The organism is Streptomyces regalis (assembly GCF_001509475.1).
Classification (GTDB): domain Bacteria; phylum Actinomycetota; class Actinomycetes; order Streptomycetales; family Streptomycetaceae; genus Streptomyces; species Streptomyces regalis.
Genome location: NZ_LLZG01000299.1, coordinates 1 through 55938, shown reverse-complemented (window position 1 = coordinate 55938; position 55938 = coordinate 1). Strand labels below are relative to the sequence as shown.

The window sequence follows — 55938 nt, the reverse complement described above, 5'->3', positions numbered from 1 at the left end:
GGCAGTCGGCTGGACCAGGTCTGCGTGGACGTACCACCGTCGCTGTACGACGCCGAAGTCGCCTTCTGGAGCGGCCTGTTGGCGGGCTGGGCGTCGGCGCCCGGCTCCCGCCCCGAGTTCCATGTGCTCAGGCCTCCGGCCGGGCTGCCCGTCCGCATCCTGCTCCAGCGGCTCGGCGAGGAGCGGCCCGGAGAGGAGGGGCCCGGAGAGAAGCGCTCCGCCTCCGCCCACCTGGACCTCGCCTGCGCGGACATCGCGGCGACCCGCGCCCGGCACCAGGAACTGGGCGCGACGTTCGTCGCCCAGGGCGCCCACTGGACGGTGATGCGCGATCCGGCGGGCGGCGTGTACTGCCTGACGGCTCGCGACCCGGAGACGGGCGGACTGGCCGCTTCTAGCGCGTCCTGACGAAGCAGAGGAGTTGTGCCGCGCCGTTCTCGTCGCGCGTGGGGCTCGGGCACGCCGACGGCCACACTTCCGGAAGCGACGGCGCAGGACTGGCCTCCTCCTAGCGGTACGGCCCCGGCGGCTCCGCCGAATCCCGCAACCACACCGTCGCCCCGCCCGCGCCGGCCACGACGATCACCCACACCGCCCCGATCCACCGCCATAACCTGCGGCGACCCGTCACCCCCACGGCTCCACGTCCACCACCGCGTCCACCGGGATGGGCCCGTACACGTGCGGGAACTCCTCGCTCCCGGGCTCCGGCGCCTCGTACTTCAGCGGCACATCGAGCCGCGCGGGGTCCACGACCAGCACCACGAGCTCGTCGGGGCCGTCGTAGGAGCCGTACAGGAAGGCCGCCACGGCCGGGAGTTGGGCACGGGTCGAGCAGTGGATGAAGCCCTCGTCCCGGAGCGTGCGACCGCGGGTCGAGATCTCGTACGTGCCGTGCTCGCGTGCCGCGTCCCACAGAGAGCGCTCGGTGATGTGGAGGATGTACGTGCGTTCGGACATGGGCCCACGCTACGGCCTGAGTCGGGCCGCCCGCGCGTGCAAATAGCGCTGCTCCGGCAGGCTCAGGGTCTTGGCGGCCGCGGCCTCGTAGGCGGCGCGGGCCTCGTCGTGGGCGCCCGCCCGCTCCAGGAGGTGCCCGCGGACCGCGTCCAGGCGGTGCCCGGCACCCAACTCGCCCTCCAGCGCGATCAGTTCGGCCAGCCCCGCACGCGGTCCCTGGACCATCGCGACGGCCACCGCCCGGTTGAGCCGCTCGACGGGTCCGGGGACGAGGCGTACGAGGACGTCGTAGAGGCCGAGGATCTCCTTCCAGTCGGTCTCCTCGGCAGAGGGCGCCTCGTCGTGTACGGCAGCGATGGCCGCGCGCAGCTGGTACGGGCCGGCGCGACCCCGGGAGAGGGCACGGGTGACCAGGGCGACGCCCTCCTCGATCGCGGCCTTGTCCCAGCGGTCGCGGTCCTGTTCGTCGAGGGGGACGAGCTCGCCGTGCGGGCCGGTGCGCGCGTCGCGGCGGGCGTCGGTGAGCAGCATCAGGGCCAGCAGGCCGGCCACCTCGCCGTGGTCGGGGAGGAGCCGGTGGACCTCGCGGGTCAGCCGGATCGCCTCGCCGGCGAGTTCCCGCCGCGTCAGGCTCGTGCCCGAGGTCGCCGTATAGCCCTCGTTGAAGATCAGATACAGGGTCTGCAGGACGGCGGGCAGGCGGTCCTGCCAGTGGTCGGGGCGCCCGAAGCGCACCCCGCGGACCTTCTGCTTGGCCCGGCTGATCCGCTGGGCCATGGTCGCCTCGGGGACCAGATACGCGCGGGCGATCTCCGCCGTGGTCAGACCGCCGACGGCACGCAGGGTGAGGGCGATCTGGGCGGGCGGGGTCAGGTCCGGGTGGCAGCACAGGAAGAGCAGGGTGAGGGTGTCGTCCTCGCGGGGAGCGCGGTCCGCCCCCGGCGCCGGTGCCGTGAACGCGTCCCGTGGCGTCAGCGCCGCGACCTTTTCCTCCCGGGCCCGGCGCGCCTCCTCGGCACGCAGGGCGTCGGTCAGCCGGCGTGCGGCGACCTTGATCAGCCAGCCGCGCGGATTGTCGGGGACGCCGGCCCGCGGCCACTGCTCGGCCGCCGCGAGCAGGGCCTCCTGTACGGCCTCCTCGGCGGTGTCGAAGTGGCCGTACCGCCGCACCAGCGCGCCGAGGACCTGCGGCGCATGGCGGCGCAGCAGGTCCTCGGTCTCGGTCGGGCCGGCCATCGGCGGCTCAGCAGTCTCCGGCGCCGTCCAGGATGGGCCGGATCACCACCGGGTACACGGGGGCCCCGGCGGGCTGGGGGCAGCGGGTGACGCGCTCGGCGATCTCCGTGACCCGCTCCAGGCTCGCGCAGTCCAGCACCCAGTAACCGGCCAGCAGCTCCTTGGTCTCGCTGTACGGCCCGTCGGTGATCACTGCCTTGCCGTCGTCCCCCAGGGTGACGTGCCGGACCTTCGCGGGCTCGGCCAGTCCCTGTCCGTCGATCATCTCGCCGGTCTCGGCGAGGTCGTCGTTGAGGGCCTGCATGTAGGCGTACATCGCCTGGACCTCCTCCTGGCTCCAGGCAACGGAGTGCTCGGACGCCTTGCCCTGCATCGCCTCGTAGTCCGCCTGTGTGCCCTGCACCATGACCAGGTACTTCATCGGTACGCTCCTTCGGTTTCCGTCGGCTCGGGCCGCCCTTGGCGGGCGGCTCTCACAGGGGACGTCGGAGCCGGGCCGGGATTCTCGACACGAGGTTCAGGAATTTTTCGCGGTGGGTTTCTCCGGCTGCTCGTGCTTCTGCGTGTTCTTCTGCTCGTGTTTCCGCTCGTGCTTCTCTTCGTGCTCGGCGTCGCCCTCGGTGTACGCAGGGCACTCGGGGTTCCGGCACGGGCCGGGCACCCATGTGGGGACCCAGGCGCCCAGCGTCTTGTGGCGCCGGACGACCGTATCGACGGGCTGTCCGCATTCGGGACAGACGTGCTCTTCGCTGCCCATGTCCCCAGAGTAGGGCGGGAGACCGCTCAGCGCTTCCTGCTGTACGTACGGACCACGGCGCCGTTGCCGAACGTCCGCACCGCGTCGAGGGTGAACTCCGTGACGGCGGAATCCGAGCCGAACATCGGCATGCCCGTGCCGTACACGATGGGGTAGGTCTTGATGACGAGCTCGTCGATCTCGTCGAGCAGTTCACCCGCGATCTGCGAACCCCCGCACAGGTAGATGCCGAACTGGCCGTCCTCCGCCTTGAGTTCGCGCACCTTCGCGACCAGGTCGTCGCCGATGATCTCGACGTTCGCATCGGGCGACTCGGTCAGGGTGCGTGAGGCGACGTACTCGCGCAGATGGGCGTACGGGCTGGTGACGCCCTCCTTCAGCGCCAGGTCGTAGCTGCCCCGGCCCTGGATGATCGTGTCGAACCTCTTGTTCTCGAGGTCGCCGAGGCCGAGCGCCCGACGGCCGTGGGTCGGCAGGGTCTCCGGGTATTCGCTCCTGAGGAAGGCGAGGTACTCCTCGTCGACGAAGCGGAGCATCGCTGTCGCGTCCCCGCTCGGGTCTCCGATGAAGCCGTCGAGCGAGCAGGCGATGAAGTAGGTGAGCTTTCGCAAGCCGGTCTCTTTTCGTAGGCTGGTCAACCACTCCGGTTGCAGTGCTTCAGTTGTAGTACTTCGCCTGTAGTGGTTGCAAGGGTATTTTGGGGGCCGGATGGAAGTGAGAGAGGGGATTCCGAATGGCGGGCAATCCGGAGCGCCGGGCCGCGCTCGTCGACGCGGGTGTCGAGGTGCTCGCGCGCGAGGGTGCGCGCGGGCTGACGTTCCGCGCGGTGGACGCCGAGGCGGGGGTGCCGGTCGGCACCGCCTCCAACTACTTCACCGGGCGCGATGACCTGCTCCGGCAGATCGACGCCCGGCTGCACGTCCGGCTGGCGCCCGACCCGGAAGTGATCGCCGGGCTGCTGACCCGGCCGAAGGACCGCTCTTTGGTCACCGCCTTCATGCACGACCTGATGGCCCGCGCGACCCGCGACCGCACGGGCTATCTGGCCCTGCTGGAGATGCGCCTGGAGGCCAGTCGGCGCCCCGAACTGCGCTCCTCCTTCACCAAGTCGGTGCGCGGTGACCTGGAGGAGGGCATGGAGTTCCACCGGAGCGCCGGGCTGCCCGGCGGCGACGAGGTCGTCACCGTGCTCTATCTCGCGATGCTCGGGCTGCTCCTGGAGCACCTGACACTGCCGGACGTACTGGACGGCGTCCTGCCCGGGGTCGGCGTGCCGGACGGGCTGGTCGAGCGGATCGTGGAGACGGTCGTACCGGAGGGGTAGGTCAGGGGCAGGTCAGGGCTGCCGGGGGCGGCTCAGGCGCGCGGCTCGCGCCACATCGGCCACATCCGGGGGCCGTCCGGGAGGTCGAGGGGACGGCCCTGGAGTTCGAAGCCGAGGCGCTCGTACAACTTCCGGCTGCGGTCGTTGCTCGCCTCCAGGTAGGCGGGCAGGCCGTCGCGGTCGCAGCGCTCGAGGACCGAGTTCAGGAGCGCGGTGCCGAGGCCCTCGCCCTGGCGCTCGGGTGCCGCGGCGATCATCCACAGGTATTCGTGCGCACGGCCGGAAGGATGGATACCGGCTGTCAGACGGCCGATCAGCTCGACGCGCTCGTTCTCCGGGTCGACGGCCTCACGCAGCCGCGCGGGCCCTTCGTCGTCATGATCCTGCTCGTCGGCCGGCAGCGACATCCACAACGCGCACGCCGCGCCGTCCTCGGTGACGTCGATACGGCCGACGCTGAACACGATGTCGGCGAACGCGGCCATGAGCCTGGGGTGCGCGACACGGCGGTGCCCCTCGCCCGGGAACACCCAGCCGCTGACCGGATCGTCCTGGAAGGCCGCGTCCAGCAGCCGCACCACCAGCTCACGGTCCCCCGCGCCCGCCGTCCGGATCCGCACGCCCATGTGTACCCGCCCCTTCACGTCAACCGGCCTTGATCGTAGGACGATCGGAGCGGGCGTGCCGCCCGCGGAACGACTTTGTCGAGATCTGTCCGGTACGAGGGCCGGTAGGCAGGCCTGTGCGCAGGGCCAGCGCACGGGGACGGGCCCCGCACACCGTGGGGATGTGCGGGACCCGCCGGTCCGGAGCCGCCCGGCGGCCGTACGGGGTCAGGAACCGTACGGCCCCGAGGGCTCCGGGGTCTCGACGACCGCCGGCTGCCGCGGCCGAGCGATGCGGCCTTCGGCTGCCGGGGCCCTCAGTTGCTGCGCCGCGTCACGTACTCCGCCAGAGCCAGCAGTCCGCCCGCCTGCTCCGGTTCGGGGACCGCGCGGGCCAGTTCCTGCATGGCGCGGGCCATCCGGTCGGCGGCCTGAGCCTGCGCCCAGTCACGGCCACCCGCTCGTTCGACGGCAAGGGCGGTCGCCTGCAAGTCCTCCTTGTCGTACGGCATTTCGTACAGCGCGGCCAGTTCCGCCGCCGCCGGGCCGCCGGAGGTCAGCGCGGCGACGACCGGCAGGGACTTCTTGCGGGCGGCGAGGTCCGCGCCGGCCGGTTTCCCGGTGTGGCCGGGGTCGCCCCATATGCCGATCACGTCGTCGATGAGCTGGAAGGCGAGCCCCGCCTCACGGCCGAACGCGTCCAGCGCCGTCACGTCCTCCTCCGGCGCACCCGCGTACAGCGCACCGATGGCACAGGCGCACCCCAGCAGGGCGCCGGTCTTGGCCTCGGCCATGCCGAGCACCTCGTCGAGCCCGATGTCGCCGGGGCCGCGCTTCTCCATCGCCGTGTCCGCGTGCTGGCCGGTGCACAGCTCGATGACACAGGCCGCGAGGCGAGCGGCGGCGGCCGTGGACGCCGGGTGCGGGTCCTCGGCGAGCAGCCGCAGGGCCAGCGCCTGGAGGGCGTCCCCGGCGAGGATCGCGTCGGCGTCGCCGAACACCGTCCATGCGGTGGGCCGGTGCCGGCGCAGGGTGTCCCGGTCCATCACGTCGTCGTGCAACAGCGTGAAGTTGTGCACCAGTTCCACCGCCACCGCGGCCCGTACGGCCGCCGCCCGCGCCGCCGGTCCGCCGAAGGCTGCGGCCGCGGTGAGGACGAGGGCGGGACGGATCGCCTTGCCCGCGTTGCCCGCCGCCGGGGTGCCGTCCGGGTGCTCCCAGCCGAAGTGGTAGAGCGCGACCCGGCGCATGGAAGGCGGCAACGACTCGAGAGCGGCCCGCAGTTCGGGGTCGACCGACGCCCGGACGCGCTCCAGGATCACCACCGCCTCGGGCCCTTCGAGCGGACCCGGCCCGCCGTCGATGTCGGTCGCGATCGGCCTGTGCCTTTCGAGCGTCTCGGTGGACGGCAGCGCCCCGGCAGGGCGCTGCTGCGTCTCCGTCATGAACTCACCCATGGCATCGCCTCGGAGAGTCGGCGGACGGTGGCCCTTCCGCTACGGCTGGGCGCCTACCCCGAGGATGTACCCACGCCGGGTGCGCGGGACACGGCGTACGGGCGGCCGGAGTCCGGTCGGGACGGGCCCGGGCGGGGAAGGTCACCGCCAGCGCCCGATCTCGACGTTCTCCAGCACGCCGAGGGCGTCCGGCACCAGAACCGCGGCCGAGTAGTAGGCCGTCACCAGGTACTTGATGATGGCCTGTTCGTTGATGCCCATGAAGCGGCAGGACAGGCTCGGCTCGATCTCGTCCGGGATGCCTGCCTGCTGCAGCCCGATGACGCCCTGGTCCGCCTCGCCGGTACGCATGGCGATGATCGAGGTCGTCCGGGCCTCGGTGACCGGGATCTTGTTGCAGGGGAAGATCGGTACCCCGCGCCAGGTGGGGATGCGGTTGCCGGCCATCTCGATGGTCTCGGGGACCAGCCCGCGCTTGTTCAGCTCACGCCCGAACGCGGAGATGGCGCGCGGGTGGGCGAGGAACAGCTTGGTGCCGCGCCGCCGGCACAGCAGCTCGTCCATGTCGTCGGGGCTGGGCACGCCGTCGTGCGGCTGGAGCCGCTGGTCGTACTCGCAGTTGTTGAGCAGCCCGAACTCGCGGTTGTTGATGAGTTCGTGCTCCTGGCGCTCCTTCAGGGCCTCGACGGTCAGCCGGAGCTGCTGCTCGGTCTGGTTCATCGGCTGGTTGTAGAGGTCGGCCACGCGCGTGTGGATGCGCAGCACGGTCTGGGCGACGCTCAGTTCGTACTCACGGGGCCTGGCCTCGTAGTCGACGAAGGTGTGCGGGATGTCGGGCTCGCCGCTGTGGCCGGCGGCGAGGTCGATCTCCTTCTCGCCGTACTTGTTGGTGCGCTGACCGGGGATCGCCCGCAGCTGTTCGAGGTGCTCGCGCAGGGAGTCGGCGCGCTCGGCGACCAGCTCGGCATCCTGGCGGGACAGGACGAGCACCGTGCACGCGGTGACCGCGCGGGCCGTGTACTCCCAGATCGCGTCCGCGTCGAGCAGCGCCTGCTCGCCGAGGTAGGCCCCGTCGGCGAGGACACCCAGGGACTCGTCCTCCCCGTACGGACCCGTGCCGATCTTCTCCACCCTGCCGTGCGCCAGCAGGTACACCTCGTCGGTCTGGCTGCCGAACGAAGCGATCACGTTCCCCGCCGCGAACTCCCGCTGCTGGCAGCGCTGGGCGAGCTCGGAGAGCACCTCTTCGTCCTCGTACGACCGCAGCGCGGGCAGTTCGGTCAGCTCGGCGGGGATCACCTCGACCCGGTCGCCGGTCTTCACGAACGTGATACGGCCGTCCCCCACGGCGTAGGTCAGACGCCGGTTCACCCGGTACGTGCCGCCCTGCACATTCACCCATGGCAGCATGCGCAGCAGCCAGCGAGAGCTGATCTCCTGCATCTGGGGTGCGGACTTGGTCGTGGTGGCCAGGTTCCGCGCGGCCGCCGTGCCGAGACTCTGCTGCGGCTTGTCCTGCTCCGTGCGGACCTCTTCGCCTACCGACATAAGGAACTGCCCTCCCGGTCATGCTCCGGCGCCGATCTGGCGCCACGCATCGCGATCTGCACGACCGAGCCTTCCACCACTGAGTGTGCTGGTGCTATTACACGAAAGAGCGGGAATGGATCACGGTCGACTGGGCAAATAGAGGGCTCTTGTCCACTCGCGACAGCACGGCTGCCGTCCCGCGCACGCCACGGCGTTTGTCCGAAACGGCTCGCACACCGTGCGATTCAAGGAGTCCCGTCTGCCCGTTTTCGGTAAGTCACCGATACGAGGCGGCCGCGCACGGCGGCCGACGCACGGCACGAAGGAGGCGGTCATGGCCACACCCATGTCCGCGAGCAGATTCCTGGAGAGACTCAGGGCGGAGGGCGCGACGGTCGTCGAGGTCGGCGACTGGGAGCATCACAACCGCAACCACGTAGGCCCTTGGGGCCCCGTCCACGGCGTGATGATCCACCACACCGTGACCAAGGGCAGCGCACACACGGTGGAACTCTGCCGCAACGGCTACGAAGGGCTGCCGGGCCCGCTGTGCCACGGCGTCATCACCAAGGACGGCACGGTCCACCTCGTCGGCTACGGCCGCGCCAACCACGCCGGCCTCGGCGACGACGACGTACTGCGCGCGGTCATCGCGGAAAAGGCCCTGCCTCCCGACAACGAGGCCAACACCGACGGCAACCGCCACTTCTACGGCTTCGAGTGCGAGAACCTGGGTGACGGACAGGATCCGTGGCCGCAGCCCCAGCTGGAAGCGATCGAACGGGTCTCGGCGGCCGTCTGCCGCCATCACGGGTGGACGGAGCGGTCGGTGATCGGAGTGGCAGCCCGGGAAGGTGGATCCGCGGGGGTTCACGATGGCCTGGATGCGGGAGCGGATCCGGGAGCGGCTGAAGTAGAGCAGCCGTAGCCATGGGCCCGGGCGACAATGGCCAGGTGACCAGCCCCGACGTCCCCGACCTCAGCGCCCTCCGTCCCCGGCTCCCCTCCCCCCTGCAGGAGGCGGCCGACGAGCGGTTCACGCGTCGCGGTGTCCGTCTGCTCCTCAAGCGCGACGACCTGATCCACCCTGAGCTGATCGGCAACAAATGGCGCAAGCTCGCGCCGAACCTGACGGCCGCGGCCGGTCGCCCGATCGTCACCTTCGGCGGCGCCTACTCCAACCACCTGCGCGCCACCGCCGCCGCGGGCCGGCTCCTCGGCCTGCCCACGGTCGGCGTGGTGCGCGGTCAGGAACTGGCCGAACGGCCACTGAATCCGTCCCTCGCGCGGTGCGTGGCCGACGGTATGCGGCTGCATTTCGTCGACAGGTCGACGTACCGCCGCAAGACCGACCCCGAAACGCGTGTGGCCATCCTGCGCGCGGCGGGTGCGCAGGGGGCGTACGTCGTCCCGGAAGGCGGCAGCAACGCCCTTGCCGTACGGGGGTGCCGGGCCCTCGGCGAGGAGCTGCGGGGGCAGGCCGACGTGGTCGCGATCGCGTGCGGTACGGGCGGGACGCTGGCGGGGCTGGCGGCCGGACTGGGCCCCGGTCAGCGGGCCCTCGGCATCCCCGTCCTCAAGGGCGGCTTCCTCGGCGACGACGTACGGGGCCTGCAGGCCGAGGCGTTCGGCGGGCCGCGCGGCGACTGGTGGCTGGACGAGCGGTTCCATTTCGGGGGGTACGCCCGTAGCACGCCCGAGCTCGACGCCTTCGCGGAGGACTTCGAGGAACGGCATGGGGTACCGGTGGAGCGTCTCTATGTCGCCAAATTGCTGTATGGGCTCGTGGTGTTGGTGGAGGAAGGGGTGTTCGAGGCGGGGGGCGTGGTGGTTGCCGTGGTGACCGGAGCGCCGTTCGGCGGGTGACTAGCGGGACTTTCTGGTGAAGCGGCGCTTTGTCGTTTTCATCGCCGTCAGTTTCTGCGCTTTGCGATGGAGCCCCATGTCCCTGTAGATCGCGGCGAGGGATTGGGTAGTGGCCTGGGTGTCTTCGTGGTCGTCACCGAGGACGCGGCGCTGACGGGCACGCACGTCTTCCAGCAACTTCGTGCCCGCCTCGAAGGAACGCAGCTTGCACAGGGTGACGCCGAGGTTGTGAGCCGACATGAGGGTCTCGTGGTGGTCCTCACCGAGGATGCGGCGACGCCGGGCGACAACATCCTCGAGCAGGCGACGGGCTTCTTCGTAGTCACGCAACCCGTGCAAGGCGGCGCTGAGAACGCCGGCGGAATGCAACGTATCAGGGTGATCCGGACCCAGGACACGACGCTGCTGGTCGACAACGTCGACGAGCACGCGATGGGCTGCTTCGTATTCATGCACCGCGTTCAGGGCGGTGGCGAGGGTATACGCGGCCTCGAAGGTTTCTGGATGATCGCCGCCGGAGGCCCGGCGACGCCGGGAGAGGACGTCCTCGAGCATGCTGCGAGCCTCGCGGCGTTTACCCAGCTTGTTCAGGGTGGCAGCAAGGCGCTGAACAGCATCGAGAGTCAGAGGGTGGTCATCGCCGAGCGTGCTCCGGCATCGGGCCCGGGTCTCCTCGTGCAGGCGGCGGGCCCCGGTCACGTCGCCGAGTGCGCGAAGGGATTCGGCAAGATTCAGGGCAGTCCGGAGCGTGTCGGGGTGGCCATCGCCGAGAACCCGTCGGAGGCGTGCCAGGGTGTCCTCGCTCATGTCGCGCGATGCGACGAACTCATCCAGTGCAGCCAGGGCCGCGGCCAGATTGCCGGCGGACTCAAGGGTCTTGGGAGACTCGTCACCGAGAACACGGCGCCGACGGGCCAGAGTCTCCTCGTGGACGCGCCGTGACTCCCGATACTCACCCAGCGAGGAGAGAATCGCGGCGAAGTCGTTGGCGGACTGCAGTGTGTCGGGGTGGTCGTCCCCCAGCGTTCGACGCCGACGTGCGAACGCGTCCTCGATGATCGGTCGGGCCCCCCGGATGTCGCCCAGGTCCGATGTCGCGTGGCCGAGATACTGAGTACAGGTCAGAACATCGGGGTGGTCAGGACCCGATTGCGCGGTCCACGCCCCTCGCAGGGTCGTGGCAAGTTCTACGGCGGTCCGCGGTTGGGCACTGCGGATCAGGAAATGCACGGCATTGCGGAGCACCGGACGCAGCTCGGGCCGGTGAGTGATGTCGATGTGCTGCGACCAGAGGTGCGAAGTCAGGCTCGCCCAGGTGGGCCAGTTGGCCGGCGGTTCGGGATCTCCTGGCTCGACGGCTGCGAGGACGGCCGCCGCGTCGTCGTGTATCGCCTCGGCCTGCGCCGGATCGGCCTGATCGCGGAGCACGGCCTGGGTCAGGCGATGGATCTGGAGGGTCTCGCCGTCGATGCGGGCGAGGCCGTAGCGGCGCAGTGGTTCGAGGGCGGCCCGCGTCCACAACAGGTCGTCGGGATCGCCAGGGATCGTGGACAGCCGGGGCGCGCGGTCACCAGCCACTCGGTGGGGATCGGCTCCGGGCCGAGGAACGCGGCGAGCCGGAGCAGGGCCGCGGCGTCGGGGTGCTTGTCGTCGAGGCCTTCGACGGCGATGCCGACCGCGGCGGCCAGGGGCACCGGATAGTCCGGGACCCCGCCTTCGCGCAGGATCCGGCTCGTGCTGTCGTTCAGGAGCCGCCGATAGAGGTCGACGGTCGTGCCGTTCTCGATCACGCCCGCGGCCTGCGCGAGAGCCAGCGGCAGATCACCGACCTCCCTGGCCAGAGTGTCCGCCTGTTCGTCGGAGATGCCCGAGACCCGGCTCCGGAGGTACGCGAGCGAGTCGGCCCGCGAGAACACGTCGAGGGCCGTCGGGCGGGCCAGGCGGCGCCAGTTGGGGTTGCGTGAGGTGATTAGGACGTGTCCGGGGCCCTCGGGCAGCCACGGCTCGATCTGGTCCGGGTCCTCCGCGTTGTCGAGGATGATCAGCCACCGGGGCCGGGTGCGCAGGTGCTGCAGCAGCATCCGGGCATTGTGTTCGGCACCGGCTTCGGCGAGAGCGACGCCGACCCGGTCGGCCAGCTCCGTGTAGTGGATCGGGATCTGGTCGCTCTGCTCCGCGTCGATCCACCACACCAGGTCGTACTGGCTGGCGAACCGGTGGGCGTACTCCAGGGCGATCTGCGTCTTACCGATCCCGCCCATCCCGTGCAGCGCGTACACGACGGACTGCCGCCCGCTGAGCAGACCGTCCCTGAGCTCGACCATCTGGGCCTCGCGCCCGGAGAAGTCGTGGTTGCGGCGGCGTACGTTCCACACCTCGGGCTCATCGGTGCCGCCGGGCAGCGCCGGCCTGGGCCCCTCGGGCACCGAGGGCGCCGCGGGCCCGGCAGATCCGTCCGGCGCCTCGGGACAGCTCCCCGGAAACGCCGGACGCTCGGTCGGCCGCCCCTCCCCGCTCACCGCGGCCCGCAATGCCTCGATGGCCGCGGCCTCGTCCAGGCCGTGCAGGTTCGTGCGTACCTTCGCGGCGAACATGGGATCGACGTCGTTGTTGGTCAGCGGTTCCACCGCGAGCGGAAGGACCCGGTCCCGACGGGCGACGACCGCGGACCGCTCCTCCTCGGTCCAACGCCCGTCCTCGAAGTACGACTTGGAGAGCAGAGCCACGACGGCGTCGGCCTTCTCCAGCCCCTCGTCCATCCGCTTGACGAAGTCGTCCCCGGTCCGCCAGTCCCATATGTCGAGCTCGACAAGGTGACCATCCCGCTCGAGGTGCCACCCCACCCACTCGGCCCACAGCCGGTCCGCCCCCGCGTAACTGATGAAGAACCGCTGTGAGGTGCCGGCCATCGAGCCCCCCGAGTCACCCAGTGCCGATCGTGTCCCTCCTATGATCCACCGTCAGAAGCGCACGCGGGTAGGGAAATGCGCACCCCGCCGCCCGGCCGCTCACCCCGCCTCCCGATAGGCCGCCGCCTCCTCCAGATCGAGTCTGCGCAGCAGCGTCCGCAGCATCTCGTCGTCGATATGGCGACCGTCCCGCAGCTTCACGAACACCGTGCGCTCGGTGCCGATCACCTCCCGGGACAGGCGCCGGTAGGTGTCGTCGACGGACTCTCCGGTGACCGGATTGGCCTGGCCCAGCCGTTCCCAGACGGAGTTGCGGCGCCTTTCCAGGACGGCTCGCAGGCGGTCGGCCAGTGGGGCCGGGAGCGCGTTGCGTTCGTCGGCGAGGAGTTCCTCCAGGCGTAGCTCGGCGGCACGGGAGGCCTGCGCCTGGGCGTTCGCCTCGGCGAGGGTCTCGGCCTGTGCGTCCCGGCCGGGAAGTTTCAGGAGCCGGATCAGGGGCGGCAGCGTCACGCCCTGGACGACCAGCGTGCCGATGACCGTCGTGAAGGTCAGGAAGAGGATGAGGTTGCGCTCGGGGAAGGCCTCGCCCCCGTGCACCGTGAGCGGGATCGAGAAGGCGATGGCCAGCGAGACCACGCCCCGCATCCCGGCCCACGCGACGATGAACGGCCCCTTCCAGGTCGGGTTGTCCTCACGCCCCCGGATCCGCGCCGACATCATGCGAGGCAGGAAGGTCGCCGGATACACCCACACGAACCGCGAGACGACGACCACGACGAAGACGGCGACCGCGTACCAGGCCGCGCGTCCGCCCTCGTACTCCCCGAGACCCCTGAGGACCACCGGCAGCTGCAGTCCGATGAGCGCGAACACCGCCGACTCCAGCACGAACGCGACCATCTTCCACACCGCCTCCTCCTGGAGCCGGGTGGCGAAGTCGACCTCCCACGCGCGGTGCCCCAGGTACAGCGCGACGACCACGACCGCCAGCACCCCGGAGGCGTGCACCTGCTCGGCGGCCGCGTACGCGACGAACGGGATGAGCAGCGAGAGCGTGTTCTGCAGCAGCGCCTCCTTCACATGCGTGCGCAGCCAGTGGATCGGCACCATCAGCACAAGCCCTATGCCGATGCCGCCGAGCGCCGCGAGCAGGAACTCGCCGATGCCGCCGGCCCAGGTGGCGCCCTCTCCTACGGCGGCCGCGAGCGCCACGCGGTAGGCGGTGATCGCGGTGGCGTCGTTCACCAGGGACTCGCCCTGCAGGATCGTGGTGATCCGGGACGGCAGCCCCACCCGGCGCGCGACCGCGGTCGCCGCGACCGCGTCCGGCGGCGCCACCACCGCGCCCAGCACGAGCGCCGCCGTCAGCGGCAGATCCGGCACGAGGAGATACGCGGCCCAGCCGACGGTGAAGGTCGCGAAGAGCACGTACCCCACCGACAGCAGCATCACGGGCCGCATCTGGGCCCGCAGATCGAGATACGAACTGTCCGTCGCCGCGCTGTGCAGCAGCGGGGGCAGCACCAGCGGCAGGACGATGTGCGGGTCGAGGGTGTACTCGGGGACGCCCGGCACGTATGACACCGTAAGCCCGGCGGCGACGAGCAGCAGCGGCGCCGGCACCGGGGACCAGCGGGCGCCCGCGGCCACCGCGGCACTGCCCGCCACCAGCAACAGCAGCGGCATCACGTCCATGCTTCTCGCCCGCCCTCGCCCGTCCTGCCGGCCACGCGCGCGTGTGCCGCCGTCTTCCGGATGCGCTCGCTCATGGTCTGCGCCCGCCCCCGATCATCCGCCGTGGACCGCACTTGATCATCGCCGTACGCCCGCCCTCGTTTTTCCGCGCGGCCATCCTCGCGGCCGTCGTAACCTGGCAATCATGAAACAGTGCACGCACGCCGACGCGCTGCCGCACCCGGAACCCGTGCCGCTGAACGAGACGTGCCCGGAGTGCCTGGCGGACGGCATGCACCCCGTACAACTGCGGCTCTGTCTCAGCTGCGGGCATGTCGGCTGCTGCGACTCCTCGCCGGGGAGACATGCGACAGAACACCACAAGGAGTCCGGTCACCCGGTGATGCGGACGTTCGAGCCGGGCGAGGAATGGCGTTGGTGCTTCGTCGACCACGTACTCGTGTGACCCTGGATCCGGACGGTTCGACCGTCTGACGTCTGGGTACGTCAACCCGGCGCGCGCTCTTCCCAATTGGAGCCGCAGACCCCTAGACACGGAGCGTATCCACAGGTTTACTGTGAGTGACGGCAAGGGGTTGGGTCCTGGGGACAGGAAAGTTCAGAGCGCGATAGCGTCACCGCTGAACCACACATCGCGTTACCCCGGGGGGCGACCCTCGGCCCCGAGAAGCTTGTACCACCTTGGAGGTGAGGGTGTCCCAGATCGCAGGCGAGCCCGCGACCCAGGACTTCGTGGAAGTCCGGCTGCCGGCCGCGGGTGCCTACCTGTCGGTGCTGCGTACGGCCACTGCCGGCCTCGCGGCCCGTTTGGACTTCACCCTCGACGAGATCGAGGACCTGCGCATCGCGGTGGACGAGGCATGCGCGATCCTGCTCCAGCAGGCCGTGCCCGGCTCGGTACTCAGCTGTGTGTTCCGGCTCGTGGACGACTCGCTCGAGGTCACCGTCTCGGCCCCGACCACGGACGGCCACGCTCCCTCCAGGGACACCTTCGCCTGGACCGTGCTGTCCGCCCTCGCGGGCAAGGTCTCCTCCGCCGTGGACGAGGACAAAACCGTTTCGATCAGCCTCTACAAACAGCGCGGCGCGGGACCCGGGCCGGCGTGAGGAACGGGGACGGGCCGGTGCGGGACGAAGAGCGCGGCACACGAGAGCTGCCGGACGGCGCTGCCCCCTGCTCGGACGGAGCCGAGAGCCTGGGGGTGGGCCCGAGCGGTCCGAGCGGTTCCCGACGCATGGCGGACGGCATCGACGGCATCCCCGAGCAGGCCCGGCCGCACCCGGAGGACGACTCCGTGGAGGCCGGCTTCCTGGCCGACGGACGGGATGACGAAGGCGCCGTGCAGAGCGCGCCTCCGGGCGGAGGGACCGGGATTCCCCCCGTCCGCGTGGAGGCGAGGGCTCGGGAGAGGGCAACGGGCGGGACGATGAGCGAGCACGAGCGAAACGCCGAGGACGAGGCGATGGGCGCGCACAGTGTGCAGGCCACCCAGCACGACCCTCAGGACCGCAGCGGGGCGCGCGCCATGTTCGTCGAGCTGCGCAAGCTGCAGGACGGCAGCCCCGAGTACGCGGAGCTGCGCAACAAGCTGGTCCGTATGCATCTGCCGCTCGTCGAGCACCTCGCGCGCCGCTTCCGCAACCGCGGCGAGCCGCTGGACGACCTCACCCAGGTCGCCACCATCGGCCTGATCAAGTCGGTCGACCGCTTCGACCCGGACCGCGGCGTCGAGTTCTCGACCTACGCGACCCCGACGGTCGTCGGCGAGATCAAGCGGCACTTCCGCGACAAGGGCTGGGCGGTGCGGGTGCCGCGGCGCCTCCAGGAGCTGCGCCTCGCCCTGACGACGGCCACGGCCGAGCTGTCCCAGCAGCACGGCCGCTCCCCCACCGTCCACGAACTCGCCGAGAAGCTGGCGATCTCGGAGGAGGAGGTCCTGGAGGGCCTGGAGTCCGCCAACGCGTACTCCACGCTCTCCCTGGACGTCCCCGACACGGACGACGAGTCCCCTGCGGTCGCGGACACGCTGGGCGCGGAGGACGAGGCGCTGGAGGGCGTCGAGTACCGGGAGTCGCTGAAGCCGCTACTGGAAGACCTCCCGCCGCGCGAGAAGCGGATCCTGCTGCTGCGGTTCTTCGGCAACATGACCCAGTCGCAGATCGCGCAGGAGGTCGGGATCTCCCAGATGCACGTGTCCCGACTGCTGGCGCGCACACTGGCTCAGCTGCGGGAGAAGTTGCTGGTGGAGGAGTGACGGTCGGCTGAGAGCCGTCGGCTACTTCTGATCCGGTGCGCTGCCGGGTCCCCGGATCCCGAGGGCCTCGGTGGTCGCCGGATTGACCAGGAGCACGAGCGTGGCGATCGCGACCACGGCGATCGCGATCCCCGCCGGGATGGCGATGCTGTCGGCCTGCAGCAGGCTGTAGGCCACCGGCAGCGCCAGGATCTGCGTGATGACGGACGGCCCTCGACTCCAGCTGCGCTGCGCGAACAGACCCCGCGCGGCGAGCAACGGCAGCAGAGCGAGAACGATCAGCGTCACGCCGAGAGTGACAGCCTGCTGCCGGTCGTCCGGATCCCCGGCAAGCCCCAGCACCATCACCCAGCCGCCCCCGACGGCGAGCCCCAGCCCTTCCAGCGCGGTGAGAGCCGCCGCATACGTCAGCCGCCGCGGGCGCGGACCGGCGGTTTCCGGGGTGGTGGGGGTCTGCTCCTTGGTCACCCCTGAAGGGTAGCCCTCCGCAATATCCCCCTCGGCAGCCACGGGGGCCCCGCACCCCTCCACGCCGACCCGCGCATTCCAGCCCGTCCGGGGGTGCCCCCCTCTAGGGGAGTTTGAGGACGAGGCCCGTTCAGGGCCGAAGCGGGGGTCTGGGGGCGGCAGCCCCCAGCAGGGGCCGGCGCTGACGCCGGTCACCTTCACAGCGGACGGCATCAATACACGCGGCCCGACCGACGGAGTCCCCCGTGTCGAGACTCACGCCCGATGTCTTACTTGATCCCTACCTCGCCCTGTGCCCGGTACCCCCCAGTAGGTACGCTGCAACTCATGCGTGCACTTCTCGTGGTCAATCCGGCAGCAACCACCACAAGCGCACGTACGCGCGATGTCCTGATCCATGCGCTCGCCAGCGAGATGAAGCTCGAGGCGGTCACCACCGAGTACCGCGGCCACGCGCGCGACCTGGGCCGGCAGGCGGCGGAGAGCGACGACGTCGACCTGGTCGTGGCCCTCGGCGGCGACGGCACCGTGAACGAGGTCGTCAACGGCCTCCTGCACGCCGGCCCGAACCCGGAGCATCTCCCCGGCGTGGCCGTGGTCCCCGGCGGCTCCACCAATGTCTTCGCCCGCGCACTGGGCCTGCCGAACGACCCCGTGGAAGCGACCGGCGCCCTCCTGGACGCCCTGCGCGACGGCAGCGAACGCACGGTCGGGCTCGGCCTGACCTCCGGCACCCCGGGCACGGAGGACGAAGGGGTCCCGTCCCGCTGGTTCCTCTTCAACGCGGGACTCGGCTTCGACGCCGGCGTGGTGGGCCGCGTGGAGCAGCAGCGCGAACGGGGCAGGAAATCCACACACGCTCTCTACCTCCGCCAGGCCATGCGCCAATTCCTCGGCGAACCCCACCGCCGACACGGCGCGATCACCCTGGAGCGCCCGGGCGAGGACCCGGTGACCGATTTGGTGCTGTCCATAATCTGCAACACCGCTCCGTGGACGTATCTAGGCAATCGTCCGGTGTACGCGGCGCCTAAGGCCTCGTTCGATACGGGGCTCGACGTACTCGGTCTCAGCCGCATGTCCACGGTCGCGGTTGCCCGGTATGCGACGCAGTTGCTCACTTCGTCCCCCGGGCGCGGACCCCATGGCAGGCATGCCGTCACGCTCCACGACCTGGACCAGTTCACCTTGCATTCGAAGGCCCCGCTCCCCCTCCAGATGGACGGCGACCACCTCGGGCTGCGTACGAGCGTGACGTTCACAGGCGTACGCCGTGCACTGCGTGTGATTGTGTGAGCGGAACGGGCTAAAGTCCTTTCACTCGAACGTTTAGGCCAGGATCCACCCCATGGAAGTACGGCTGTGACCTAGTCGACACCGAGGAATCAAAAAAAACTTTCCGGAAGGGGTTGTATCCGTCGCTGAGGTTTGCGAGTCTCTACGTGGCGATCGGGACAGCCCGCAACACCGGCTCCACAGATCACCGGAACCCCTCTTCACATCACAGGACCTCGTCAGGGAACCTGACGGTCGGCCCTTCACTTGTTGAGGGATTCGTGAAAGCGTTCACATTCACAAGCAACTTGCACGTAATACACAAGGAGAGGTAGCAGCCATGGACTGGCGTCACAACGCCGTTTGCCGCGAGGAAGACCCCGAGCTCTTCTTCCCCATCGGCAACACCGGTCCTGCGCTGCTGCAGATCGAGGAAGCCAAGGCCGTCTGCCGTCGCTGCCCCGTTATGGATCAGTGTCTGCAGTGGGCGCTCGAGTCCGGCCAGGACTCCGGCGTCTGGGGTGGTCTCAGCGAGGACGAGCGTCGCGCCATGAAGCGCCGTGCCGCCCGCAACCGGGCCCGTCAGGCATCCGCCTGACAACACCCGCCCCGCAAACAGCCTGAGCTTGGCGGCGCGTACAGCGAGTACGCATCTCCCGCCCCCGAGCCGCAGCGCGCAGTATCCCCCGGTGCGCCTAGCAATAGAGCAGCAACGAGCGACTAGCCCTGGACCTACGGGTCCGGGGCTCTTTGCTGTTCCGGGACTCCCAGCTGTTCGCTGTTCCGGGGCTCCCCGCTGTTCGGGGAGCTGTCCCCGAACAGCCCGTCGGCCGGCCCTACTTGTGTGCCCGCACCGGAATGTCGAGGATCACCCGAGTCCCCCGCTCCGGCGCCGGAACCATGTCGAACGTGCCGCCCAACTCGCCCTCCACCAGCGTCCGTACGATCTGCAGGCCGAGGTTGCCCGCGGTGTGCGGGTCGAAGCCCTCGGGCAGACCCGCGCCGTCGTCCTGGACGGTGACCAGGAGGCGGGCCTGCTTCGTCGTGCCGCCGCGGACCGCCGAGACCTCGACCGTGCCGGTGTCGCCCTCGCGGAAGCCGTGCTCCAGGGCGTTCTGGAGGATCTCGGTCAGGACCATCGACAGCGGGGTGGCGACCTCGGCGTCCAGGATGCCGAAGCGGCCGGTGCGCCGGCCGGCGACCTTGCCGGGCGAGATCTCGGCGACCATCGCCAGCACCCGGTCGGCGATCTCGTCGAACTCCACGCGCTCGTCCAGGTTCTGGGAGAGCGTCTCGTGCACGATCGCGATCGACCCGACCCGGCGTACCGCCTCTTCGAGAGCTTCGCGGCCGCGGTCGGACTCGATGCGCCGGGCCTGGAGGCGGAGCAGGGCGGCCACCGTCTGGAGGTTGTTCTTGACGCGGTGGTGGATCTCCCGGATGGTGGCGTCCTTGGTGATCAACTCGCGCTCGCGGCGGCGCAGTTCGGTGACGTCCCGGAGCAGGACCAGCGAACCGATGCGGGTGCCCTTGGGTTTGAGGGGGATCGCCCGGAACTGGATGACACCGTCGCCCGACTCGATCTCGAACTCGCGGGGCGCCCAGCCGCTGGCGACCTTGGCCAGCGCCTCGTCCACCGGGCCGTGGGTCGGGGCGAGTTCGGCGGTGGTCTTGCCCAGGTGGTGGCCGACGAGGTCGGCGGCGAGGCCGAGACGGTGGTAGGCGGAGAGCGCGTTCGGAGAGGCGTACTGGACGATGCCGTCGGCGTCGACGCGGATCAGGCCGTCGCCGACGCGCGGCGAGGCGTCCATGTCGACCTGCTGGTTGGCGAACGGGAACGCGCCGGCCGCGATCATCTGCGCGAGGTCGGAGGCGCTCTGGAGGTAGGTCAGCTCCAGGCGGCTCGGGGTGCGCACGGTCAGCAGGTTGGTGTTGCGCGCGATGACACCCAGGACGCGCCCTTCGCGTCGTACGGGAATGGACTCGACGCGGACCGGCACCTCCTCGCGCCACTCGGGGTCGCCCTCCCGCACGATCCGGCCCTCGTCGAGCGCGGCGTCCAGCATCGGGCGGCGGCCGCGCGGGACGAGGTGGCCGACCATGTCGTCCTGGTACGAGGTCGGGCCGGTGTTGGGCCGCATCTGCGCGACGGAGACATAGCGGGTGCCGTCGCTGGTGGGGACCCACAGGACGAGGTCGGCGAAGGAGAGGTCGGAGAGCAGCTGCCACTCCGAGACCAGCAGGTGGAGCCACTCGAGGTCGGAGTCGTCGAGGGCTGTGTGCTGGCGTACGAGTTCGTTCATGGAGGGCACGTGGCCGAGCGTACCTGGCGGTACGGACATGACTCGAAATCAGCCACTTCAACGGGCTGCGGGGGCCGGAAACACCCGCGGGCCGCGGCGCCTGGGAGGGACCCTCAACCCTCCCGGCACCGCAGCCCGGAGCAACATCGGCCGTGGGGTGTGCGGTCCCAGTCGGCCGAAGGATGAGGAGCCGGGGCAGTCAGGGCAGAGAGCTCCGGTTCCTCGGTCCGTCTTCCTGTGCGGGGAAGACGGAAGTCGGTGCGTTCTTCTCCTACGCACTCCTTCGCATTGTGGACTAGACCACTCCGGTGTGTCCATGCGTTGGAGGCTGTTTATTGTTGGCGCTTTCCTTGCGGGCGCCGGACCAGTTGGAGAACCACTAGGACGCCCTGGTATCCACCACGCAGCCTAACCCGTGTGGGTTCATGTGCGGGGCCAGTTGGCCATGGCAATTTCCGCGAGCGCCTCCAGTTCCTCCCGGCTCGCCCCGTCGCGCGCCTGTTGTGACATGCCCTGGATCATCGCGCCGGCGTGCCGGGCGAGCGCGGCGGCGTCGATGTCGGGCGGGAGTGCGCCTGTGGCGATGTCCGCTTCTATACGGCTCCGGATGGCGGCGATGCTGGCGTTGCGCCGGCCCCGCAGCGACTGCTCCACCTCGGGCGTCGAGCAGTTGGTCGCCGCATGCACGACGAGACAGCCGTACGGGTGGGCCGGATCGGTGTACTCCGCGGCGGCCTCGCGCAGCATCCGCGCCACGGCGGCGCAGGCTGTGGACTCCTCGGCGAGGGCTCGATCGGCGAAGGAGCCGTAGCGCACGCCGTACTCGCGGACGACCTCTTCGAAGAGCGACTGCTTGTCACCGAAGGCGGAGTACAGGCTGGGGGCGCCGATGTCCATGACGCGCGTGAGATCGGAGACGGAGGTCGCCTCGTAGCCGTGCTCCCAGAACGCGAGGATCGCCTTCTCCAGCGCCGTCTCGCGGTCGAAGGAGCGTGGGCGGCCGCGGGGTTTGGCCGCCGGGCGGGCCTTCGCCCCGGTCTCCTCGCTCTCCTTGCTGCTCACCTTGTTGCTCACCATGGGGTGCATTTTATAGCGGACGCTAGACAAATGTCGGCGGGGTGGTCTACGGTCATTTTTGTAGCGACCGCTAGAGAAATGTGAAGGGGGCGCCGGCATGGGTGCGCTTGCGGGCAGGACGGCTCTGGTCACGGGGGCGAGCAGGGGGATCGGGCGAGGAATCGCCGAGCGGCTGGGGCACGACGGGGCCCGAGTGGGCGTGCACTACGGCCGGAACGAGGCGGCGGCGAAGGAGACGGTCGCCGCGATCGAGGCGGCGGGCGGCTCGGCGTTCACGATCGGCGTCGAGCTGGGAGCGCCGGGAGACGCCGAGGCCCTGTGGGAGGAGTTCGACCGGCATGCGGACGGGCTGGACATCCTCGTCAACAACGCGGGGATCGGCACGTCGTCGGCGCTCGGGCAGATCGACGAGGAGGAGTACGACAGGGTCTTCGCGGTGAACGTGAAGGCGCCCCACTTCATCGTCAAGCACGGCCTCGGCCGACTGCGGGACGGCGGCCGGGTCATCAACATCTCCTCGGGACTGGCACGCACCGCGGTGATGCCGGACAAGATGGCGTACGCCATGACCAAGGGGGCGCTCGACGTCTTCACCCGGGACCTGTCCAAGGTGCTGGGCCCTCGCGGAATCACCGTGAACTCGGTGGCGCCGGGGATCATCGACACGGACAACACCGCCGAGTTCCTGCACGGCACCGAGGACGGGTGGGCCCAGGCCGAGGCGATATCGGCGCTGGGCCGGGTGGGGGCGCCGGCCGATGTGGCGGACGTGGTGGCCTTTCTGGCGTCGGACGCGGGGAGGTGGGTGACGGGGAGCTGGGTGGACGCGACGGGGGGCTCGCTGACCTAGCAACCCCTCCGGGAGCGGTCCGGGTTCAGCCTCTTGGGCAGCCCAGGCTCAGCGTGTCTCCGTCACCTTGGCCAGCGCGCGCGGCGCGTCCGGGTCCTGCCCTCGGGCGATGGTCACCTCGTAGGCCAGGAGCTGGAGGGGGAGGATCTCCAGGATCGGCTGGACCTCCTCGGCCACGTCCTCGGTGGGCAGGACGAAGCCGGCCGAGGCGTGTTCGACCTGGTGGCGGGGGCCGATGACGACCAGGTCGGCGCCGCGGCCGCGGAGGCGGTCGAGGACGGGCTGGAGGGCATCGCCGCCCTTGCCGTCGGTGACGACCGCGATGACCGGGGAGACGTTGTCGACCATGGCGAGCGGGCCGTGCAGGAGGTCGGCGCCGGAGTAGGCGAGGGCCGGGATGTAGCTGGTTTCCATCAGCTTGAGGGCGGCCTCCTTGGCCGTGGGGTAGCCGTAGCCGCGGGAGGTGATCACCATGCGTTCGGCGAAGCGGTAGCGGGCGGCGAGGGTGCGGACCTCGTTCTGCCGGGCGAGCAGTTGCCCGGCAAGGTCCCGGAGCACCTTGGCGGGGGTGCCGTCGCCGCCGCGCAGGCCTTCGACGAAGAGGTACAGGGTGAGAAGGGAGGCCGTATAGGTCTTGGTGGCGGGCAGGGCCCTCTCCGGTCCGGCCATGATGTCGAGGTGGTACTCGGAGACGTCGGCCAGCGGTGAGTCGGGATTGTTGGTCACCGCGAGGGTGATCGCACCGGCCTCGCGGGCGGCCCGGGTCGAGGCGACGAGGTCCGGGGAGCCGCCGGACTGGCTGACGGTGACGACGAGGACGTCGGTGAGGTCGGGGCGGGCTCCGTAGGCCGTGGTGGTCGACATCGAGGTCAGGCCGCAGGGCAGGCCGAGGCGGATCTCCAGGAGGTACTTGGCGTAGAGCGCGGCGTTGTCGGAGGTGCCGCGGGCGGTGAGCAGGACGAAGCGGGGCGCACGGGCGGCGATCTCCTGGGCGACCTTGCGGACGGCGGGGGCACCCTGGGACAGGATCCGGCGCAGCACGGCGGGCTGTTCGGCCATCTCACGGGCCATGATCTGGCCGGGGAGGTCGATGTGCGGGGCGTGGGGGTCGGGCGGGTACGGGGTCGTGGCGGTCATGCGGGGCCCTTCTTGCTCTCGTGTCGCGCGCTTCCTGCTCTCGTGTCGCGCGTCTTCTGCTCTCGCGCTCGTCATGCGGCGCACGGCGCCTGTCGCTTCGGACGGACAGTCTCCATTCCACTCCCCGACGGGGAATGACGCCTGCCCGACGGGCTCCCGAACTGCCCACGGGGCTTGCGTTCACCTGGGCCTCGGAGCCCCGCTCTGTTAGATTGGTCTAAACCACATGCCCCTTCAGGGTGCCCTTCGAGTCCCTCTTCAGATCGGCAGGCCCAGCGTGGAAGTTGTCATCGTTCCGGACGCCAAGGCGGGTGGCGAGCTGATTGCCGAGGCCATGGCACAGCTGCTTCGGCGCAAGCCGGACGCCGTGCTCGGCGTGGCCACCGGGTCGACGCCGCTGCCCATCTACGCGGCGCTCGCGGCCAAGGTGCGCTCCGGTGCCGTGGACGTCTCCCACGCGCGGATCGCGCAGCTGGACGAGTATGTGGGGCTGCCCGCCGAGCATCCGGAGTCGTATCGGTCGGTGCTGCGGCGCGAGGTGCTGGAGCCGCTCGGCATCGGGATGGACGCGTTCATGGGGCCCGACGGTACGGCCGAGGACGTGCAGGGGGCGTGCGAGGCGTATGACGCGGCGCTGGCGGATGCCGGGGGCGTCGATCTGCAGTTGCTCGGGATCGGGACGGACGGGCACATCGGGTTCAACGAGCCGTGCTCGTCGCTGGCCTCGCGGACGCGGATCAAGACGCTGACGGAGCAGACGCGGGTCGACAATGCGCGGTTCTTCGACGGGGATATCGAGCAGGTGCCGCATCACGTGATCACGCAGGGGATCGGCACGATTCTGGAGGCTCGGCATCTGGTGTTGCTGGCCACCGGGGAGGGCAAGGCGGATGCGGTTGCGGCGACTGTGGAGGGGCCGGTGGCTGCGGTGTGTCCGGCCTCGGCGTTGCAGTTGCATCCGCATGCGACGGTTGTTGTGGATGAGGGGGCTGCGTCCAAGTTGAAGCTTGCCGACTACTTCCGGCACACGTTTGCCAACAAGCCTGATTGGCAGGGGATTTGAGAAGCGGTTTCGTCTGCCGGGTTCGGTTTTCTGCGGGCTGCGGGCCGTAGGTGGCTGGTCGCGCCCACGCGGCGGAGCCGCATATCGATACAGCCCCGCGCCCCTAGGGACGTTGAAGGCGCCGGTCCGCTGAAAGGGGGACCGGCGCCTTGCTCGTCGTAACGGCTACTTCCCCGCGATGACCTCCGCCGCCGCGCGCCCACACACACGCGCCGCGCCGTGGGTTGCGATGTGGAGGGTGCCGCGGGGAGCCGCCTGGGGGACGCCCATCTCGACGACGATCGTGTCTGGGCGAGCCGTCAGCAGGACGTCCAGGGCCGTCTGCATCCAGGGATGCCGGTGTTCGTCGCGGACCACCGCCACGATCCGGCGGTCCCCCGCCGCGCCCAGTGCTTCGCGCCCCGCGTCCTTCCCGGCGAAGCTGCCCGTCTCCGTGCCCGGGAGCAGGCGGGCCAGTTCCGCCGCCACGCCCCAGGGCGTCTCGTCGCCGACGGCGATGTTCGCGACCGGGGTGAAGGCGACGACGTAGGGCGCCTCAGCGAGGGGGGTGAAGTCCGCGGCGGCGGTCAGCTTCAGGGCGCGGCGGGCGGCAGTCAGGCCCACGTCCGTGCGCACCCCGCCCCCGGCCGCCGGGGCCGCTGCCGCGGTCGCCGTCCAGCGGGCCAGTTCGCGGACGCGTTCCGCTGCCTCCGCCAGGCGTTCCTCGGGCAACTCGCCCGAGCGGACCGCCGTGACCAGAGCGTCCCGCAGGCGGCGTACCGTCTCGTCGTCCGCCAGGCCGCCGCCGACGCAGATCGCGTCCGCGCCGGCCGCGATGGCGAGGACGCTGCCGCGTTCGATGCCGTAGGTGGCGGCGATGGCCTGCATTTCCATGCCGTCGGTGACGATGAGGCCGGTGTAGCCGAGGTCGCCGCGGAGGAGGTCCGTCAGGACCGGGCGGGAGAGGGTCGCCGGGTGGTCGGGGTCCAGGGCGGGGATGAGGATGTGCGCGCTCATCATCGCCCTCGTGCCGGCGGCGATCGCGGCGCGGAACGGGGAGAGTTCGCGGTCCGACAGCACGTCCAGGGCCGCGTCGATGCGGGGGAGCGCGTGGTGGGAGTCGACGGCCGTGTCGCCGTGGCCCGGGAAGTGTTTGGTGCAGGCCGCCACGCCCGCCGACTGCAGGCCGGCGACATAGGCCGCGGTGTGGCGGGCGACCAGGGCGGTGTCGGCGCCGAAGGAGCGTACGCCGATGACCGGGTTGGAGGGGTTGGAGTTCACGTCCGCCGACGGGGCCCAGTTGAGGTTCACTCCGCAAGCGGCCAGGCGGCGGCCCAGTTCGGACGCCACCTGCCTCGTCAGCTCGACGTCGTCCACCGCGCCCAGGGCGTGGTTGCCGGGGAAGCTGGAGCCGGTCCTCACCTCCAGCCTCGTCACATCACCCCCCTCCTCGTCGATCGCGACCAGAACGTCGTCCCGCTCGGCGCGCAACTGGGCGGTAAGGGCAGCAAGTTGTTCCGGTGTAGCAATGTTGCGGCCGAACAGGCCGACCGAGGCAAGGCCCTCACCGAGGCGGCGCAGCAGCCAGTCGGGGGCGGTGGTGCCGGTGAAGCCGGGCTGCAGGACGGTCAGGGCATCGCGCGTCAGAGTGTCGGTGCCGCTGGCGAATGTCGTCATCGGGTGGCGTTATCCCTTCACGGCGCCGGCCGTCAGGCCGCTGACTGCCCTGCGCTGCAGGAAGACGAAGAGGATCAGGATCGGGATGGCGAAGAGGGAGGACGCCGCCATCGTCGCGCCCCAGTCGTTGCCGAAGGCGGTCTGGAAGCTGGACAGCCACAGTGGCAGGGTCTGCGCCTCCGTCTCCTTGTTCAGCACCAGGACCAGGGGGAATTCATTCCATGCGGTGATGAAGCCGAACAGGGACGTGGACATCAGGCCCGGGGCCAGCAGCGGCAGGATGACCTTGCGGAAGGCCTGGGCGCGGGTGCAGCCGTCGACCATCGCGGCCTCCTCCAGCTCCCGGGGCACGGCGGCGACGAAGCCGCGCAGGGTCAGGATGGTGAAGGGCAGGATCATCATCATGTAGAAGACCGTCAGCGGCACGAGGCTGTTCAGCATCGACGCGTCCCGCACGATCATGTACATCGCGATGATCATCACCTCCCAGGGTGCCATCTGGGCCAGCATGAAGCCGATGACGAAGCCGCGCCGTCCCTTGAACCGCATCCGGGCCAGGGCGAAGGAGCCCGCGAGCGCGATGACCAGGGCCAGGACGACCGCGCACAGCGTGACGATCAGCGAGTTGGTGACGTACGTCCAGAAGTGGTCGACGCCGGTCGCCCGCTTGAAGTGCTCGAAGGTGATGTCGGTCGGGAACCAGACCGGGTCCTCGGAGATGATGTCGCCGGTCGGTTTGAAGGCCGTGGCGAACATCCAGTACACGGGGAAGACGAAGCCGATGAACAGGACGACGGCCGTGACGTTGGGCCACAGGCGGCCGAAGAGTGAGCGCTTCACCGATCAGACCTCCTCTTCCTCTTGCTTGAGCACGATCCTGAGGTAGTAGGCCGTCAGGCCGAGCAGGATCAGGATGGTCAGGACGGCGATCGCCGCGCCCATGCCGTAGTGCTGGTTGCCGACGCCCTCGATGTAGGCGTAGACGGGCAGGATCTCGGTGAGCCGGTCGGGGCCGCCGCCGTTGATGGTGAAGACCTGCACGAACGCCTTGAAGACCCAGATGACCTCCAGGAACGTCGTGGCGTAGAGGAACGGGCGCAGGAACGGGAGCGTCACGGTGGTGAAGCTCTGCCACCCGCCCGCCCCGTCCAGCGACGCGGCCTCGTAGAGCTCGCTCGGGATGGTGGTCGTGGCCGCGTACAGGTTGATCGCGACGAACGGGATCGACTGCCAGACGATCAGCACCGTGACCACGAAGAAGGTCGACATCTGGCTGCTGGTCCAGCTGTAGTCGGCCATGGAGTGCCAACCCAGCTTGTCCAGGACCCAGTTGACGACGCCGAAGCGCTGCGCGAACAGCCACTGGTAGACGGTGGTCGCGGCGACCACGGGCATCGCCCAGGCCAGCACGAGCCCGATCATCAGCGTGACCCGCATCCGCCGGCCGAGGCGGGCGAGCAGCAGGCCGACCAGGGCGCCGAGGATCATGATCAGGACAACGTTGACCGCCGTGAACAGGATCGAGCGCAGGGTGACGCGCCAGAAGTCCTCGCCGGTGAGGACCTCCTTGTAGTTGTCGATGCCGTTCCACTCGGTGACGTGCTGGATCAGCTGCGCCATGTTGAGGTTCTGGAACGACAGCAGGACGTCCTTCAGCAGCGGCCAGCCGAGCAGCAGCACGGTGGCCGCGCAGGCCGGCAGCAGCAGAAGGTACGGGGTGAGCGGGCCGAGGCGCGACGCGGCTCGGCGTCCCGGTCCGGCGGGCCCGCTCTCAGCCCTTTTGGCCACGTCCACCGGGCCGGAGGGCGGCCGTTCGGTCTGCACGGTCATGCTCGCGATCTCTCTTCTCGACGTACGTAGACCCGCGTGCGGTCGCCGGGGCGGGGGCGTCACGCGCATCCCCCGCCCCGGCGCGCACACCGGCGCCGTTACTGCCGCTGCTCCTACTACTGCTGCTGCGACAGCCGCTTGTTGAACTCGTCCTCGACCTGCGCCGCGGCCTCCGCCGGGGACTTACCGTTCAGCACGGCGGTCATGTACGTCTTGATCGGGTTGGGCGCGTTCTCCACGGCGGCCCACTCCGGGATCAGCGGCGTGGTGCCACCGCCCGCGGCGGCCGGCGCGGCGGCCTCGGCGACGACGTTGCCCTTGAGGTTGGTCTGCAGCGACTCCTTGTTCGGGATGACGCCGTTGAGCTTGGCCAGCTCGCCCTCGTACTTGTCGGACAGGGCGATCTTCAGGAACTCCTTGGCGAGCTCCTGCTTCTCGCTGCCCGCGGCGACCGCGAGGTTGGAGCCGCCGAGGAAGACGCCCTCGGGCTTGTCGGCCGTGGCACCCGGGATGGTGAAGTAGCCGATCTCCTTCTCGATCTTCGGGTTGGCCTTGATCGCGATGCCGGCTTCCCAGCCCATGCCGATGAAGGCGCCGACGTTGCCCTTGCCGAAGACCTCGCCCTGCTGCGGGGTGGCCTCGTCCTTGTCCTTGGGCGCCTTGGACAGCGCCTGGAACTTCTTGTACGTCTCCATGGCGGCGGCGACCTTCGGGTCGGCGAGGTTGGAGACGTAACTGTCGCCGTCCTTCTTCACCAGCTCGGCGCCCTCACCGATGGTCAGGCCGACGAAGTGGTACCAGTTCTGGCCGGGCAGGTAGATCGGCTCGGCGTCGGTCTTCTCGCCGATCTGCTTGAGGTCGGCGTAGAGCTCATCGCGGGTCTTGGGGGTGTCCTTGAGGCCGGCCTCGGCCCAGATCTTCTTGTTGTAGAGGACGACGCGGTTGGCGAAGTACCACGGGGCGGCGTACTGCTTGCCGTCGTAGAGGGAGGACTCGTTGAGGGACTCGGTCCAGTCGGCGCCGATGGAGGTCTTCAGGTCGGCGAGGTCGGCGAGGCCGCCGGTCTTGGCGTAGGCCGGGGTCTGGGTGTTGCCGATCTCGAAGACGTCCGGCGGGTTCTCCTCCGACAGGGCGGTGGTCAGCTTCTGCTGGATGCCGTTCCACTGCTGGATCTCGAACTTGACCTTGGCCTTGGTCTGCTTCTCGAAGGCCGCGGCGACGTCCTTCTGCCACTGGTCCGGCGAGGATCCGTCCATCACCCACACCGTGAGCGTCTGGCCCGCGTAGCCGTCCGCCCCGGCCTTGTCCCCGCCGTCGCCGTTGTCGCCCCCGCACGCCGCCAGCGAGATCATCATGCCCGCGACACCGATCGCGGATATCAGCTTGCGCTTCACGCCACCCTCCTCAGGGATGCCCACACCTCCCGCCCATGGGCCGGGACCTGGACCAATGGTGTAGACCAGTAGGGGGAGCTTGGACCAGACCATGAAGCGTGTCAAGGGTGCCGAATAGCCTCTGACCAGCCGTTATGCGACCTACATATGAAGGAACCTTTAAGTAAGAAGCCAGCGAAAACAGCGGCGCCGGAGTACTCTCGTCCGCTAGACCACTTGACACACTGTGGACTAGACCAAAAGAGGCGGCGACGGTATACAGAAGGGATCACGATGTGACCCCGCATCCGGAGCCGGGAAGGCAGACCATGAGCACCGACGTCAGCAGTGCGGAGAACGAGAACGGCGCCACGGTCCGTACCGCCCGCGTGCCCAAGTACTACCGCCTGAAGAAGCACCTCCTCGACATGACGGAGACCCAGGCACCCGGCACCCCGGTCCCGCCCGAGCGCACCCTGGCCGCCGAGTTCGACACCTCCCGCACGACCGTGCGCCAGGCCCTGCAGGAGCTCGTCGTCGAGGGCCGCCTGGAGCGCATCCAGGGCAAGGGCACCTTCGTCGCCAAGCCGAAGGTCTCGCAGGCGCTGCAACTCACCTCGTACACCGAGGACATGCGCGCCCAGGGCCTGGAGCCGACCTCACAGCTGCTGGACATCGGCTACATCACCGCCGACGACCGCCTCGCCGAGCTGCTCGACATCACGGCCGGCGGGCGCGTGCTGCGCATCGAGCGACTGCGCATGGCGAACGGCGAGCCGATGGCCATCGAGACCACGCACCTGTCGGCCAAGCGCTTCCCCGCCCTGCGCCGGTCGCTGGCCAAGTACACGTCGCTCTACACCGCGCTCGCCGAGGTCTACGACGTCCATCTCGCCGAGGCCGAGGAGACCATCGAGACCTCCTTGGCGACCCCGCGCGAGGCCGGCCTGCTCGGCACCGACGTGGGCCTGCCGATGCTGATGCTGTCCCGGCACTCGCTGGACCGGGAGGGGCAGCCGGTGGAGTGGGTGCGGTCGGTGTACCGGGGGGATCGCTACAAGTTCGTGGCCCGGCTCAAGCGGCCCCAGGATTAAGGCCCTTCGCGGTACTGCACGCGGTGTAGCGCAACTGCGCATCCTGCTCTACGTTCCTCCCGTCGCCGCATGGACGGGAGGACTCCCCGGTGCGTACCGCGAACGTCCGATCCATCGTCATCTGGACCCTTGTCGCGCTCGTCGGTGCGGCGGGCTGGTCCGTGCTCGCGCTCTCCCGGGGCGAGGAGGTCTCCGCCGCCTGGATGGTCGCGGCCGCCCTCGGCTCGTACGCCATCGCCTACCGCTTCTACGCGAAGTTCATCGCGTACAAGGTCCTGAAGGTCGACAGGACCAGGGCCACCCCCGCCGAACGCCTCAACAACGGCATCGACTTCCACCCCACCGACCGCCGCGTCCTGCTCGGCCACCACTTCGCGGCCATCGCGGGCGCCGGCCCCCTCGTCGGCCCGGTCCTGGCCGCGCAGATGGGCTATCTCCCCGGCACGGTCTGGATCATCGCCGGCGTCATCTTCGCGGGCGCGGTCCAGGACATGGTGGTGCTGTTCTTCTCCACCCGCCGGGACGGACGGTCACTCGGCCAGATGGCGCGCGAGGAGATCGGCCCGTTCGGCGGGGCGGCCGCGCTGCTCGCCGCCTTCGCCATCATGATCATCCTGCTCGGCGTGCTGGCCCTGGTGATCGTCAACGCCCTCGCGCAGTCGCCCTGGGGCACCTTCTCCATCGCGATGACGATCCCGATCGCCCTGCTGATGGGCTTCTACCTGCGCGTGCTCCGCCCCGGCCGGGTCACCGAGGTCTCCGTCATCGGCGTCGCCCTGCTGCTGTTCGCCCTCATCGCGGGCCGCTGGGTCGCCGAGTCCTCGTGGGCCGACACCTTCACCCTCGCGCCTTCCACGCTGGTCGTCTGGCTGGTGGCGTACGGCTTCATCGCCTCGATCCTGCCGGTGTGGATGCTGCTGGCGCCGCGCGACTACCTGTCCACCTTCATGAAGATCGGCACGATCGGCCTGCTCGCCCTCGGTGTCGTCATCGCGCTGCCGACGCTGAAGATGGACGCGGTGACGGACTTCGCCTCACGCGGCGACGGCCCGGTCTTCGCGGGCTCCCTGTTCCCCTTCGTGTTCATCACCATCGCCTGCGGCGCCCTGTCCGGCTTCCACTCGCTCATCTCGTCCGGTACGACGCCGAAGATGATCCAGAAGGAGACACAGGTCCGGATGATCGGCTACGGCTCCATGCTGATGGAGTCGTCGGTCGCGGTGATGGCGCTGGTCGCGGCGAGCATCATCGACCCGGGCCTGTACTTCGCGATGAACGCGCCCGCCGGGGTCATCGGGGACACGGTGCAGAACGCCTCGCAGGTCGTGGGCAGTTGGGGCTACCAGATCTCCCCCGAGGCGCTCGCCCGGGCGGCGGAGAACGTCGAGGAAGCGTCCCTGCTCTCCCGCACCGGCGGCGCGCCCACCCTCGCCATCGGCGTCTCGGAGATCTTCTCCCAGGTCACCGGCGGCGGCCTGCGCGCCTTCTGGTACCACTTCGCGATCATGTTCGAGGCGCTGTTCATCCTGACCGCCCTGGACGCCGGCACCCGCGTGGGCCGGTTCATGCTCCAGGACACGCTGGGCAACGTCTACCGGCCGTTCAAGAACGTCAGTTGGAAGCCCGGCCTGGTCATCACCAGCGCGGTGGTGTGCGGCCTGTGGGGGTACTTCCTGTGGGTCGGCGTCCACGAGCCCCTCGGCGGCATCAACCAGCTGTTCCCGATCTTCGGCATCTCGAACCAGCTGCTGGCCGCGGTTGCCCTCGCCGTCTGCACGACCCTGCTGGTGAAGTCCGGGCGCCTCAAGTGGGCCTGGATCACCGGGATCCCGCTCGCCTGGGACGCCACGGTGACGCTCACCGCCAGCTGGCAGAAGGTCTTCTCCAGCGACCCGAAGGTCGGCTTCTTCAAGCAGCGTCAGGTCTTCCAGGACGCCATCGACCGCGGCGAGGTCCTGCCGCCCGCCAAGAGTATGGACGACATGCACACCGTGGTCACCAACTCCACGGTGGACGGCGTCCTCTCGGCGGTCCTCGCCCTGCTGATCGTCGTCGTCATCGTCGACGCGACCCGCGTCTGCGTCCGGCACGTCCGACGCCCGGCGCTGTCCACGCTCAGCGAGGCGCCGTATGTCGAATCGAAGATCACCGCTCCGGCCGGGCTGATCCCGACGAAGGAGGAGAAGGAGGAGGAGCGCCGTGCGGTCGCTTCGACGGGTGCTTAGCGGCGTGCGCCGGTATGTGCGTGAGCTGACCGACGAGTCGGCGTACGACCGATATGTCGCGCACGTACGACGCGAGCACCCGGACGCGCGGGTGCCCTCCCGGCGCGACTTCGAGCGGATGCGGACCGACCGCCAGGAGCAGGATCCGCGCCAGGGCTTCCGCTGTTGCTGAGCGCCCCGCCGTCGTACGCACCAACCCTCCACATCCGATATGCGGACGGGGTCTTCCGCTGTCGTTGCATCGTCACCTACATTGCCTGCGCGTTTCACAGGTGATCAGTGAGGGGACGGAGCCGTCAGATGTCAGATGCCCCAGAGGTGAACAGAGCGGTGGTGACACCCGTCCGGGTCGTCATCGCGCTCTGCCTCGTCGCGCCCTTCGTGGCGATGTTGTGGGTGGGTTCGTACGCCAAGACCGACCCGGAGTTCGCCGGCATCCCGTTCTTCTACTGGTACCAGATGCTGTGGGTCCTGATCTCCACGCTGCTGACGATGGTCGCGTACCAGCTGTGGCAGCGTGACCAGCGCGCCCGTGCTTCCGAGAAGGGCGGTGCGTCGGAATGAAGGACGGCGTGAACGGCGTGGCACTCGCCGTCTTCATCATCTTCTTCCTGGCCGTGACGGTCATGGGCTTCCTGGCCGCGCGCTGGCGCAAGGCCGAGGACGAGCACAGCCTCGACGAATGGGGTCTGGGCGGCCGCTCGTTCGGCACCTGGATCACCTGGTTCCTGCTCGGCGGCGACCTGTACACCGCGTACACCTTCGTGGCGGTCCCGGCGGCGATCTACGCGGCCGGCGCGGCCGGCTTCTTCGCGGTGCCCTACACGATCCTCATCTACCCGCTGATCTTCACCTTCCTGCCCCGCCTGTGGTCGGTCTCCCACAAGCACGGCTATGTGACGACCTCGGACTTCGTGCGCGGCCGCTTCGGCTCCAAGGGCCTGTCGCTGGCCGTGGCCGTCACCGGCCTCCTGGCGACCATGCCGTACATCGCGCTCCAGCTGGTCGGCATCCAGGCGGTGCTGGACGTGATGGGCGTGGGCGGCGGCGAGAACACCAACTGGTTCGTGAAGGACCTCCCCCTCCTCATCGCCTTCGGTGTGCTGGCGGCGTACACCTACTCGTCGGGTCTGCGTGCCCCCGCGCTGATCGCGTTCGTCAAGGACACGCTGATCTACGTCGTCATCGCGGTGGCGATCATCTACATCCCGATCAAGCTGGGCGGGTTCGACGAGATCTTCACCGCGGCGAACGAGAAGTACACGGCGGCCAAGGCCGGCGGCCTGGTCCCGCCCGAGGCGGGCCAGTGGACGTACGCCACGCTGGCGCTGGGCTCCGCGCTCGCGCTGTTCATGTACCCGCACTCGATCACGGCGACGCTGTCGTCCCGCAGCCGTGAGGTGATCCGCCGCAACACCACGATCCTGCCGCTGTACTCGCTGATGCTGGGCCTGCTCGCCCTGCTGGGCTTCATGGCGATCGCGGCCGGAGTCTCGGTCACCAACCCCCAGTTGGCGATCCCGCAGCTCTTCGAGGACATGTTCCCGTCCTGGTTCGCGGGCGTCGCCTTCGCGGCGATCGGCATCGGCGCCCTCGTCCCCGCGGCCATCATGTCCATCGCGGCCGCGAACCTCTTCACCCGCAACATCTACAAGGACTTCATCAAGCCAGACGCGACGCCTGCGCAGGAGACCAAGATCTCCAAGCTGGTCTCGCTGCTGGTGAAGGTGGGCGCGCTGATCTTCGTCCTCACCATGGACAAGACGGTCGCGATCAACTTCCAGCTCCTGGGCGGCATCTGGATCCTGCAGACCTTCCCGGCCCTGGTCGGCGGCCTGTTCACCCGCTGGTTCCACCGCTGGGCCCTGCTGGCCGGCTGGGCGGTCGGCATGGTCTACGGCACGATCGCCGCGTACGGCGTCGCCTCCCCGACGCAGAAGCACTTCGGCGGCCCGGCGAAGGAGATCCCGGGCATCGGGGAGATCGGCTACATCGGCCTGACGGCGTTCGTACTGAACGTGGTCGTGACGGTCGTCCTCACCTTCATCCTGAAGGCGGCGAAGGCTCCCGAGGGCATCGACGAGACCAAGCCGGAGGACTACACGGCGGACTCGGGCGACGCCGGCGTCCAGGTGGAACTGCCGCCGGCGACTGCGGGCGCGTCCCACTGAGTACCTGACATCGACGGGCCGCCGGAGAAATCCGGCGGCCCGTTGTCGTACCCGTCCTCCACACTCACCTGCATGGACATCGTGATCCGGCAGGTGGAACCCGGCGAGTACGAGGCCCTCGGTGAGATCACCGCGCAGGCCTACCTCCAGGACGGTCTGCTCGACTTCGGGGAGAGCGACGAGTACCTCGGCGAGCTGAAGGACGTGGCCAAGCGGGCGGCCGCCGCCGAGGTGCTGGTGGCTGTCGAGAAGGGACGGCTGCTGGGCGGCGTGACCTTCGTACCGAGCGGCGGGCCGATGGCCGACATAGCCGGGCCCGGCGAGGCCGAGATCCGCATGCTGGCGGTCGCGCAGGACGCCCGGGGCCGGGGCGCCGGAGAAGCCCTCGTACGCGCCTGCGTCGACCGCGCACGGGCCACGGAGGGCTGCGTACGGATCGTCCTGTCGAGCCAGCGCACGATGCACAGCGCCCACCGCATCTACGAACGCCTGGGCTTCGTCCGCACCCCCGAGCGGGACTGGAATCCGATCCCGGCCCTCGCCGACATCACTCTGCTCACCTATGAGTTGACACTCTGACACCACCGCGACACAACATCTGGTGGTGTCAACGGAACCCGACACAACATGTATGCTCATGCTCGCTGTCGCCGCAGGGGAATCCGGTGCGAATCCGGAACTGTCCCGCAACGGTGTACTCGTACACGTATGCCCGCATACCGTCGTACGAGAGTCAGTCCGAGGACCTGCCGACAGCGCGCCCGGCCAACCCGGCCGGTGCGCCCGACGTCCGGGCCTCGTGGAATGGGCCGGTGGACGCGACGCCGCGTGCGCTCGTGTGCTGCCCCCTGCCCTCCGCAAGGCCCCCGTGCCGAGCGAGGGAGAGCCCCCACGTGACCATCGCGCCAGCAGACCCGGTTTCAGTTGCCCCGACAGCCGAGGACGGCCCGGGAACCGCGCTGCTGCGGACCCTGACCGAGCTGACCGCCGACCTCCCCGACGCCGACCCCGGCCGGGTCGCCGCCGCCGCGCTGCGCGGCCGGTCCGCCCGGGCCGACGAGGCGGAGCTGCGCGCGCTGGCGACCGAGGCGGCGGCCGGTCTGATCTCCGAGGACCCCGCCTACAGCAGGCTGGCCGCCCGGTTGCTGACCATCTCCATCGCCGCCGAGGCCGCCTCGCAGGGCGTCACGTCCTTCACCGAGTCGGTCGCCGTCGGGCATCGGGAGGGGCTCATCGCGGACCGGACCGCCGAGTTCGCGCGTCTCCACGCGGCCCGCCTCGACGCCCTGATCGACACGGGCGCCGACGACCGCTTCGGCTACTTCGGCCTGCGCACCCTGCACAGCCGGTACCTGCTCCGGCACCCGATCACCCGTCGCGTGATCGAGACGCCGCAGCACTTCATGCTCCGCGTCGCCGCCGGTCTCGCCGAGGACGACACCGCCAGGTCGGTGGACGAAGTCTCCGCGCTCTACGGGCTCATGAGCCGCCTCGACTACCTCCCCTCCTCCCCCACGCTCTTCAACTCCGGCACCCGGCACCCCCAGATGTCGTCCTGCTACCTCCTCGACTCCCCCAAGGACGAGCTGGACTCCATCTACGACCGCTACCACCAGGTCGCCCGCCTCTCCAAGCACGCCGGCGGCATCGGGCTGTCGTACTCCCGTATCCGCTCCCGGGGTTCGCTGATCCGCGGCACCAACGGCCACTCCAACGGCATCGTCCCGTTCCTGAAGACGCTCGACGCCTCCGTCGCCGCCGTGAACCAGGGCGGCCGGCGCAAGGGCGCGGCCGCGGTCTACCTGGAGACCTGGCACTCCGACATCGAGGAGTTCCTGGAGCTGCGCGACAACACCGGCGAGGACGCCCGCCGTACGCACAACCTGAACCTCGCGCACTGGGTCCCGGACGAGTTCATGCGCCGCGTGAACGCCGACGGCCTGTGGTCCCTGTTCTCCCCCGCCGACGTGCCCGAGCTGGTCGACCTGTGGGGCGAGGAGTTCGACGCGGCATACCGGAAGGCGGAGGCGGCGGGGCTGGCCAAGAAGACCATCCCGGCCCGTGACCTGTACGGCCGCATGATGCGCACCCTCGCGCAGACCGGCAACGGCTGGATGACGTTCAAGGACGCCGCCAACCGCACCGCCAACCAGACGGCGCTCCCGGGCCATGTCGTCCACTCCTCCAACCTCTGCACGGAGATCCTGGAGGTCACGGACGACGGGGAGACGGCGGTCTGCAACCTGGGATCGGTCAACCTCGGCGCCTTCGTCGACACGACGACCGGCGACATCGACTGGGAGCGGCTGGACGCCACCGTCCGTACCGCCGTCACCTTCCTCGACCGTGTCGTCGACATCAACTTCTACCCGACCGAGCAGGCCGGGCGGTCCAACGCCAAGTGGCGCCCGGTCGGCCTCGGCGCGATGGGCCTGCAGGACGTCTTCTTCAAGCTGCGGCTGCCCTTCGACTCGCCGGAAGCCCGAGCCCTCTCCACCCGGATCGCCGAGCGCATCATGCTCGCCGCGTACGAGGCCTCCACCGACCTGGCCGAGCGCAACGGCCCGCTGCCGGCCTGGGAGAAGACCCGTACGGCCAAGGGCGTCCTGCACCCCGACCACTACGGCGTCGAGCTGACCTGGCCGGAGCGCTGGGCCGCGCTGCGGGACCGTATGGCCACCACCGGCCTGCGCAACTCCCTCCTCCTCGCCATCGCGCCCACCGCCACCATCGCGTCCATCGCCGGCGTCTACGAGTGCATCGAGCCGCAGGTCTCCAACCTGTTCAAGCGCGAGACGCTCTCCGGCGAATTCCTCCAGGTCAACTCCTACCTGGTCAACGAACTCAAGGAACTCGGCGTCTGGGACGCCCGCACCCGCGAGGCGCTGCGCGATTCCAACGGCTCGGTGCAGGACTTCGCCTGGATCCCGGCGGACGTACGGGCCCTGTACCGCACGGCCTGGGAGATCCCGCAGCGCGGCCTCATCGACATGGCCGCCGCGCGGACCCCGTTCCTGGACCAGGCCCAGTCCCTGAACCTCTTCCTGGAGACGCCGACCATCGGCAAGCTCTCCTCGATGTACGCGTACGCCTGGAAGTCGGGCCTGAAGACGACGTACTACCTGCGCTCACGCCCGGCGACCCGCATCGCCCGCGCCGCCCAGGCCCAGGCACAGCCTGAGAAGACCATCCCTGTCCAGCAGGTCGCCGAACCCGACGCCGTCGCCTGCTCCCTTGAGAACCCCGAGTCCTGCGAGGCCTGCCAGTAATGAGCTCCACCGAAAAGAACCTTCTCGACCCGGGCTTCGAGCTGACCCTGCGCCCCATGCGCTACCCGGACTTCTACGAGCGCTACCGGGACGCCATCAAGAACACGTGGACCGTGGAGGAGGTGGACCTCCACTCGGACGTGACAGATCTCGCGAAACTGTCACCTTCCGAGCAGCACCTCATCGGCCGCCTGGTGGCCTTCTTCGCGACGGGCGACTCGATCGTCGCCAACAACCTCGTGCTGACGCTGTACAAGCACATCAACTCCCCCGAGGCGCGGCTGTACTTGAGCCGTCAGCTCTTCGAGGAGGCCGTCCACGTCCAGTTCTACTTGACGCTGCTCGACACCTATCTCCCCGACCCGGAGGACCGCGCGGCGGCCTTCGCGGCCGTCGAGAACATCCCCTCCATCCGCGAGAAGGCCGAGTTCTGCTTCAAGTGGATCAACGAGGTCGAGAAGCTGGACCGCCTGGAGTCCAAGTCCGACCGCCGCCGCTTCCTGCTCAACCTCATCTGCTTCGCCGCATGCATCGAGGGCCTGTTCTTCTACGGTGCCTTCGCGTACGTCTACTGGTTCCGCAGCCGCGGCCTGCTGCACGGCCTCGCCACCGGCACAAACTGGGTGTTCCGCGACGAGACGATGCACATGAGCTTCGCCTTCGACGTCGTCGACACCGTCCGCAAGGAGGAGCCGGACCTCTTCGACGACCAGCTTGAGCAGCAGGTCACCGACATGCTGAGGGAGGCCGTCGAGGCCGAGCTGCAGTTCGCGCGCGACCTGTGCGGTGACGGCCTCCCGGGCATGAACACCGACTCGATGCGGCAGTACCTGGAGTGTGTCGCCGACCAGCGCCTGACGCGCCTCGGCTTCGCTCCGGTGTACGGCTCCGAGAACCCCTTCTCCTTCATGGAGCTGCAGGGCGTTCAGGAGCTCACCAACTTCTTCGAGCGGCGTCCGTCGGCTTACCAGGTGGCGGTGGAGGGCACCGTCGACCTGGACGAGGACTTCTGAGCCGTACCTCTCCGCCTTACTTCAGGGTGACGGCATCCCCGGCCGACACGACCCGCGCGGTCGTCGTCGTGCCGGGGAACCACCAGCGCCAGCTGCCCGCCGAGGTGACGGTCACCTTGGTGCTGAGCTTCCCGGCGTCGCCCGCCTTCACGGTCTTGACGGTGCTGTAGTGGGTGTTCGCGCCGGCCGGCCGGAACTGGAGCTTGACCTCCTGCCCCGTGAACCCTTGGTACCTCAGGTCTCCCAGTTCGCCCGGGACAGCTTGCCGCTCATGGTGAGCGTCGCACCCTTGGCGACCGGCTCGGGGGTCGCGTCCGTCGTCAGCTTCGAGGCGCGCTTCATCTTGAACTCCGCGATGCGGTCGGAGATCCAGTCGCCGAACCCGTAGCCGTTGCTGCTGTTGAAGGGGCTCACCCGCGTGAGCCCGGATGTCTCATGATCCTCCCCTGTTGGTGCAGAGAGGTTACGCCGCCCGCGCGAAGCGCTGCTGATGGGCCCGGTGTTCCTGCGCCTCCCTGATCTGACGGTCGATACGCCGGTCGCGCACGATCCCGATCACCGACGGGAGGACGAGGAGGACGAACATGCCGAGAACGGTGAGCATCGAGATCAGTCCTTCTGTCTGTTCCGCAGTCATGACACCACTCGAACTCGGGGTCGTCTGCGAGGTGTTCGGCCTAGACCGGAGCGACGAGGGCCTCCCGGTCCGGCCGACCTGATCGCCGTGCCGGCCTCGGGCACGAGCGTCACCCGTGCCTATCCGCCCGAACTGCTCGACGCCTTGCGGCGGGCCGTCGACCGAGGTGCCCGGGTACTCAGCGTCTGCTCCGGTGTCTTCGTGCTGGGCGCGGCCGGGCTGCCCGACGGGCGGCGCTGTGCCGCCCACTGGCGGCACGCCGAGACACTCGCCCGGCGCTTTCCGCGGGCGGTCGTCGAGCCGGACGTGCTGCACGTCGACGCCGACCCGGTCCTCACCTCCGCCGGCACCGCGGCCGGCATCGACGCCTGCCTCCACATCGTGCGCAAGGAGCAGGGCCCCGAGGTCGCCAACAGGATCGCCCGGCGCACGGTCGTACCGCCGCACCGGGACGGCGGGCAGGCCCAGTACATCGAGCGCCCGCTGCCCCGCGCGCAGTGCGACACCGTCGGCGAGGTGCTGGCGTGGATGGAGCGCCACCTCGCCGAGGACGTCACCGTCGAGCAGCTCGCCGAGCGCGCGCACATGTCCCCGCGCGCCTTCGCCCGCCGCTTCCAGCAAGAGACCGGCACGACCCCCTACCGCTGGATCCTGCGCCAACGGGTGCTGCTGGCACAGGAGTTGCTGGAGGCGACGGACGAGACGGTGGACACGATCGCCGGCCGGACCGGGTTCGGCACGGCGGCCGCACTGCGCCATCAGTTCGTACGGGCGCTGGGGACGACCCCGAACGCCTACCGACGGACGTTCCAGGGGCCACGCGCAGCCTGAGCCGCCCCCTTCGGGGGTCAGTCCCCCGGCTGGTGTCAGTCCCTCGGCACCGGCCTCAGCAGCAGTTCATGCGGGTGGAGCGTGATACCCACCCGCGTCGCATCACTCGAACCGGACACCTGCTCGAAGCGGTACGCGGTGGACAGCGCCGCCGTGAGCAGCGTCAGCATCGCCATGGAGAAGTGGTCGCTCGGGCACTTGCGGTTGCCGACGCCGAACGGGCTCATGGCGTATTTCGGTACGTCCTTGACGCGTTCCGGAAGCCAGCGGTCGGGGTCGAACTCCAGGTGGTGCGCGTACGACTTCGGGTCGCGCTGGATGGCGTAGGGACTGTAGACGATGTCGGCCCCGGCCGGAATGCGATAGCCACCCAGTGACGTATCGGCCACCGCCCGTCGCGTCAGAATCCAGATGGCGGGTCGCAAACGCATCGCCTCCACGACGACATTGCCGGTGTGCCCGAGCCTGCGGACGTCCTCGAATGCCACGGGCCGGCCACCGGTGACGGATTCGACCTCTGCACACACCTTGTCGGCGTGTTCCGGATGTTCCGAGAGCACATGGAGCAGCCACATGATCGTGGAGGCCACGGTTTCGGCGCCCGCGGTGAGTATCGCGACGACCTGATCGTGGATCTCCTGTTCCCCGATGGGATCGCCATTCTCGTCCTTCGCGTCGAGCAATGCCGTCAGCAAATCGTCCGGCTTTTGACCAGATGCCCGGCGTTCGGCGACGATCTCGTCGACCAGGAGATGGAAATCGGCCAGGGCGCGGTTGAATGTGCGGTTGGCCGGGAGCGGCAGGTTGTAAAGCGGCCCGAGCGGGATCACCATCCGCCGGTACATACCGCGGAAGAGGGTGTCGAGCGCGGCACACAGCCGCTCGGCCCGCACGTCCATGTACGCGCCGCGCAGCAGACAGCGGGCGGCGATGCGCACGGCGATCCGGAACGACTCGGAGGTGCAGTCGATGGTCTCGCCGGGCTTCCAGCGCTCGGTCAGCGCGTGTGCCTCCTCCTCCATGATCGGCCCGTACCCGGGGATCGCGTCGAGCCGGAAGGCGGGCTGGATGGTGCGCCGCTGACGCCGGTGCCGGGGGCCGTTCGCCGTGGCCACGCCCTCCTTGCCGAGCAGGCCTTCCAGGGACTCCCACAGCGGCCCGGCGATCTCGAAGTCGGTGCTCAGCGCCAGCGCCCCGGTGAGGTCCGGCGCGGTGACGGCGTACACCGTCTTCGGGCCGAGCTTGATCCGTACGACGTCGCCGTGCTCCCGGAGCGTGGCCATGAAGGCCAGCGGATCACGGACCATCTTCCAGCCGTGGCCGAGAAGCGGAACTCCGCCGCCCGCGAGGGGCGGCTCACGCAGCTCCGGAGCCACAGGGGGCTGGGCTTCGGGGCGGACGGACTCGACGGTCATTTCTCACCTGCCGCTTCGTTGTTGACGTACGGGGGCGTGGACCGGTCGTCCCAGCTGTCGACCCGGTACCGGCCGGACTCGTGGTGGAACCAGTAGACCGAGCTGTACCAGTTGCGCATATTGCGGACGCAGGCGCGCACGGCGGCGCTGAGTTCTTTCCCCCACACCGTGCCGTCGGCCAGTGAGTCGGCGAATTCGAGGGCGTCCCGCTCGGCCACGCGGAAATCGGATATGCAGCCCTCGACGCGCCGCCTCACTTCCGCCACCGTCTCTTCCAGAGTCAGCCCCTTGTGCGTGATGAGACTGATTCCGAGATTGTGGACCTCGTCGCCCGCGATTTCCTTGGGGAATGAGCAGAGGTCGTTGTACCAGGCGGCGAATTCCTGGCTCAATAATGCCGCCCGCCGATATGCCGGGTGTTTTCGTACATGGTCCGGCAGTTCCAGCCCGGCGCTCAGCTCGAGAAGGTCGGTCCAGATCCAGTGCGCGAAGGTGAGCCGACGCAGTTCGAGGTAATCCTCGACCGTGGGGACATACCCCTCGGTGCGATTGCGGAATTCCTGGTCGTATGCCTCGATCACCGCGTGGAAGTGACGGGCGAACCGGGTGTTCCAGGTGCGGGGCAGAAACGAGTACAGCCGCACCATGCTGTCCGCGAACCCCGCGACCAGCGGGTCCTCGTGGTGCAGATGGTCCTGGGGTGAATCGAGCGCCGCGTGCAGGCGGAACCTCAGCCGACGCCAGGCGGCCGGACGGTGGTGGACGATGTCACGGTCGTGCCGGTCGTCCCAGACGAAGAACCATGCGCTGTAGTCCGCAATCGCCTGGAGCACCTCGTCGGAGGCGCCGATGTAGTACCCCGCCATGAGGTCGGTGTAGCAAAGGCCGTCGGCATATTCTTCGACCTTGTCGGCCGGCATCAGCCGCCTTTCCAGCAGCCAGGTGCGGGTCTTCTCCTGAAGTTGGGGCCAATACGGATGGAGTTGCCTGGGAAACGCTGCTTCGATCACCGGGAGAGAGAGCGCTGGTGGTACCGGGACCGCCGTCGGTGTCGATGTGGTGCTGCGCGAGAAAGCATGCACGAACAAACCCCTCTCAGCCGCCAGTTGTACACGCCCCTCCCGCCGTGCCGGGCGTGCGCCGTCGCATATCCCCGCACTTCCATTCAGCACCACAACTGACCGATCTGGGAACGGATTTGCTTCATTCACTACCCCTCGGTGCCGAGAATCTCCCCCTATGTGACCGATTCCGGATCACAACCTGCGCGTATGGGATCGAACGTGCGACGGACATGCGAACGGCGCCTGGTCGGGAAGGGGATCCTGAACAGGCGCCGTACGGAGGGGACTTGTGGGGCTGTTGAGCTGGCCTCAGCCGTTCGCGACGACGGGGTAACGGGGCTCGTTCTCGGCCATCTGCCGGAGCGCGTCCTTGCGCTCCCGCTTGGAGAGACGGTCGATGTAGAGGTAGCCGTACAGGTGGTCGGTCTCGTGCTGCAAACACCGAGCGAAGTACCCGGTGCCGCGCACCTTGATCGGGTTGCCCTTCTCGTCCTGCCCGGTCACCTCGGCGTAGTCGGGGCGGGCCAGCGGCGCGTACGCCGTCGGCACGGACAGGCAGCCCTCGTTGCTGTCGTCCAGGCGGCGCTTGTCGGCGGGCAGCTCGACGAGCTTGGGGTTGCAGACCACGCCGACGTGCTGCCTGCCCTGGTCGTCCATGCAGTCGTAGACGAAGACCTTCAGGTCGACGCCGATCTGGTTGGCGGCCAGGCCCACGCCCTCGGCGGTGCGCTGCGAGGCGAACATGTCCGCCACCAGCTGGTCCAGCTCCGCGCCGAACTCGGTGACGTCCTTGCACTCCTTGTGCAGCACCGGGTTCCCGACGACCGTGATGGGCCGCGAGGTGCCACGCTCACGCCAGGCGTTCTCGCGCTCCTCCGTGTCCTCGGTGTCGACGACGAACCCCTCGTCGTCCACGGGGAGCACGCCCACGTGCTGCTGCTCGGTGTCCTGCTGGGCCATGACCGACGTATGCCTTCCTCAGAAAAACAGGGGGTGTGGTGCTGATACAGGGTACGGGGAACGCGCCCCTGAAGGGGCGCGGGGAACTGCGCGACCAGCCGCGACGAACCTGCAGTCGGCAATGGTCCTAACAGACCTCTTCGAGATCCCGCCAATCCCGCGAATCCGGACTGTCAGCAACCCACCCGTCCAGCAAACCCCGCACCAAAGAGGCCGGGGCGGCCACGCCGCACTCCCGCTCCGGCACCCACAGCTGCCCGTCGGTGCGGTGCCCCAGCGGCCCGGGGTGACCCGGCTCACTGTGGTCGTGCGGGTCCAGGTGCTCCCCGTCGCCCTCGTCGGACGGCATCCGCGACTCGGAGCACATCCGGCACAGCAGCCGCACCGACGACGACCAGTCCTCCGCGGCGAACCCGGCATCGGCCGCGAGCTGCTCCAGCGCGTCCCGGTCGGCCTCGGTGGCGGCCTCCAGGAGGACCACCCAGGTGGGCACCGGCGACGGCGCCCACAGCTCGATCTCGTCGAAGACGGGGTAGGCGTGCCCGGCGGAGGTGGTCCGCTCGCCGTGCGGCACCCCGTCGTGCAGCACGACCTCGCCCCAGCGGCGCCCGGAGGACGGCAGCGGGATCGACAGCACTTCGATGCGGGCGGGGTCGAGCCGCCGCCCCCACACGACCTCGGCCTCCCCCTCGGGGGACAGCCGTACCGCCGCGCTGCCCAGGTCCATGCCGACCGGCTCACCGGACTCGGTCGCGCCGCCGGGCACCCGCAGCCCATACGCCTGCCAGGCCCGCCGGGCCAGCGGCCAGTCCTGCAGGGCGGTCGCCGCGATGCCGACGTTCCACCAGTCGGGCGCCCCGGTCTCCCGGTCGAGCAGCGCCACGGCACGCAGCCCGGCCGCCCGGGCCTGCTCCCAGTCGTGCCGGAACTTGTGCAGCAGGGCGAGGTTGAACCAGGACTCCGAAAGCCAGGGCTCCAGATCGGCGGCCCGCGTCAGCAACGCGCCCGCGTCCTCGTACCGACCGTCGCCGATCAACGTGAACGCACGGTCGGTGGCCTGCCGCCAGGAGGCGGAGGGCCGGTGCCGTCCCTTGCCGAAGATCCTCACGATTCCCGCCTGCCAGTTCCGTGGAGTGGGCTGGCTAGTGCTCGCCCCCGGACACCCTCTCATTCGCATCCAACCACGTACGGCTGGAAGGGCGCTCATTACCCATGGGTTACCCCGCCACAGGCCATGTCAGACAGTCTCTGGACAGCACCCGTGCGAGCGAATCCACCACCTCCGGGGCGTAGTCCCCGGCAGTGCCCAGCCGCAGCTCTTCCAGCGCCTTCAGGGGCCCGCCGGGCCCGGCGTCCCGCGCCTTCTCCTCGTAGGCGTTCACGGCTCGCACGATCCGCGCGGCGACCGGCTGCTCCGGGCAGGGATCGGCGAGCCGCTCCACGACCGTCGCGACCTGCGCAGGCACCCCGGTCTGCCGTACGACGGCCCCGCCGAGCAGCGCGATCCGCCGCTGTTCCTCGACGGGCAGCCCGGCGGTGGCCCCGGCCGGCACCGGGTCGACCAGGCTCAGCTGCCCGATGTCATGCATGAGCGCCGCGTACTCCAGCACGGTGAGCTCCGCCTCGCTCAGGCCCAGGTCCCGCCCGACCTCCCGGCTGAGCGCCGCCACCCGCCGGGCGTGTCCGGCCGGCGTGTACCCGGCGATCTCGGTGGCCCGGGCGAGGGAGGCGATGGTCTGCCGGTAGGTGGTGCGCACGGCGGCGTAGCGGCGCAGGGACATCTGGGTGAGCAGGAGGGGGAGTGAGAAGACGGGCAGCGCCCACAGCCCGACCACGGCGACCGCGAGCGCCATCACCGCGCCCGTCGCGCAGACGGCCGACCCGATCCCGAGCGTCGCCCGCAGCTCGTCCCGCAGCAACGGCCCGAACGGCCACCGGGTGCGGGAGTGGGCCAGCGCGGCGGCGAGCAGGGCGTCGCACAGGGCGGTGAGGGAGAGGATCGCGAGCAGGAGCAGGGCGTATCCCGGGCCCCAGCCTTGGAACGTGCCCTGGTTGTACAGGGGTTGGAAGCAGACGGCGGCGAAGCCGGCGGTGAGCACGCGCCGGGCGAGGTGGTCGAGCACGGGGCGCCCGCGCGCGAGGTGCGGCACGCTGCCGAGCAGCGAGGCGGCGAGGACGACGGCGCCGACCTGCAGGCCCCCGTGGTGGGTGGGGTGCCCGCCGTCCTCCCCCAGCAGGGCGTACGACAGCGCCGCGGCGGCGCCGAGCGGGGCGGCCTCCCTGCCCTCCGCTCCGGTCCACCGGGTGAGCTCGCCGACGGTGACGAGGACGCCGAAGGCGAGGGCGATGCCGCGTTCGTCGAGCCCGTGCCAGAGGGTGCCGAGGAGGGAGCCTGCGGCGAGGAGAGCCGCGGAGGTGTGGACGAGGGTGAGGAGGAAGGGCGGCTTTCCGGCGGTACAGGGGGTACAGGGGGCGCTCATCGGTGCGCTCCCGGAACACGCGCGACCGGCGGGCGCGCAGGGGGCGTACACACCTCGTCGGCGGTCACGGCGGGATGCCATCCGTACTGGTCCACGGCTCGGGCGAGGGCCGTGACCATCAGGGGGTCGAACTGCGAGCCCGCGCACTTCTCCAGCTCCCGCAGGGCGACGGACACGGGCCGGGCCCTCGAATACGACCGGGTCGACGTCATCGCGTCGAACGCGTCGGCGACCGCCACCACCCGCGCCGACTCCGGGATCTGGCTTCCCCTCAGCCCGTAGGGGTACCCGCTCCCGTCCAGCCGCTCATGGTGATGCAGTACGGCGGCCCGGGCCTCGCCGAGGAAGGAGATCCCCCGGACCATCTCGTGCCCGTACTCGGGGTGCAGCTCGATCACCCGACGCTCCTCGGGCGTGAGCGGCCCGTTCTTCCGCAGCAGCCGCGTGGGCACGCCGAGCTTGCCCACGTCGTGCAGGATCCCGGCGAACCGCAGCACCTCGACGCGCTCGTCGGCCAGGCCCAGCTCATGCGCGATCATCATCGAGGCCTGCCCGACCCGCTCGCTGTGGCCGCGGGTGTAGCCGTCCTTGATGTCGACGGCCTGGACCAGCGCCCGAATGGTCGACTGATGAGCCGCGCGTTCCCGGTGGTACTGGGCGAACACCCACCACGACACACACATCGGCAGCAGCACGAGCAGCGCCGCGACGGAGCCGTACGGACTGCGCCACAGCACGGCCATCATCAGCCCGGCCAGACCGTGTACGGACAGGGGCGCGAGCGACCGCAGGAACAGTCCACGCCAAGCACGCCGCGCCGGCACGCGCTCGGCAACGGTGAGAATCCCGCCGTCCAGCGCGGTCAGGACCAGGCAGAGCGTCAGTACCGCACCCCCGGCCGACAGCAGCGCACACGGGAATTCGCCCGCCGCCACGGCATCCCGCCCGTCCAGTGACCGGTGCACCCGGGCCGCCGCCCAGACGGCCACGGCGAGCTGGGCGGCCCGCCAGATCCGACGTGTCCACAGCGGCCGCTGCCCGGCCGGCGACAGCAGGGCACCCGGCACCGCGACCAGCGCGGCGGCGGACGGCGGCAGCAGAAAGGCCCCGGCGAGCAGCACGGGATAGAAGGTGCCAGCGAACCGCCATCGGGCGGTGATCTGCTCGCCGGAGGCATACAGCGCGGCGAGCATGAGGACCGCCCACCAGGGCGTGTGGGGCGCGAGCAACGGCAGGAGGCAGGCGAGGGCGCACAGCGCCACACAGGCGACATACACACGCGCCCGTGCCGGTAGCGCCTCCATCTTCGACGCCCCTCTCCACCGTGACCTGCTCAGCTCAACGGGAGAGCCTAGGTCGGTGAGAGGGGCGGCTGCGGGCTTGTCACGCGCCGATTAGCACGTTCGAGTGACGACAGCCCGTTCCTGGGACAGGGAGTTCAGGACTCCTGCGGCGTCGCGGTCACGTCGTGGTCGGGCACCGCCTGTCCGGAGCGGATCAGGTCGAGCCGTCCCAGGACCTTGGCGCGCAGGTCGGTCGGCACGTCGTCATGCCCGCAGCAGCGCTTGACCAGCTTCTTCACGGCCTCTTCCAGGCCGTACTTCTCCAGGCACGGCGAGCACTCCGTGAAATGCTGCTTGAACTTGTCGCGATCGACGTCCGGCATCTCACTGTCGAGAAACTCATAGAGATGATCGAGTACCTCACTGCAGTCCGTCTCGTGCGGCTCTCCGCAGCTCATGAGCCCGAACCTTTCACGTCGTTCGACTCTCCGGCGCCGGCCGGGACCAGCCCGCGCTCACGGGCGTAGTCCTCGAGCATGCCGCGCAGTTGACGGCGGCCCCGGTGCAGCCGGGACATCACCGTACCGATGGGTGTCCCCATGATGTCCGCGATCTCCTTGTACGCAAAGCCCTCGACGTCGGCGAGGTACACGGCGATGCGGAATTCCTCAGGGATCGCCTGGAGCGCTTCCTTCACGTCCGAGTCGGGCAGGTGGTCGAGCGCCTGCGACTCCGCGGAGCGCAGACCCGTCGACATGTGCGACTCGGCGCGGGCGAGCTGCCAGTCCTCGATCTCCTCCGCCGCCGAACGCTGCGGCTCACGCTGCTTCTTGCGGTAGGAGTTGATGAAGGTGTTGGTGAGGATCCGGTACAGCCACGCCTTCAGGTTGGTGCCCTCGCGGAACTGGTGGAAGGACGCGTACGCCTTGGCGTACGTCTCCTGCACCAGGTCCTCGGCGTCGGCCGGGTTGCGCGTCATGCGCAGGGCGGCCGAGTACATCTGGTCGAGGAATTCGAGCGCGTCCCGCTCGAAGCGCGCGCTGCGCTCGGCGGTCGTCTCCGCGGACATGTCCGCACTCGTGCCCAGGCCCTCGGGCTGCTCCGCCTGGCCGTTGTCGGTCCCTGCGTCGGTACCGGGAACCGGACCCACCTCCTCAAGATTCCGGGCAGGACCGAATCCGGTCCCGCCTGAATCGGAGGATAGACGACCTGGCGTACCTGCCGCCGCTCGAATAGGAGCGGTCCTGGCCGCGTGCAGCACTGTCCAGTCCAGGTCAGCACGGCTGCCACGGCTCGGGCAGAAGGTCGAACCCATGCGGCGGACTTCCTCTCCTACGACGTCTGCGCTGCCCGTTCAGCACCGCTGTCCGCCACAACAGAGGCCGGGCCGCCGACATTCCCGAACCTTTACCCGAGTGATCCGACCCACTTCACCACCGCGTCCGTGATGATCGCCACGGCCTCGTCCTGATCGAGGGGCGCCCGTTTGGGTACGGCGAACCCGTGATCGCCGTACTCCACCTCGACCAGCTCGAAGTCGCCGTCCGGGAACTCCTCCGGCTTCCCGAACGGATCGTTGCCGCCCTGGACGACGAGGGTGGGCACCCCGGCCCCGAGCAACTCGTCGGCACGGGACCTCTCGGGCTTGCCCGGCGGGTGCAGCGGAAAGCTCAGCGCGAGTACGGCCCGCGCACCCAGCTCCGTGGCGGTACGGCAGGCCACGCGCGCCCCGGCACTGCGCCCGCCGGAGACCACGGGCGACCCGGGCTCGGCGAGCGCGGGCCAGATGCCGCGCCAGCCGACGTCGAGGGTCTTCGGGGCGGGCGCCACCTTCTTGCCGGCCACCCTCCAGGGCTGCTCCACGAGGGCGACGGTCACCCCGTGGGCCGGCAGGACCTGGGCGAGCGCCCTCAGGTCCCGCGCCTCGATGCCGCCTCCGGCGCCATGGCTCACGGCCAGGACCAGCCGCGCCTTCTTCGCCGGGTGCCAGGTGATGCGGGCGTCCCCCGCGTCCGTACCAATGATCTCGGTCGTCACGTCAGACTCGGTCGTCACGTCAGAAGAGTGTGCCCTCTTCGGGGCCGTCCAGCTCCTTCAGCAGCTCCGGGCCGTTGTTGCGGACGTTGCTGACCAGCGTGGAGACGGGGTAGGCGCGCATCAGTCCGGCGGGCGGCGGGGCGAGCAGCGTCCGCAGCTCCTCGGGGTCGGTACGGGAGGGGTCGAGCCAGGCGTCCCACCGCTCCGGTGTCAGCATCAGCGGCATCCGGGGGTGGATGTCGGCCAGCGCGTTCGGGCCCTCCGGCGGCGCCACCGCCAGCGGGGTCGTCTCCGCCTCCGTCGTGATGACGGAGCAGGTCACCCACCAGGCCTGGGGATGCTCGTCGGGCAGCGTCCGGTCCCGCCAGAACTCGTACAGCCCCGCCATCGCGAACACCGACCCGTCGGCGGGCAGCACGAAGTACGGCTGCTTGCGCGGCCGCTTCCGCTTCCCCTCGACCTCCAGGTCCCGCTCCTGCGCGCCGGTGACCCACTCGTAGTAGCCGTCGGCGGGGATGATGCAGCGCCGGGAGGTGAAGGCCCGCCGGAACGACGGCTTCTCGTGCACCGTCTCCGCGCGCGCGTTGATCATTTTGAAGGCGCTCTCGGGGGTCTTGGACCAACTGGGCACCAGCCCCCACTTCAGCTTTCGCAGCTGCCGAACCGGGCGACCCCTGACGGAGGAACTAGTGGATGCAGCGTCGGCGTCTTTCACGGGACGGTCGAGGACGACGTGGACCTCTTTCGTCGGCGCCACGTTGTAATCCGGCTCCAGGGTCTCCTCGGGCTCCCACTTCTCGATCTCAAAGATTCCTGCGAGATCCTCGGGCCCACGACTCGATGCATACCGTCCGCACATACGTGCCACACTGCCAGATTCCATCCGACCACAGGGAGCCATCGCCTTACATGGACAGCACCGCATCCGCCTCGCTCGCCTCCCTCTGGGACGAGGTCTCCGGTACTCAGCCCGACCCCGACGTGTGGGTGGTGATCGCCGCTCTCGTCGCCGCGCTCGCCGTGGTCGTCCCGCACGTCCTGTGGCGCGTCTCGCGCAACGCCATCACCATCGCCCACGAGGGCGGCCACGGCCTGGTGGCGCTGCTGACCGGCCGGACCCTGACCGGCATACGCCTGCACTCCGACACCAGCGGCCTCACCGTCAGCCGCGGCAAGCCGCACGGCCTCGGCATGATCCTCACCGCGGCCGCCGGCTACACGGCTCCCCCACTGCTGGGCCTGGGCGGCGCCGCCCTGCTCGCCTCCGGCCGCATCACCCTGCTGCTGTGGCTGGCGACGGCCCTGCTGGTGGCGATGCTGGTGATGATCCGCAACGCGTACGGCGCGCTGACGGTGTTCGTGACGGGCGGCACGTTCGTCCTGGTGAGCTGGCTGACCGGGCCACAGGTGCAGGCGGCGTTCGCGTATGCGGTGGTGTGGTTCCTGCTGGTGGGCGGGGTACGACCGGCGTTCGAGCTGCAGGCGAAGAGGGCGAGGGGCGGGGCGGGAGACTCAGACGCGGATCAGCTTTCGAGGCTCACGCACGTGCCGGCGGGCCTGTGGCTGTTCCTGTTCCACGCGGTGTCGCTGTGTTCGCTGATAGGCGGGGGCCGCTGGCTGCTGGCGGTGTGACAGCCAACCTTCAGGGGCACGGGGCTGTATCGATATGCGGCTCCGCCGCGATGGGGGTCCCCCGCTCGAGCGAAGCCGAGAGTGGGGGAGCGACCAGCCCCCACGGCGCCGCACCCGAAGAACGGCCTGCACAACCCCCTCCTTATAAAGTGAACCCATGGCCCAAAACCCCGCCGCACAATCCGCCCTCTGGCCCGCCCCGCACGCAAGCGGAGCCGTCGACGCGACGATCCACGTGCCCGGGTCCAAGTCGGTCACCAACCGCGCCCTCGTCCTGGCAGCCCTCGCCTCAGAACCGGGCTGGCTGCGCCGCCCCCTCCGCTCCCGCGACACCCTGCTGATGGCCGGCGCCCTGCGGGCGATGGGCGTCGGCATCGAGGAGGGCGTGGGCCCCGAGGGCACCGGCGAGGCGTGGCGCGTGCTCCCGGCGGGCCTGCGGGGCCCGGCCACGGTCGACGTCGGCAACGCCGGCACGGTGATGCGCTTCCTGCCGCCGGTCGCCGCGCTGGCCGACGGCCCCATCCGCTTCGACGGCGACCCGAGGTCGTACGAGCGTCCCCTGCACGGCGTGATCGACGCCCTGCGCGCCCTCGGCGCCCGCATCGACGACGACGGCCGGGGCGCGCTGCCGCTGACGGTGCACGGCGGAGGTGCCCTCGACGGCGGCCCGGTGGAGATCGACGCCTCGTCGTCGTCCCAGTTCGTGTCGGCGCTGCTGCTCTCCGGCCCGCGCTTCAACCAGGGCGTCGAGGTCCGCCACATCGGCTCCACGCTCCCCTCGATGCCGCACATCCGCATGACCGTCGACATGCTGCGCGCGGTCGGCGCCCAGGTGGACACCCCGGAGTCGGGCGGCGAGCCGAACGTCTGGCGGGTCACGCCGGGCGCCCTGCTCGGCCGCGATCTCACCATCGAGCCGGACCTGTCCAACGCCCAGCCGTTCCTGGCCGCGGCGCTGGTGACCGGCGGCAAGGTGCTCATCCCGGACTGGCCGGCCCGTACCACCCAGCCCGGTGACCGGCTGCGCGAGATCTTCACCGAGATGGGCGGTTCCTGCGAACTCACCGAGTACGGGCTCGTGTTCACGGGTTCAGGTGCGATCCACGGCATCGACGTGGACCTGAGCGAGGTCGGCGAACTGACCCCGGGCATCGCGGCGGTCGCCGCCCTCGCGGACTCCCCGTCCACGCTCCGTGGCGTCGCACACCTGCGGCTGCACGAGACGGACCGCCTGGCCGCGCTGACCAAGGAGATCAACGAACTCGGCGGTGACGTCACCGAGACCGCCGACGGCCTGCACATCCGCCCGCGTCGGCTGCACGGCGGGGTCTTCCACACCTACGACGACCACCGCATGGCGACGGCCGGCGCGATCATCGGCCTCGCGGTCGAGGGCGTACGGATCGAGAACGTGGCGACGACGGCGAAGACCCTGCCGGACTTTCCCGAGCTGTGGACCGGGATGCTCGGGGCGTAGGGACTCACTGCCATGCGCCGCTACGGCAAGCACACCGACGAGGACGACATCCGCAGCCGCCCCGGACGTCGCAACACCCGACCCCGGACGAACATCCGGCCCAAGCACGAGGACGCCGCCGAGGGCATGATCCTCACCGTCGACCGCGGGCGTCTGACCTGCCTCGTCGGGGACCGGGTCGTGATGGCGATGAAGGCCCGCGAACTCGGCCGCAAGGCCGCGGTGGTCGGGGACCGGGTGGCGCTGGTCGGCGACATGTCCGGCAAGAAGGACACACTGGCGCGGATCGTACGGATCGAGGAGCGGACGTCGGTGTTGCGCCGCACCGCCGACGACGACGATCCGTTCGAGCGCGTCGTGGTGGCGAACGCCGACCAACTCGCCATCGTCACCGCCCTCGCCGACCCCGAGCCACGCCCCCGGCTGATCGACCGCTGTCTGGTGGCGGCGTTCGACGGGGGTCTGGAGCCGCTGCTGGTGATGACGAAGTCGGACCTGGCACCGCCGGACAAACTCCTGGAGCTCTACGGCGCCTTGGACATCCCGTATGTCGTCACCAGCCGTGAGGAGCTGGAGAACGGCGGCGCGGCGGACCGGGTGCGCGAGCAACTGGACGGCAGGGTCACGGCGTTCGTCGGTCACTCGGGTGTGGGCAAGACGACGCTGGTGAACGCGCTGGTGTCGGAGGAACAGCGGCGTTCGACCGGTCATGTGAACGCGGTGACGGGTCGGGGGCGGCACACGACGACGTCGGCACTGGCGCTGCCGCTGACGGAGGTCGGCGGCTGGGTGATCGACACCCCCGGGGTCCGCTCGTTCGGTCTGGCGCATGTCGATCCGTCGCGGGTGATCCATGCGTTCCCCGACCTGGAATCGGGAACCGAAGGCTGCCCGCGTGCGTGCAGTCATGACGAACCGGACTGCGCGCTGGACGACTGGGTGGCGGAGGGTCACGCCGATCAGGCGCGGCTGTACTCGCTGCGGCGGCTGCTGGCGACGCGGGAACGCACGGAAGGCGACTGAGGAACGCCGCCGAGGAAGGCGGCTGACCTCCGCGTTGTTTGTCTTTCTGTAGGGCTGGTAAGGGCATAATCGCACCGAGCTGGATCCAAGCCTGACCAAAGCCTGATGAAGCCTGTTGAACCTGACGAAGCGGTCACAGAACGTGGGCATACGGGAGGACAGCACATGGCGTGGCTGCTGGTCATCGTGGCGGGGCTGCTCGAAACCGGCTTCGCCGTCTGCCTGAAGCTGTCGCACGGCTTCACCCGGCTCTGGCCGACCGTCGCCTTCTGCATCTTCGCCCTCGGCAGTTTCGGGCTGCTGACGCTGTCGCTGAAGAAGCTGGATGTGGGTCCGGCGTATGCGGTGTGGACGGGGATCGGGGCGGCGGGTACGGCGATCTACGGGATGATCTTCCTCGGGGACATCGTGTCGACGTTGAAGATCGTGTCGATCAGCCTGGTGATCGTGGGGATCATCGGATTGCAGTTGTCGGGGTCGGCGCACTAGGGCCTGTCCGGCGGATCAGGCCGGCTGCAAGAAACAGTGCAGAACCGGCCGAGCCGAGCGGTGCCTGGTGCGTGCAGCTGCAAGGCGGAGGAGCCGTGTCGATCAGCCGCTACCGCGGCGGGATCAGCCGCTACCGCGGCGGGCGACGCGATGGGGGTCCCCCCGCTGGGGGAGCGCGTGCCAGGCACCGCGACGCCGGCATGATCCGCCGGACAGGCCCTGGCGCTCGGATCAGCTCGTCAACTGCCGGTACAGAGCACTGCGTACGAGGTCGGAGACTCCGCCCTCGCCGGGTGGGGCGGCGACGCAGGACAGGGCCAGCCTGACGACGAGTTCGCAGGAGCGGGTGAGGTCGGGGGTGTCGGACTTGTTGATGCCGGGCCCGGTGAGGACCGCCACGGCGCGGTCGCGGACGATGGCCACGAAGTCGCCGGGTGACGGGAGTGGGCCGTCGGCCCGTCGCTGGGCCGGTACGGCCGAGGAGGACGGCACGGCGGACAGCGTCGGCGAGGGCAGCCGCTCGCTCCAGCAGCCGGTGAGCATGGCGCGGACGAGGGCGTTGTCGCGGGCCAGTGCGGCGGTCCACTCCGCGGTGGCGGTGAGGCGCTCGCGGGCGTCGCTGTGCGTGGCAAGCGCGCGGTCGATGCCGGCGAGGTATCCGTCGGCCTCTCTCCTCACGAGCGCGCGGGCCAGCCCTTCCTTGCTCCCGAACTCGTTGTACAGCGTCTGCCGGGACACTCCGGCCGCCGCCGCCACGTCCACCATCCGCACGGCAGACCACGGCCGGCGCGCCAGCGCCGTGTAAGCGGCGTCCAGCAGGGATTCCCGCGCTGCAGGCATCATCGCCTCCCTGGGCGAGCGGCTCTGCGCCCAGATTTGACGCGCACAGAGGCACTGTCAAGGGTTCGCGAGGGCACGCGGGGGCGCCATTCGCATGGGACGCGCGGGCCTTCGACGGTCGGGCGGGGTGCCTCCGGCGGTTGACGGTCGGGCGGGAGTGCCCCCGGCGGTCGGGCCGGGCGCCTTCGACGGTTGAGCGGGGGTGCCCCCGGCAGTTGAGCGGGATGCGTCCGGCGGTTGGGCCGGGCGCCTCCGGCAGTTGGGCGGGATGCCTGCGCGGGTGAGTGGGGGTGGGAGCTGATGGCCTGGGGCGGCCTGTGCGGGTGGGGTGGGGGTTTGCGTAGCGCCTGCGGTTTCGTCGTGGCTCGGGGC

53 protein-coding genes, 3 pseudogenes and 1 riboswitch (1 of these 57 only partly in view) are annotated in these 55938 nt (G+C 69.8%); of the genes and pseudogenes, 24 read left to right on the top strand and 32 right to left on the bottom strand.

Translation table 11 applies throughout. The features are described from left to right. Positions 1 to 408: the 3' portion of a VOC family protein gene (locus tag ADL12_RS26870; RefSeq protein ID WP_062706108.1), read on the top strand. 372 nt of this gene lie to the left of the window's left edge; 408 of the gene's 780 nt are visible here — the last part of the coding sequence; its start codon lies off the left edge, out of view; the stop codon is at positions 406 to 408. 219 nt (positions 409 to 627) lie between these two features. On the opposite strand, the gene ADL12_RS26860 is transcribed toward ADL12_RS26870, so the two are convergent. The 5 genes from ADL12_RS26860 to ADL12_RS26840 all read right to left on the bottom strand — a co-directional run bounded on the left by ADL12_RS26860 (position 628) and on the right by ADL12_RS26840 (position 3564). Then, entirely contained in the window at positions 628 to 960 is a 333-nt protein-coding gene (locus tag ADL12_RS26860; protein ID WP_062706103.1) for a DUF952 domain-containing protein, read from the bottom strand. 9 nt (positions 961 to 969) lie between these two features. After that, entirely contained in the window at positions 970 to 2196 is a 1227-nt protein-coding gene (locus tag ADL12_RS26855; RefSeq protein WP_062706100.1) for an RNA polymerase sigma factor, read from the bottom strand. A 7-nt stretch (positions 2197 to 2203) separates the two neighbouring features. Then, on the bottom strand, positions 2204 to 2617 hold the full coding sequence (locus ADL12_RS26850) for a YciI family protein (protein ID WP_062706098.1): 414 nt from the start codon (positions 2615 to 2617) through the stop codon (positions 2204 to 2206). Between the two features lie 96 nt (positions 2618 to 2713). Next, a complete protein-coding gene (locus ADL12_RS26845) occupies positions 2714 to 2953 on the bottom strand; it encodes a hypothetical protein (protein WP_062706095.1) in 240 nt (79 codons plus the stop codon). A gap of 26 nt (positions 2954 to 2979) precedes the next feature. Then, positions 2980 to 3564 carry a dihydrofolate reductase family protein gene (locus ADL12_RS26840; protein WP_062706092.1) on the bottom strand — a complete coding sequence of 195 codons (585 nt, stop codon included), beginning with the start codon at positions 3562 to 3564 and terminating at the stop codon, positions 2980 to 2982. Between the two features lie 122 nt (positions 3565 to 3686). On the opposite strand from ADL12_RS26840, the gene ADL12_RS26835 reads away from it, so the two are divergent. After that, the gene (locus ADL12_RS26835) at positions 3687 to 4277 is read left to right on the top strand and encodes a TetR/AcrR family transcriptional regulator (protein WP_062706089.1); all 591 of its coding nucleotides are present in this window, start codon (positions 3687 to 3689) and stop codon (positions 4275 to 4277) included. Between the two features lie 32 nt (positions 4278 to 4309). On the opposite strand, the gene ADL12_RS26830 is transcribed toward ADL12_RS26835, so the two are convergent. The 3 genes from ADL12_RS26830 to ADL12_RS26820 form a co-directional block, all read right to left on the bottom strand. Beyond that, positions 4310 to 4903, bottom strand: coding sequence for a GNAT family N-acetyltransferase (locus ADL12_RS26830; protein WP_062706086.1), 594 nt, complete (start codon positions 4901 to 4903; stop codon positions 4310 to 4312). A 296-nt stretch (positions 4904 to 5199) separates the two neighbouring features. Beyond that, on the bottom strand, positions 5200 to 6327 hold the full coding sequence (locus ADL12_RS26825; RefSeq protein ID WP_425265154.1) for a family 2 encapsulin nanocompartment cargo protein polyprenyl transferase: 1128 nt from the start codon (positions 6325 to 6327) through the stop codon (positions 5200 to 5202). A 153-nt stretch (positions 6328 to 6480) separates the two neighbouring features. Further along, positions 6481 to 7887: a family 2B encapsulin nanocompartment shell protein gene (locus tag ADL12_RS26820; RefSeq protein WP_062706080.1), complete on the bottom strand. Its 1407-nt coding sequence runs from the start codon at positions 7885 to 7887 to the stop codon at positions 6481 to 6483. Positions 7888 to 8203: 316 nt separating this feature from the next. On the opposite strand from ADL12_RS26820, the pseudogene ADL12_RS26815 reads away from it, so the two are divergent. Both ADL12_RS26815 and ADL12_RS26810 read left to right on the top strand, forming a co-directional pair. After that, positions 8204 to 8786 (top strand): annotated as a pseudogene (locus ADL12_RS26815) (N-acetylmuramoyl-L-alanine amidase). A gap of 13 nt (positions 8787 to 8799) precedes the next feature. Then, the gene (locus tag ADL12_RS26810; protein WP_062706078.1) at positions 8800 to 9735 is read left to right on the top strand and encodes a 1-aminocyclopropane-1-carboxylate deaminase/D-cysteine desulfhydrase; all 936 of its coding nucleotides are present in this window, start codon (positions 8800 to 8802) and stop codon (positions 9733 to 9735) included. On the opposite strand, the gene ADL12_RS58145 is transcribed toward ADL12_RS26810, so the two are convergent. The 3 genes from ADL12_RS58145 to ADL12_RS26800 all read right to left on the bottom strand — a co-directional run bounded on the left by ADL12_RS58145 (position 9736) and on the right by ADL12_RS26800 (position 14339). Continuing rightward, positions 9736 to 10965, bottom strand: a complete 1230-nt coding sequence (locus ADL12_RS58145) for a tetratricopeptide repeat protein (RefSeq protein WP_341846382.1) — start codon at positions 10963 to 10965, stop codon at positions 9736 to 9738. 206 nt (positions 10966 to 11171) lie between these two features. Next, complete coding sequence (gene fxsT, locus ADL12_RS58140; protein WP_341846381.1) at positions 11172 to 12644, bottom strand: FxSxx-COOH system tetratricopeptide repeat protein; 1473 nt, start codon at positions 12642 to 12644, stop codon at positions 11172 to 11174. Between the two features lie 99 nt (positions 12645 to 12743). Then, a complete protein-coding gene (locus ADL12_RS26800; protein ID WP_062706075.1) occupies positions 12744 to 14339 on the bottom strand; it encodes a Na+/H+ antiporter in 1596 nt (531 codons plus the stop codon). A gap of 184 nt (positions 14340 to 14523) precedes the next feature. Here ADL12_RS26800 and ADL12_RS26795 point away from each other — a divergent pair, with 184 nt between their 5' ends. The 3 genes from ADL12_RS26795 to ADL12_RS26785 all read left to right on the top strand — a co-directional run bounded on the left by ADL12_RS26795 (position 14524) and on the right by ADL12_RS26785 (position 16594). After that, entirely contained in the window at positions 14524 to 14784 is a 261-nt protein-coding gene (locus ADL12_RS26795; protein ID WP_062706071.1) for a UBP-type zinc finger domain-containing protein, read from the top strand. A gap of 248 nt (positions 14785 to 15032) precedes the next feature. Further along, entirely contained in the window at positions 15033 to 15446 is a 414-nt protein-coding gene (locus ADL12_RS26790) for an ATP-binding protein (RefSeq protein ID WP_004925829.1), read from the top strand. 17 nt (positions 15447 to 15463) lie between these two features. Then, the gene (locus ADL12_RS26785; RefSeq protein WP_079052302.1) at positions 15464 to 16594 is read left to right on the top strand and encodes an RNA polymerase sigma factor SigF; all 1131 of its coding nucleotides are present in this window, start codon (positions 15464 to 15466) and stop codon (positions 16592 to 16594) included. A 21-nt stretch (positions 16595 to 16615) separates the two neighbouring features. Here the strand turns inward: ADL12_RS26785 and ADL12_RS26780 are convergent, their stop codons facing one another. After that, positions 16616 to 17062, bottom strand: coding sequence for a hypothetical protein (locus tag ADL12_RS26780; RefSeq protein ID WP_062706065.1), 447 nt, complete (start codon positions 17060 to 17062; stop codon positions 16616 to 16618). A 327-nt stretch (positions 17063 to 17389) separates the two neighbouring features. On the opposite strand from ADL12_RS26780, the gene ADL12_RS26775 reads away from it, so the two are divergent. Both ADL12_RS26775 and ADL12_RS26770 read left to right on the top strand, forming a co-directional pair. Next, positions 17390 to 18358 (top strand): diacylglycerol/lipid kinase family protein, encoded by a 969-nt coding sequence (locus tag ADL12_RS26775; protein ID WP_062706062.1) that lies wholly within the window; start codon positions 17390 to 17392, stop codon positions 18356 to 18358. A 319-nt stretch (positions 18359 to 18677) separates the two neighbouring features. Next, positions 18678 to 18935, top strand: coding sequence for a WhiB family transcriptional regulator (locus ADL12_RS26770; RefSeq protein WP_006142322.1), 258 nt, complete (start codon positions 18678 to 18680; stop codon positions 18933 to 18935). 238 nt (positions 18936 to 19173) lie between these two features. Here ADL12_RS26770 and ADL12_RS26765 read toward each other — a convergent pair whose 3' ends face one another. Further along, on the bottom strand, positions 19174 to 20640 hold the full coding sequence (locus ADL12_RS26765; protein WP_062706159.1) for a sensor histidine kinase: 1467 nt from the start codon (positions 20638 to 20640) through the stop codon (positions 19174 to 19176). 423 nt (positions 20641 to 21063) lie between these two features. Further along, positions 21064 to 21717, bottom strand: coding sequence for a TetR/AcrR family transcriptional regulator (locus ADL12_RS26760; RefSeq protein WP_062706060.1), 654 nt, complete (start codon positions 21715 to 21717; stop codon positions 21064 to 21066). A gap of 97 nt (positions 21718 to 21814) precedes the next feature. On the opposite strand from ADL12_RS26760, the gene ADL12_RS26755 reads away from it, so the two are divergent. Then, positions 21815 to 22567 carry an SDR family oxidoreductase gene (locus ADL12_RS26755; RefSeq protein WP_062706057.1) on the top strand — a complete coding sequence of 251 codons (753 nt, stop codon included), beginning with the start codon at positions 21815 to 21817 and terminating at the stop codon, positions 22565 to 22567. 48 nt (positions 22568 to 22615) lie between these two features. Here ADL12_RS26755 and ADL12_RS26750 read toward each other — a convergent pair whose 3' ends face one another. Next, positions 22616 to 23704 (bottom strand): SIS domain-containing protein, encoded by a 1089-nt coding sequence (locus ADL12_RS26750; protein WP_062706054.1) that lies wholly within the window; start codon positions 23702 to 23704, stop codon positions 22616 to 22618. A gap of 277 nt (positions 23705 to 23981) precedes the next feature. On the opposite strand from ADL12_RS26750, the gene nagB reads away from it, so the two are divergent. Continuing rightward, positions 23982 to 24767 (top strand): glucosamine-6-phosphate deaminase, encoded by a 786-nt coding sequence (gene nagB, locus ADL12_RS26745; protein ID WP_062706156.1) that lies wholly within the window; start codon positions 23982 to 23984, stop codon positions 24765 to 24767. 165 nt (positions 24768 to 24932) lie between these two features. Here the strand turns inward: nagB and ADL12_RS26740 are convergent, their stop codons facing one another. From ADL12_RS26740 to ADL12_RS26725, 4 genes are all read right to left on the bottom strand, one after another. After that, entirely contained in the window at positions 24933 to 26423 is a 1491-nt protein-coding gene (locus ADL12_RS26740; protein ID WP_062706052.1) for a glycoside hydrolase family 3 protein, read from the bottom strand. A gap of 9 nt (positions 26424 to 26432) precedes the next feature. After that, positions 26433 to 27263, bottom strand: a complete 831-nt coding sequence (locus ADL12_RS26735) for a carbohydrate ABC transporter permease (protein ID WP_062706050.1) — start codon at positions 27261 to 27263, stop codon at positions 26433 to 26435. Between the two features lie 3 nt (positions 27264 to 27266). Next, complete coding sequence (locus ADL12_RS26730) at positions 27267 to 28253, bottom strand: carbohydrate ABC transporter permease (protein WP_062706047.1); 987 nt, start codon at positions 28251 to 28253, stop codon at positions 27267 to 27269. A gap of 116 nt (positions 28254 to 28369) precedes the next feature. Beyond that, positions 28370 to 29647 carry an extracellular solute-binding protein gene (locus tag ADL12_RS26725; protein ID WP_062706044.1) on the bottom strand — a complete coding sequence of 426 codons (1278 nt, stop codon included), beginning with the start codon at positions 29645 to 29647 and terminating at the stop codon, positions 28370 to 28372. 308 nt (positions 29648 to 29955) lie between these two features. Here ADL12_RS26725 and ADL12_RS26720 point away from each other — a divergent pair, with 308 nt between their 5' ends. From ADL12_RS26720 to ADL12_RS26685, 8 genes are all read left to right on the top strand, one after another. Continuing rightward, on the top strand, positions 29956 to 30720 hold the full coding sequence (locus ADL12_RS26720; RefSeq protein ID WP_062706041.1) for a GntR family transcriptional regulator: 765 nt from the start codon (positions 29956 to 29958) through the stop codon (positions 30718 to 30720). Between the two features lie 89 nt (positions 30721 to 30809). Next, on the top strand, positions 30810 to 32945 hold the full coding sequence (locus ADL12_RS26715; protein ID WP_062706038.1) for a carbon starvation CstA family protein: 2136 nt from the start codon (positions 30810 to 30812) through the stop codon (positions 32943 to 32945). After that, the gene (locus ADL12_RS26710) at positions 32920 to 33117 is read left to right on the top strand and encodes a CstA-like transporter-associated (seleno)protein (RefSeq protein ID WP_062706035.1); all 198 of its coding nucleotides are present in this window, start codon (positions 32920 to 32922) and stop codon (positions 33115 to 33117) included. Before ADL12_RS26715 ends, ADL12_RS26710 begins: the two co-directional genes overlap by 26 nt. 128 nt (positions 33118 to 33245) lie before the next feature. Next, positions 33246 to 33509 (top strand): DUF3311 domain-containing protein, encoded by a 264-nt coding sequence (locus tag ADL12_RS26705; RefSeq protein WP_079052301.1) that lies wholly within the window; start codon positions 33246 to 33248, stop codon positions 33507 to 33509. Then, entirely contained in the window at positions 33506 to 35116 is a 1611-nt protein-coding gene (gene mctP, locus ADL12_RS26700; protein WP_062706030.1) for a monocarboxylate uptake permease MctP, read from the top strand. Before ADL12_RS26705 ends, mctP begins: the two co-directional genes overlap by 4 nt. A 72-nt stretch (positions 35117 to 35188) precedes the next feature. Continuing rightward, entirely contained in the window at positions 35189 to 35695 is a 507-nt protein-coding gene (locus ADL12_RS26695) for a GNAT family N-acetyltransferase (RefSeq protein WP_062706153.1), read from the top strand. Between the two features lie 52 nt (positions 35696 to 35747). Further along, a riboswitch (cobalamin riboswitch) is annotated at positions 35748 to 35884 on the top strand. Between the two features lie 125 nt (positions 35885 to 36009). Continuing rightward, on the top strand, positions 36010 to 38385 hold the full coding sequence (locus tag ADL12_RS26690; RefSeq protein ID WP_062706027.1) for a ribonucleoside-diphosphate reductase subunit alpha: 2376 nt from the start codon (positions 36010 to 36012) through the stop codon (positions 38383 to 38385). Beyond that, on the top strand, positions 38385 to 39398 hold the full coding sequence (locus tag ADL12_RS26685) for a ribonucleotide-diphosphate reductase subunit beta (RefSeq protein WP_062706024.1): 1014 nt from the start codon (positions 38385 to 38387) through the stop codon (positions 39396 to 39398). The genes ADL12_RS26690 and ADL12_RS26685 overlap by 1 nt, the downstream gene beginning before the upstream one ends. A gap of 16 nt (positions 39399 to 39414) precedes the next feature. Here ADL12_RS26685 and ADL12_RS26680 read toward each other — a convergent pair. Further along, positions 39415 to 39776, bottom strand: a pseudogene (locus ADL12_RS26680) (hypothetical protein); the annotation flags it as partial. Positions 39777 to 39861: 85 nt separating this feature from the next. Beyond that, positions 39862 to 40035, bottom strand: coding sequence for a hypothetical protein (locus tag ADL12_RS54265; RefSeq protein ID WP_159053306.1), 174 nt, complete (start codon positions 40033 to 40035; stop codon positions 39862 to 39864). On the opposite strand from ADL12_RS54265, the pseudogene ADL12_RS26675 reads away from it, so the two are divergent. Continuing rightward, a pseudogene (locus tag ADL12_RS26675) lies at positions 40034 to 40866 on the top strand (helix-turn-helix domain-containing protein). The gene ADL12_RS54265 and the pseudogene ADL12_RS26675 sit on opposite strands and share 2 nt — an antisense overlap. Positions 40867 to 40901: 35 nt before the next feature. Here ADL12_RS26675 and ADL12_RS26670 read toward each other — a convergent pair. From ADL12_RS26670 to ADL12_RS26625, 10 genes are all read right to left on the bottom strand, one after another. Next, entirely contained in the window at positions 40902 to 42281 is a 1380-nt protein-coding gene (locus ADL12_RS26670; RefSeq protein ID WP_062706021.1) for a bifunctional albaflavenone monooxygenase/terpene synthase, read from the bottom strand. Beyond that, the gene (cyc1, locus tag ADL12_RS26665; protein ID WP_107120037.1) at positions 42278 to 43363 is read right to left on the bottom strand and encodes an epi-isozizaene synthase; all 1086 of its coding nucleotides are present in this window, start codon (positions 43361 to 43363) and stop codon (positions 42278 to 42280) included. The genes ADL12_RS26670 and cyc1 overlap by 4 nt, the downstream gene beginning before the upstream one ends. Positions 43364 to 43654: 291 nt before the next feature. Continuing rightward, the gene (def, locus tag ADL12_RS26660; RefSeq protein WP_062706015.1) at positions 43655 to 44305 is read right to left on the bottom strand and encodes a peptide deformylase; all 651 of its coding nucleotides are present in this window, start codon (positions 44303 to 44305) and stop codon (positions 43655 to 43657) included. 127 nt (positions 44306 to 44432) lie between these two features. Continuing rightward, complete coding sequence (locus tag ADL12_RS26655; protein ID WP_062706013.1) at positions 44433 to 45413, bottom strand: tetratricopeptide repeat protein; 981 nt, start codon at positions 45411 to 45413, stop codon at positions 44433 to 44435. Positions 45414 to 45522: 109 nt separating this feature from the next. After that, positions 45523 to 46785, bottom strand: a complete 1263-nt coding sequence (locus ADL12_RS26650; protein ID WP_062706010.1) for an HD-GYP domain-containing protein — start codon at positions 46783 to 46785, stop codon at positions 45523 to 45525. Then, on the bottom strand, positions 46782 to 48089 hold the full coding sequence (locus tag ADL12_RS26645) for an HD-GYP domain-containing protein (RefSeq protein ID WP_062706007.1): 1308 nt from the start codon (positions 48087 to 48089) through the stop codon (positions 46782 to 46784). Before ADL12_RS26645 ends, ADL12_RS26650 begins: the two co-directional genes overlap by 4 nt. Before the next feature lie 134 nt (positions 48090 to 48223). Then, positions 48224 to 48526, bottom strand: a complete 303-nt coding sequence (rsrA, locus tag ADL12_RS26640) for a mycothiol system anti-sigma-R factor (protein ID WP_030052446.1) — start codon at positions 48524 to 48526, stop codon at positions 48224 to 48226. Beyond that, positions 48523 to 49218, bottom strand: a complete 696-nt coding sequence (locus ADL12_RS26635) for a sigma-70 family RNA polymerase sigma factor (protein ID WP_062706004.1) — start codon at positions 49216 to 49218, stop codon at positions 48523 to 48525. Before ADL12_RS26635 ends, rsrA begins: the two co-directional genes overlap by 4 nt. Positions 49219 to 49475: 257 nt before the next feature. After that, a complete protein-coding gene (locus tag ADL12_RS26630) occupies positions 49476 to 50105 on the bottom strand; it encodes an alpha/beta hydrolase family protein (RefSeq protein ID WP_062706150.1) in 630 nt (209 codons plus the stop codon). A gap of 19 nt (positions 50106 to 50124) precedes the next feature. Next, on the bottom strand, positions 50125 to 50964 hold the full coding sequence (locus tag ADL12_RS26625) for an SOS response-associated peptidase (RefSeq protein ID WP_062706001.1): 840 nt from the start codon (positions 50962 to 50964) through the stop codon (positions 50125 to 50127). 50 nt (positions 50965 to 51014) lie between these two features. Between ADL12_RS26625 and ADL12_RS26620 the strand changes: the two genes are divergently transcribed. The 4 genes from ADL12_RS26620 (at position 51015) to ADL12_RS26605 (ending at position 54726) form a co-directional block, all read left to right on the top strand. Continuing rightward, the gene (locus ADL12_RS26620; RefSeq protein WP_062705998.1) at positions 51015 to 51737 is read left to right on the top strand and encodes a M50 family metallopeptidase; all 723 of its coding nucleotides are present in this window, start codon (positions 51015 to 51017) and stop codon (positions 51735 to 51737) included. 157 nt (positions 51738 to 51894) lie between these two features. Then, positions 51895 to 53214 (top strand): 3-phosphoshikimate 1-carboxyvinyltransferase, encoded by a 1320-nt coding sequence (gene aroA, locus ADL12_RS26615; protein WP_062705995.1) that lies wholly within the window; start codon positions 51895 to 51897, stop codon positions 53212 to 53214. A 12-nt stretch (positions 53215 to 53226) separates the two neighbouring features. Then, the gene (rsgA, locus tag ADL12_RS26610) at positions 53227 to 54237 is read left to right on the top strand and encodes a ribosome small subunit-dependent GTPase A (protein WP_062705992.1); all 1011 of its coding nucleotides are present in this window, start codon (positions 53227 to 53229) and stop codon (positions 54235 to 54237) included. A gap of 165 nt (positions 54238 to 54402) precedes the next feature. After that, complete coding sequence (locus ADL12_RS26605) at positions 54403 to 54726, top strand: DMT family transporter (protein ID WP_062705989.1); 324 nt, start codon at positions 54403 to 54405, stop codon at positions 54724 to 54726. Between the two features lie 231 nt (positions 54727 to 54957). Here the strand turns inward: ADL12_RS26605 and ADL12_RS26600 are convergent, their stop codons facing one another. Continuing rightward, a complete protein-coding gene (locus ADL12_RS26600; protein ID WP_062705987.1) occupies positions 54958 to 55569 on the bottom strand; it encodes a TetR/AcrR family transcriptional regulator in 612 nt (203 codons plus the stop codon). Positions 55570 to 55938: the final 369 nt, after the last annotated feature.

Coding starts and splice junctions, on each gene's coding strand:
- ADL12_RS26860 (WP_062706103.1), bottom strand. CDS start 960: ATGTCCGAACGCACGTACATCCTCCACATCACCGAGCGCTCTCTGTGG.
- ADL12_RS26855 (WP_062706100.1), bottom strand. CDS start 2,196: ATGGCCGGCCCGACCGAGACCGAGGACCTGCTGCGCCGCCATGCGCCG.
- ADL12_RS26850 (WP_062706098.1), bottom strand. CDS start 2,617: ATGAAGTACCTGGTCATGGTGCAGGGCACACAGGCGGACTACGAGGCG.
- ADL12_RS26845 (WP_062706095.1), bottom strand. CDS start 2,953: ATGGGCAGCGAAGAGCACGTCTGTCCCGAATGCGGACAGCCCGTCGAT.
- ADL12_RS26835 (WP_062706089.1), top strand. CDS start 3,687: ATGGCGGGCAATCCGGAGCGCCGGGCCGCGCTCGTCGACGCGGGTGTC.
- ADL12_RS26830 (WP_062706086.1), bottom strand. CDS start 4,903: ATGGGCGTGCGGATCCGGACGGCGGGCGCGGGGGACCGTGAGCTGGTG.
- ADL12_RS26825 (WP_425265154.1), bottom strand. CDS start 6,327: ATGACGGAGACGCAGCAGCGCCCTGCCGGGGCGCTGCCGTCCACCGAG.
- ADL12_RS26820 (WP_062706080.1), bottom strand. CDS start 7,887: ATGTCGGTAGGCGAAGAGGTCCGCACGGAGCAGGACAAGCCGCAGCAG.
- ADL12_RS26810 (WP_062706078.1), top strand. CDS start 8,800: ATGGGCCCGGGCGACAATGGCCAGGTGACCAGCCCCGACGTCCCCGAC.
- fxsT (WP_341846381.1), bottom strand. CDS start 12,644: ATGGCCGGCACCTCACAGCGGTTCTTCATCAGTTACGCGGGGGCGGAC.
- ADL12_RS26800 (WP_062706075.1), bottom strand. CDS start 14,339: ATGGACGTGATGCCGCTGCTGTTGCTGGTGGCGGGCAGTGCCGCGGTG.
- ADL12_RS26795 (WP_062706071.1), top strand. CDS start 14,524: ATGAAACAGTGCACGCACGCCGACGCGCTGCCGCACCCGGAACCCGTG.
- ADL12_RS26775 (WP_062706062.1), top strand. CDS start 17,390: ATGCGTGCACTTCTCGTGGTCAATCCGGCAGCAACCACCACAAGCGCA.
- ADL12_RS26770 (WP_006142322.1), top strand. CDS start 18,678: ATGGACTGGCGTCACAACGCCGTTTGCCGCGAGGAAGACCCCGAGCTC.
- ADL12_RS26765 (WP_062706159.1), bottom strand. CDS start 20,640: ATGAACGAACTCGTACGCCAGCACACAGCCCTCGACGACTCCGACCTC.
- ADL12_RS26760 (WP_062706060.1), bottom strand. CDS start 21,717: ATGGTGAGCAACAAGGTGAGCAGCAAGGAGAGCGAGGAGACCGGGGCG.
- ADL12_RS26755 (WP_062706057.1), top strand. CDS start 21,815: ATGGGTGCGCTTGCGGGCAGGACGGCTCTGGTCACGGGGGCGAGCAGG.
- ADL12_RS26750 (WP_062706054.1), bottom strand. CDS start 23,704: ATGACCGCCACGACCCCGTACCCGCCCGACCCCCACGCCCCGCACATC.
- ADL12_RS26740 (WP_062706052.1), bottom strand. CDS start 26,423: ATGACGACATTCGCCAGCGGCACCGACACTCTGACGCGCGATGCCCTG.
- ADL12_RS26730 (WP_062706047.1), bottom strand. CDS start 28,253: ATGACCGTGCAGACCGAACGGCCGCCCTCCGGCCCGGTGGACGTGGCC.
- ADL12_RS26720 (WP_062706041.1), top strand. CDS start 29,956: ATGAGCACCGACGTCAGCAGTGCGGAGAACGAGAACGGCGCCACGGTC.
- ADL12_RS26705 (WP_079052301.1), top strand. CDS start 33,246: ATGTCAGATGCCCCAGAGGTGAACAGAGCGGTGGTGACACCCGTCCGG.
- mctP (WP_062706030.1), top strand. CDS start 33,506: ATGAAGGACGGCGTGAACGGCGTGGCACTCGCCGTCTTCATCATCTTC.
- ADL12_RS26695 (WP_062706153.1), top strand. CDS start 35,189: ATGGACATCGTGATCCGGCAGGTGGAACCCGGCGAGTACGAGGCCCTC.
- ADL12_RS26685 (WP_062706024.1), top strand. CDS start 38,385: ATGAGCTCCACCGAAAAGAACCTTCTCGACCCGGGCTTCGAGCTGACC.
- ADL12_RS54265 (WP_159053306.1), bottom strand. CDS start 40,035: ATGACTGCGGAACAGACAGAAGGACTGATCTCGATGCTCACCGTTCTC.
- ADL12_RS26670 (WP_062706021.1), bottom strand. CDS start 42,281: ATGACCGTCGAGTCCGTCCGCCCCGAAGCCCAGCCCCCTGTGGCTCCG.
- def (WP_062706015.1), bottom strand. CDS start 44,305: ATGGCCCAGCAGGACACCGAGCAGCAGCACGTGGGCGTGCTCCCCGTG.
- ADL12_RS26650 (WP_062706010.1), bottom strand. CDS start 46,785: ATGAGCGCCCCCTGTACCCCCTGTACCGCCGGAAAGCCGCCCTTCCTC.
- ADL12_RS26645 (WP_062706007.1), bottom strand. CDS start 48,089: ATGGAGGCGCTACCGGCACGGGCGCGTGTGTATGTCGCCTGTGTGGCG.
- rsrA (WP_030052446.1), bottom strand. CDS start 48,526: ATGAGCTGCGGAGAGCCGCACGAGACGGACTGCAGTGAGGTACTCGAT.
- ADL12_RS26625 (WP_062706001.1), bottom strand. CDS start 50,964: ATGTGCGGACGGTATGCATCGAGTCGTGGGCCCGAGGATCTCGCAGGA.
- ADL12_RS26620 (WP_062705998.1), top strand. CDS start 51,015: ATGGACAGCACCGCATCCGCCTCGCTCGCCTCCCTCTGGGACGAGGTC.
- aroA (WP_062705995.1), top strand. CDS start 51,895: ATGGCCCAAAACCCCGCCGCACAATCCGCCCTCTGGCCCGCCCCGCAC.
- rsgA (WP_062705992.1), top strand. CDS start 53,227: ATGCGCCGCTACGGCAAGCACACCGACGAGGACGACATCCGCAGCCGC.
- ADL12_RS26605 (WP_062705989.1), top strand. CDS start 54,403: ATGGCGTGGCTGCTGGTCATCGTGGCGGGGCTGCTCGAAACCGGCTTC.
- ADL12_RS26600 (WP_062705987.1), bottom strand. CDS start 55,569: ATGATGCCTGCAGCGCGGGAATCCCTGCTGGACGCCGCTTACACGGCG.